The organism is Paenibacillus vietnamensis, assembly GCF_020169515.1.
Taxonomy (GTDB): domain Bacteria; phylum Bacillota; class Bacilli; order Paenibacillales; family Paenibacillaceae; genus Pristimantibacillus; species Pristimantibacillus vietnamensis.
This window is the reverse complement of the sequence record NZ_JAHMHW010000005.1, coordinates 173015-230685: the sequence shown is the minus strand read 5'-3', so window position 1 is coordinate 230685 and position 57671 is coordinate 173015. Positions and strand designations below refer to the sequence as shown.

The 57671-nt window shown below is 54.5% G+C and carries 51 protein-coding genes and 1 riboswitch (2 of these 52 running past the window's edge); of the genes, 16 read left to right on the top strand and 35 right to left on the bottom strand.

What is annotated here, in order from left to right:
* Positions 1-83, bottom strand: a riboswitch (guanidine-I (ykkC/yxkD leader) (it extends 16 nt beyond the left edge of the window).
* A gap of 255 nt (positions 84-338) precedes the next feature.
* Entirely contained in the window at positions 339-773 is a 435-nt protein-coding gene (locus KP806_RS13430) for a VOC family protein (protein WP_224724202.1), read from the top strand.
* A 92-nt stretch (positions 774-865) separates the two neighbouring features.
* On the opposite strand, the gene KP806_RS13425 is transcribed toward KP806_RS13430, so the two are convergent.
* From KP806_RS13425 to KP806_RS13405, 5 genes are all read right to left on the bottom strand, one after another.
* Positions 866-1819, bottom strand: a complete 954-nt coding sequence (locus KP806_RS13425) for a carbohydrate ABC transporter permease (protein ID WP_224724201.1) — start codon at positions 1817-1819, stop codon at positions 866-868.
* 13 nt (positions 1820-1832) lie between these two features.
* Complete coding sequence (locus KP806_RS13420) at positions 1833-2795, bottom strand: ABC transporter permease (RefSeq protein WP_224724200.1); 963 nt, start codon at positions 2793-2795, stop codon at positions 1833-1835.
* Positions 2796-2867: 72 nt separating this feature from the next.
* A complete protein-coding gene (locus tag KP806_RS13415; protein ID WP_224724199.1) occupies positions 2868-4562 on the bottom strand; it encodes a type 2 periplasmic-binding domain-containing protein in 1695 nt (564 codons plus the stop codon).
* 298 nt (positions 4563-4860) lie between these two features.
* A complete protein-coding gene (locus KP806_RS13410; protein WP_224724198.1) occupies positions 4861-6615 on the bottom strand; it encodes a sensor histidine kinase in 1755 nt (584 codons plus the stop codon).
* Between the two features lie 16 nt (positions 6616-6631).
* Positions 6632-8203, bottom strand: coding sequence for a response regulator transcription factor (locus tag KP806_RS13405; protein WP_224724197.1), 1572 nt, complete (start codon positions 8201-8203; stop codon positions 6632-6634).
* Between the two features lie 263 nt (positions 8204-8466).
* On the opposite strand from KP806_RS13405, the gene KP806_RS13400 reads away from it, so the two are divergent.
* The 3 genes from KP806_RS13400 (at position 8467) to KP806_RS27815 (ending at position 10725) form a co-directional block, all read left to right on the top strand.
* Positions 8467-8814 carry a YtxH domain-containing protein gene (locus tag KP806_RS13400; protein WP_224724196.1) on the top strand — a complete coding sequence of 116 codons (348 nt, stop codon included), beginning with the start codon at positions 8467-8469 and terminating at the stop codon, positions 8812-8814.
* Complete coding sequence (locus KP806_RS13395; RefSeq protein WP_224724195.1) at positions 8795-8935, top strand: hypothetical protein; 141 nt, start codon at positions 8795-8797, stop codon at positions 8933-8935. The genes KP806_RS13400 and KP806_RS13395 overlap by 20 nt, the downstream gene beginning before the upstream one ends.
* Positions 8936-9129: 194 nt before the next feature.
* The gene (locus KP806_RS27815) at positions 9130-10725 is read left to right on the top strand and encodes a GMC oxidoreductase (RefSeq protein WP_224724194.1); all 1596 of its coding nucleotides are present in this window, start codon (positions 9130-9132) and stop codon (positions 10723-10725) included.
* Positions 10726-10844: 119 nt separating this feature from the next.
* On the opposite strand, the gene KP806_RS13385 is transcribed toward KP806_RS27815, so the two are convergent.
* Genes KP806_RS13385 through KP806_RS13375 form a run of 3 tightly spaced genes read right to left on the bottom strand, consistent with a single transcriptional unit; the run spans position 10845 to position 12537 of the window.
* The gene (locus KP806_RS13385) at positions 10845-11627 is read right to left on the bottom strand and encodes a sigma-70 family RNA polymerase sigma factor (protein ID WP_224724193.1); all 783 of its coding nucleotides are present in this window, start codon (positions 11625-11627) and stop codon (positions 10845-10847) included.
* On the bottom strand, positions 11624-12064 hold the full coding sequence (gene rsbW / locus KP806_RS13380) for an anti-sigma B factor RsbW (RefSeq protein ID WP_224724192.1): 441 nt from the start codon (positions 12062-12064) through the stop codon (positions 11624-11626). The genes KP806_RS13385 and rsbW (KP806_RS13380) overlap by 4 nt, the downstream gene beginning before the upstream one ends.
* A 38-nt stretch (positions 12065-12102) precedes the next feature.
* Positions 12103-12537 (bottom strand): DUF948 domain-containing protein, encoded by a 435-nt coding sequence (locus KP806_RS13375; protein ID WP_224724191.1) that lies wholly within the window; start codon positions 12535-12537, stop codon positions 12103-12105.
* A gap of 139 nt (positions 12538-12676) precedes the next feature.
* Between KP806_RS13375 and KP806_RS13370 the strand changes: the two genes are divergently transcribed.
* The 4 genes from KP806_RS13370 to KP806_RS13355 all read left to right on the top strand — a co-directional run bounded on the left by KP806_RS13370 (position 12677) and on the right by KP806_RS13355 (position 20345).
* On the top strand, positions 12677-15436 hold the full coding sequence (locus KP806_RS13370; RefSeq protein WP_224724190.1) for a CHASE3 domain-containing protein: 2760 nt from the start codon (positions 12677-12679) through the stop codon (positions 15434-15436).
* Positions 15433-16299 (top strand): CheR family methyltransferase, encoded by an 867-nt coding sequence (locus KP806_RS13365; RefSeq protein WP_224724189.1) that lies wholly within the window; start codon positions 15433-15435, stop codon positions 16297-16299. The genes KP806_RS13370 and KP806_RS13365 overlap by 4 nt, the downstream gene beginning before the upstream one ends.
* A 284-nt stretch (positions 16300-16583) precedes the next feature.
* The gene (locus KP806_RS13360) at positions 16584-18923 is read left to right on the top strand and encodes a TIM barrel protein (RefSeq protein ID WP_224724188.1); all 2340 of its coding nucleotides are present in this window, start codon (positions 16584-16586) and stop codon (positions 18921-18923) included.
* A 6-nt stretch (positions 18924-18929) separates the two neighbouring features.
* Entirely contained in the window at positions 18930-20345 is a 1416-nt protein-coding gene (locus tag KP806_RS13355; RefSeq protein ID WP_224724187.1) for a GMC oxidoreductase, read from the top strand.
* Positions 20346-20418: 73 nt separating this feature from the next.
* On the opposite strand, the gene rsbW (KP806_RS13350) is transcribed toward KP806_RS13355, so the two are convergent.
* The 6 genes from rsbW (KP806_RS13350) to KP806_RS28000 form a co-directional block, all read right to left on the bottom strand.
* The gene (rsbW, locus tag KP806_RS13350; RefSeq protein WP_224724186.1) at positions 20419-20847 is read right to left on the bottom strand and encodes an anti-sigma B factor RsbW; all 429 of its coding nucleotides are present in this window, start codon (positions 20845-20847) and stop codon (positions 20419-20421) included.
* Positions 20844-21176 carry an STAS domain-containing protein gene (locus KP806_RS13345; protein ID WP_224724185.1) on the bottom strand — a complete coding sequence of 111 codons (333 nt, stop codon included), beginning with the start codon at positions 21174-21176 and terminating at the stop codon, positions 20844-20846. Before KP806_RS13345 ends, rsbW (KP806_RS13350) begins: the two co-directional genes overlap by 4 nt.
* A 51-nt stretch (positions 21177-21227) precedes the next feature.
* Entirely contained in the window at positions 21228-21827 is a 600-nt protein-coding gene (locus tag KP806_RS13340) for a hypothetical protein (RefSeq protein WP_224724184.1), read from the bottom strand.
* A 118-nt stretch (positions 21828-21945) separates the two neighbouring features.
* Positions 21946-23082 carry a SpoIIE family protein phosphatase gene (locus KP806_RS13335; protein ID WP_224724183.1) on the bottom strand — a complete coding sequence of 379 codons (1137 nt, stop codon included), beginning with the start codon at positions 23080-23082 and terminating at the stop codon, positions 21946-21948.
* Positions 23083-23223: 141 nt separating this feature from the next.
* Entirely contained in the window at positions 23224-23622 is a 399-nt protein-coding gene (locus tag KP806_RS13330) for a general stress protein (protein WP_224724182.1), read from the bottom strand.
* A gap of 49 nt (positions 23623-23671) precedes the next feature.
* Positions 23672-23932: a DUF1328 domain-containing protein gene (locus KP806_RS28000; protein WP_397376395.1), complete on the bottom strand. Its 261-nt coding sequence runs from the start codon at positions 23930-23932 to the stop codon at positions 23672-23674.
* Positions 23933-24075: 143 nt separating this feature from the next.
* Here KP806_RS28000 and KP806_RS13320 point away from each other — a divergent pair, with 143 nt between their 5' ends.
* The 5 genes from KP806_RS13320 (at position 24076) to KP806_RS13300 (ending at position 28198) form a co-directional block, all read left to right on the top strand.
* Positions 24076-24975 (top strand): alpha/beta fold hydrolase, encoded by a 900-nt coding sequence (locus KP806_RS13320; RefSeq protein WP_224724181.1) that lies wholly within the window; start codon positions 24076-24078, stop codon positions 24973-24975.
* Positions 24976-25350: 375 nt separating this feature from the next.
* Positions 25351-26028 carry a GntR family transcriptional regulator gene (locus KP806_RS13315; RefSeq protein WP_224724180.1) on the top strand — a complete coding sequence of 226 codons (678 nt, stop codon included), beginning with the start codon at positions 25351-25353 and terminating at the stop codon, positions 26026-26028.
* A gap of 26 nt (positions 26029-26054) precedes the next feature.
* Positions 26055-27134, top strand: coding sequence for a mannonate dehydratase (gene uxuA / locus KP806_RS13310; RefSeq protein ID WP_224724179.1), 1080 nt, complete (start codon positions 26055-26057; stop codon positions 27132-27134).
* Complete coding sequence (locus KP806_RS13305) at positions 27131-27985, top strand: SDR family oxidoreductase (protein ID WP_224724178.1); 855 nt, start codon at positions 27131-27133, stop codon at positions 27983-27985. Before uxuA ends, KP806_RS13305 begins: the two co-directional genes overlap by 4 nt.
* Before the next feature lie 84 nt (positions 27986-28069).
* Complete coding sequence (locus tag KP806_RS13300; RefSeq protein ID WP_224724177.1) at positions 28070-28198, top strand: DUF6254 family protein; 129 nt, start codon at positions 28070-28072, stop codon at positions 28196-28198.
* A 321-nt stretch (positions 28199-28519) separates the two neighbouring features.
* Here KP806_RS13300 and KP806_RS13295 read toward each other — a convergent pair whose 3' ends face one another.
* The 13 genes from KP806_RS13295 to KP806_RS13235 all read right to left on the bottom strand — a co-directional run bounded on the left by KP806_RS13295 (position 28520) and on the right by KP806_RS13235 (position 39681).
* Complete coding sequence (locus KP806_RS13295) at positions 28520-28831, bottom strand: 4a-hydroxytetrahydrobiopterin dehydratase (RefSeq protein WP_224724176.1); 312 nt, start codon at positions 28829-28831, stop codon at positions 28520-28522.
* A gap of 18 nt (positions 28832-28849) precedes the next feature.
* On the bottom strand, positions 28850-30052 hold the full coding sequence (locus KP806_RS13290) for a chromate transporter (protein ID WP_224724175.1): 1203 nt from the start codon (positions 30050-30052) through the stop codon (positions 28850-28852).
* Between the two features lie 453 nt (positions 30053-30505).
* Complete coding sequence (locus KP806_RS13285) at positions 30506-30712, bottom strand: helix-turn-helix domain-containing protein (protein WP_224724174.1); 207 nt, start codon at positions 30710-30712, stop codon at positions 30506-30508.
* Positions 30713-30898: 186 nt separating this feature from the next.
* Positions 30899-32227 (bottom strand): LLM class flavin-dependent oxidoreductase, encoded by a 1329-nt coding sequence (locus KP806_RS13280; protein ID WP_224724173.1) that lies wholly within the window; start codon positions 32225-32227, stop codon positions 30899-30901.
* Between the two features lie 34 nt (positions 32228-32261).
* On the bottom strand, positions 32262-32795 hold the full coding sequence (locus KP806_RS13275; protein WP_224724172.1) for a GNAT family N-acetyltransferase: 534 nt from the start codon (positions 32793-32795) through the stop codon (positions 32262-32264).
* 30 nt (positions 32796-32825) lie between these two features.
* The gene (locus tag KP806_RS13270) at positions 32826-33320 is read right to left on the bottom strand and encodes a DinB family protein (protein WP_224724171.1); all 495 of its coding nucleotides are present in this window, start codon (positions 33318-33320) and stop codon (positions 32826-32828) included.
* Entirely contained in the window at positions 33317-34489 is a 1173-nt protein-coding gene (locus KP806_RS13265) for an amidohydrolase (RefSeq protein ID WP_224724170.1), read from the bottom strand. Before KP806_RS13265 ends, KP806_RS13270 begins: the two co-directional genes overlap by 4 nt.
* Positions 34486-35496 carry an LLM class flavin-dependent oxidoreductase gene (locus KP806_RS13260; RefSeq protein ID WP_224724169.1) on the bottom strand — a complete coding sequence of 337 codons (1011 nt, stop codon included), beginning with the start codon at positions 35494-35496 and terminating at the stop codon, positions 34486-34488. The genes KP806_RS13265 and KP806_RS13260 overlap by 4 nt, the downstream gene beginning before the upstream one ends.
* Before the next feature lie 20 nt (positions 35497-35516).
* Entirely contained in the window at positions 35517-36269 is a 753-nt protein-coding gene (locus tag KP806_RS13255; RefSeq protein WP_224724168.1) for an amino acid ABC transporter ATP-binding protein, read from the bottom strand.
* Positions 36266-36979: an amino acid ABC transporter permease gene (locus KP806_RS13250; protein ID WP_224724167.1), complete on the bottom strand. Its 714-nt coding sequence runs from the start codon at positions 36977-36979 to the stop codon at positions 36266-36268. The genes KP806_RS13255 and KP806_RS13250 overlap by 4 nt, the downstream gene beginning before the upstream one ends.
* The gene (locus KP806_RS13245; RefSeq protein WP_224724166.1) at positions 36969-37757 is read right to left on the bottom strand and encodes an amino acid ABC transporter permease; all 789 of its coding nucleotides are present in this window, start codon (positions 37755-37757) and stop codon (positions 36969-36971) included. The genes KP806_RS13250 and KP806_RS13245 overlap by 11 nt, the downstream gene beginning before the upstream one ends.
* Positions 37758-37790: 33 nt before the next feature.
* Entirely contained in the window at positions 37791-38615 is an 825-nt protein-coding gene (locus KP806_RS13240) for a transporter substrate-binding domain-containing protein (RefSeq protein WP_224724165.1), read from the bottom strand.
* Between the two features lie 157 nt (positions 38616-38772).
* Positions 38773-39681, bottom strand: a complete 909-nt coding sequence (locus KP806_RS13235; RefSeq protein WP_224724164.1) for a LysR family transcriptional regulator — start codon at positions 39679-39681, stop codon at positions 38773-38775.
* 167 nt (positions 39682-39848) lie between these two features.
* Here KP806_RS13235 and KP806_RS13230 point away from each other — a divergent pair, with 167 nt between their 5' ends.
* Positions 39849-40922, top strand: a complete 1074-nt coding sequence (locus KP806_RS13230) for an LLM class flavin-dependent oxidoreductase (protein ID WP_224724163.1) — start codon at positions 39849-39851, stop codon at positions 40920-40922.
* 144 nt (positions 40923-41066) lie between these two features.
* Here the strand turns inward: KP806_RS13230 and KP806_RS13225 are convergent, their stop codons facing one another.
* From KP806_RS13225 to KP806_RS13195, 7 genes are all read right to left on the bottom strand, one after another.
* Complete coding sequence (locus KP806_RS13225) at positions 41067-41354, bottom strand: HesB/YadR/YfhF family protein (RefSeq protein WP_224724162.1); 288 nt, start codon at positions 41352-41354, stop codon at positions 41067-41069.
* A 105-nt stretch (positions 41355-41459) separates the two neighbouring features.
* On the bottom strand, positions 41460-42608 hold the full coding sequence (dgoD, locus tag KP806_RS13220; protein ID WP_224724161.1) for a galactonate dehydratase: 1149 nt from the start codon (positions 42606-42608) through the stop codon (positions 41460-41462).
* Positions 42609-43155: 547 nt separating this feature from the next.
* A complete protein-coding gene (locus tag KP806_RS13215) occupies positions 43156-45498 on the bottom strand; it encodes a GH32 C-terminal domain-containing protein (protein ID WP_224724160.1) in 2343 nt (780 codons plus the stop codon).
* A 24-nt stretch (positions 45499-45522) separates the two neighbouring features.
* Entirely contained in the window at positions 45523-47028 is a 1506-nt protein-coding gene (locus KP806_RS13210; RefSeq protein ID WP_224724159.1) for a glycoside hydrolase family 32 protein, read from the bottom strand.
* 325 nt (positions 47029-47353) lie between these two features.
* Positions 47354-48991, bottom strand: a complete 1638-nt coding sequence (locus tag KP806_RS13205) for an ABC transporter substrate-binding protein (protein ID WP_224724158.1) — start codon at positions 48989-48991, stop codon at positions 47354-47356.
* Between the two features lie 111 nt (positions 48992-49102).
* Positions 49103-49999, bottom strand: a complete 897-nt coding sequence (locus KP806_RS13200) for a carbohydrate ABC transporter permease (protein ID WP_224724157.1) — start codon at positions 49997-49999, stop codon at positions 49103-49105.
* Between the two features lie 13 nt (positions 50000-50012).
* Complete coding sequence (locus KP806_RS13195) at positions 50013-50867, bottom strand: ABC transporter permease (protein WP_397376400.1); 855 nt, start codon at positions 50865-50867, stop codon at positions 50013-50015.
* A 419-nt stretch (positions 50868-51286) separates the two neighbouring features.
* Here KP806_RS13195 and mgrA point away from each other — a divergent pair, with 419 nt between their 5' ends.
* Positions 51287-52294: an L-glyceraldehyde 3-phosphate reductase gene (gene mgrA, locus KP806_RS13190; RefSeq protein ID WP_224724155.1), complete on the top strand. Its 1008-nt coding sequence runs from the start codon at positions 51287-51289 to the stop codon at positions 52292-52294.
* 511 nt (positions 52295-52805) lie between these two features.
* Positions 52806-53627, top strand: coding sequence for an AraC family transcriptional regulator (locus KP806_RS13185; protein ID WP_224724154.1), 822 nt, complete (start codon positions 52806-52808; stop codon positions 53625-53627).
* 86 nt (positions 53628-53713) lie between these two features.
* Here KP806_RS13185 and KP806_RS13180 read toward each other — a convergent pair whose 3' ends face one another.
* Positions 53714-57671: the 3' portion of a GH32 C-terminal domain-containing protein gene (locus KP806_RS13180; protein WP_224724153.1), read on the bottom strand. It continues 3143 nt past the right edge of the window; only the last 3958 of its 7101 coding nucleotides appear in the window; its start codon lies beyond the right edge, outside the window — the gene reads right to left on this strand; the stop codon is at positions 53714-53716.

Below are 57671 nucleotides of genomic sequence, written 5' to 3'. Positions count from 1 at the left end.
TCCCTCCGTGAACACGGCAAGCCGTGCGTCTTCTCTCGGACCAGGCCGGCCTGCGGGACCGCGGAACCCTAGAAAACTAATGTTTATTCAGTTTTTTGTGACAGGTTATCTGACAAGAATTCCAAAAATTCGAAGCACTTTGGTCCATTTATTACTTATGTAAATTAATATAACATACATTGTTTTGTTTTGAAAAGAATTTTTAAGACGGAACAAACAACCCCGCAGCGTGTTAACGAAAAAAACACGAACTTCTGTTCGTAAAAATGGTTTGCAACGAGCGATTTTGGTGTATAATGAATGAGGTTGTCCAAATAATCCCAAAGGAGCTGTTGATCATGTCAATCACTCTGAACCCGTACTTGGTTTTTGACGGAAATACAAGAGAGGCGGTCCATTTTTACGAGAAAGCGTTGGGAGGTAAAATCATCGGAATCATGTCATTCGGAGATATGCCGGCGGACCCGAATCATCCGCTGCCTGATGAATTAAAGGATCGCGTTATGCATGCGCACTTGAAGGTCGGCGACGCGGATCTGATGTTCTCCGATACGTACGTTGGCATGTCTTATCGGCCGGGAGATTCGGTTCAGATTGCAATCCATCCTAAAGAAGAGGCAAAAGCGAGAGAAATCTTTGCCGCTTTGGAAGACGGCGGTCAAGTCGTTATGCCTCTTACAAAGACGGATTGGAGCCCCTTGTACGGGATCGTAAAGGACAAGTTCGGCGTTACTTTCCAAGTAAATGTTCCAGGAGAGCATCCGCAGCAATAGATCCAGGAGTTCATTTTGTCCTTTACACAAGACGGCCCCGTTTTTATGGACTCAACAATCCATAAAAACGGGGCCGTCTTCCCGGTCGCGGATCAGCCTTTCACGCCGCCGACCATCATGCCTTTAACAAAATACTTTTGCAGAAACGGATACACCATAATAATCGGAAGGCTGGCGACGATCGTCATCGTAGCCCTTACCGACATCGGAGTTACCGCATTTGCCGCGTCGTTGCCGGCATTGGCAAAGGCGTCGCCTGCCGTGCGCGCGGACATGGAAGCATTCGAGTTCTGGAGAATTTTTTGCAGCTCGTATTGCAGCGTGCTCAGCTCCTGGAAGGAAGAGTTGTACAGAAACACGTCAAACCAGGAGTTCCATTGATAGACGGCCGTGAACAGGGCAACCGTCGCCAGAACCGGCACGCACAGCGGCAGCACGATTTTCATGAACGTTGTGAAATCGCCTGCGCCGTCGATCCGCGCCGATTCCAGAATGCTCTCGGGCAGCCCGTCAATGAAGGAGCGGATAATAATCAGATTGAACACCCCGATAATGCCCGGGATAATATACACGGAGAACGTTCCGAGCAGACCGAGCTCGCGGATAAGCAAAAAGTTAGGAATCAATCCGCCGTTGAAATACATCGTCAGGATAAAAGCGATCGTCACGAATTTGCGGAGCACAAAATCCTGCCTGCTGATCGTATAGGCGACCATCGCCGAGCAGAATACGGTGACGACGGTGCCGATAACGCTCCGCAGCACCGAGATGAGCGTAGCATGGAAAACGCCGGCTTCTTTGAATACATAGGCGTAGTTATCCCATGTGAACATCCTCGGCCACAAATAGATGCCGCCCCGGATCGTATCGCTCGCCTGATTGAAGGATACCGCCGCCGTGTTCACAAATGGATACAAGGTGATCACCATAAGAAGAATCAAGAAGATTGAATTGCAAATATCGAAAATCCGGTCCCCGCGCGAGGAAGATATCCGGCTTTGTTTTCTCGGCTTCGCTGCTGTCGTTGTTGTTACTGCTGTTGCCATGGTCCGGTCCCCCTTAGAACAATCTGGATTCGCCCATCCGCTTGGCCAGATGATTGGCGGCGAACAATAAGATGAAGCTGACTACCGTCTTGAACATTCCCGCAGCGACCGAAAGCGAGAAATTGCCCTGCGCGATCCCGTATTTCAGCACGAATATATCGATGACCTCGGAATAATCGACGTTCATGCCGTTTCCGAGCAAATATTGCGGCTCGAAGCCCGCTTCCAGCAAATGCCCGATTTGCATAATAAGCAAAACGATAACAACCGGCTTTATTCCCGGCAAAGTCACATACCAAATTCGCTCCAAACGATTGGCTCCGTCCATTTTCGCCGCCTCGTATTGGGAGGGATCGATCATGGTCATCGCTGCCAAATAAACGATCGTATTCCAGCCGACATCCTTCCAAACGGAGGATGCCCCGAATATTCCCCAGAAATATTCGCCGACGCCAAGGAACAGAATCTCATTGCCTTTGTCGACCCAGCCGAGCCAGCTCAGCAGCTCGTTAATAATGCCGTCGGGCGACAGCGTCGACTGCACGATGCTTGCCGCAACCACCCAGGAAATAAAATGCGGCAAATAGCTGACCGTTTGTACGACTCTTTTGAAATAAACCTGACGAACCTCATTAAGCAGCAGAGCGAGCACAATCGCGGTCACGAACCCGAGCACGAGATTGATGGCGCTCATCGCCAGCGTGTTCCGCAGCACGCGCAGAAACCGTTCATCCTGGAACAAAAACGCGAAATGCTCAAAGCCTACCCACTGCTGATCGAAGAAACCTTTGGCCGGCTTGAACTTCTGAAAGGCGATCGTCCAGCCCCACAGCGGCAAGTACTTAAAGATAAACAGCCAAATGATAAAAGGAACGGACATCAGGACAAGGGCGCGCTGCCTGGCCAGCTTCGCGAAAAATCCCGCCGGTTTGCCTGAAAGCGCCTTTGCAGCTGTCGTCGGTTGTGCATTTTCCATCTCATTACTCTCCTTCCGGCGCCGTTTGAAGAGGAAAGGGCCGGGGAACCGACCCTTTCGATGCTGTCTCCATTAGCTGCCTTTTGCCAGATCGATCAGTTTCTTCACTTCCTCCGTCGTCCACTTCTCGTACGCCTCGGTGTCGAGCTTGCCCATTTCGCCGGCATATTCCGCCCATACCGCTTCAAATTCCGCCGGACTCGAAAGCACAAGCCGCGGGAAATATTTTTTCGTAATTTCATCGCTCTTCGTCGTGAATATTTGCTGCGGCGAGCCCTGCTCCTTCGGAATCGCCCAGGCCGGGAACCATGGACGCTCGTCCGGCGCAGCGAACAGCTCCGAGTACGTTTTAACGCCGTATTTGTCCAGAATCGCCTTGTCCGCATCCGTCAGGTTCATTTGGAACACCTCCGGCTGCATGCCGGGCTGCACCGCATTGCCGTCCGGGAAGGTAGAGTTATTGCCCCATTGCGGCCAGTTCCACGAATAATATTTAAAGCCGAACGACTCGTTAAAGGACTCGTCGATCTTGGCGACTTGCTCCTTCGTGCGGTACATGCGGCCTTCGCCGTTCACTTCGAACGTCTCGCCTTTAATGCCCCAGCTGCGCAGCACCTGATTTTCTTCCTTCAACAGATTATCGAAGTATTGAATGATGCGAACCGGATCCTTGGCGCTGACCGTAATGCCAATGCCGCGGTTTTTTACGAAGCCCGGAGGGTCGAGGTACTGATCCTTCTGGCCGTCGAACGTAACCGGCAGCGGGAAGTAGCGGAAGCCGTCCTTAGACGGATCGGCTTTCGCGGCGTCCGCCAAAGCGTTGGTCGCGTTGCCGGTCTGCCAGCCGTAATCGAAGTAGCCAAGCACCTTGCCCGACGTCATTTTCGCCAAATATTGATCGTAGTTGTCTACGAAAGAGGCTTTATCGAACATGCCCTTCGCATTGATTTCGTTCAGCTTCTTCAGCCAGCGCTTGGTGGAGTCGGCCGCCGCATAGGTTTTTGCCTCGAAGGTATTCATGTCGATGATGACGCCGCCGTCATTCGGGTAACCTTCCAGATGCATCGGCGGGTTCGACGTCGCAAAAAATCTCCAGTCATGCGTAAGCGACATAAAACCTGTCAAATCTTCATCCTTATGCTTGCCCATGTAATCCTCAATCAGCTTAAAATAATCGTCAAGCTTGGTAATCTTCGGATATCCGGCTTCCTCCAGCACCCGGCGCTGCACCCAGAATGCGCCTTGCATAATGGAAGGATCGGGAATATACTCGCCTACTACGTTAGAGAAAGGGATGAAATAAATGCTGCCGTCCTCCGCTTTCATCTGCTCGAAATAAGGCCCGTACACCTTCTTGATATTCGGACCGTACTCCTCGATCAGATCGTTCAGCGGAATAAACGCGCCCGCATCCAGCACCTTGTCGATCGCCGCATCCGGAATGAGGACGTCCGGATACTCGTTGGAAGCGATCATCGTGCCGATTTTGGTGTTGATGTCGCCGACCAGATGCTCGATTTTGAAATTGACGCCCGTCTGATCCTCCAACATTTTGCCGATTGTCGTTTCGTTTGTGTTGATGTCCTTCGCCCCGGCGGCAGCATTAAAGTACGTGAATGTGACCTTTTCCTTCGGCGCATCCGCGCTTGCTTCCGGCGAATCGCTTGAATTGCCGCCATTCGCTGGAGCTTCGGAATTTCCGTTTCCGTTGCTGCAGGCGGTGACGAGCATAGCGGAGATGAAGCTGAGTAACAGCCATTTTTTCATAGATGAAGCAATCCCCTTTCCCCTTGCACTTGTATTTGTAAGCACTTTCAGTATAATTTGAAAACGTTTCCTTCGTTACCCGACAAACTAAAGGATCTCCTTTGAAAAACTAACTAGCATCTTTGGGGGGATACAAGCGTAAACGGCTTCGCCGTCCTTTGGCGGCGAAGCTTCGTTTCGCGGAGAATTCTAAGCGGATATAAGTGTGAAACTTAAATTCTTAGAATTTAAAAAAATGCGCGGAGCTCGCTCGGGGTTTCCGATGCAAAGGTCCGCGCCTTGCCGATTTCCGCTGCCGCTAGCCGCCGCCCCGGTCCGGCACCCGGATGCAGACCAGCGTCCCTTCTCCCGGCGCGCTTGTCATTTCAAACTCCGCTTCGCCGCTGAAATACAGCTGCAGCCTGTAAAATATATTTTTGATGCCAACGCTGTCTCCCATCTCTTCGTTCTCATGCAGGGCTTTCAACATCCGCTCCAGCTCCGACTGGGCCATGCCGACTCCGTTATCCTTCACGCGGATAAACAGGCAGCCGTCCTCATGCCTGATCCGGATGTCGATCATCCCATCATGCGTTAGCGGCTCGATGCCGTGAATGCTGGCGTTCTCCGCCAGCGGCTGGAGCATCATCTTCGGAATCATGCAGCCGTATGCGGACTCGTCGACCTCAATCCGGTAATTCAGCTTGTCGTCGAACCGGTACTTCTGAATTTCCAGAAAGCAAAGCACAAGATCCATCTCTTCCTTGACCGTTACCCAGTCTTTGCCCCACTGCAGCGATTTCCGGAAAATTTTGGCCATATTATGGATGATTCTTGCCGTTTCGGTTTCGTTTTTCATCATGCTGCGCGTCCGGATCGTCGCCAGCGCATTAAACAGGAAATGCGGATTGATCTGGCTTTGCAGCGCGTGCAGCTGCGCCTGATTTCTCTTCAGCTCGAGGTCCTTCCTTTGGATATCGGCGATATAGACGTCATCGATCAGCGATTTGATCTGCAGCGTCATCCGGTTGAACTCACTGGTAAGCTGCCCGATCTCGTCGCGGTAATCGCCGTGCGCCACCGTCTGGAACGAGCCGTGCTTCACCTTCTTGATATGCTTCAGCAGCCCGACCAGGCGCGAGCTCAAGGACTTCATAATCCATGCGATCAGGAGCGACGGAATGAGAATATTGGCCAAGGCAAGGTAGTAAACGAACGCCCGCGACTTCCGTACCTCCTCGAGCACCTTGTCCTCGGAAACGGCGAGCACAATTTTCCACTCCCCGGAGTTGTTGACGCTGGAATAGCTCTCCTCGAACAAAAAAGTATTGTCGCCGAGCAGCTCGGGCGAATAAAAGGTTTTCCCGTCGGCCCATTCGATATCCGTCCGGCTCGAATACTGAATCGTCTTCTCTTCATCTATAAGGTAGACGTCCCCATCCAGAGAGATCGAGCTGAATACCTGCCTGATCGCATCGGGGTCGATATCGATTTTGACGATTTTCTGCCAGGTGCTCCGGCCCGCCGAATAGTTCAGCTTCCGCACGACGCTGTATACGTACTCCCGTCCGAGCAGCCCCCTTTGCTCGTTGCGAATGACGATCGGGTACGCCGCATCGATGCTCTCCGCATACCAGTCCGTGCGCTTGACATCATCCGTAATCGGGATCACGTAACCTCCGCCGATAATCGTCGGGTTATCGGTATATATTGTAATTTGCTTAATGGATTTATACACCGGACTGTATTTGTTCAATATCCAGACGATATCGGCGTTGTAGCTCTCTACATAGTCTTTGTCGGAGGCATACACCTTCTCCAGGCTGTCGTTCAGAAAATAATCGGTATTCAGCACGGAGGAAATGCCGAGCGCGATATCGATTTGAGCGCGCAGGTCGTTTTTTGCTTTTTCGACCGTGACGGCGATATCCTTCATTTTCTGATTTTTGAAATTGCCCGACGTGACATTGTAGAAAATGACGTTCGTCAATACGATCGGAATGAGCACGCACAAAAAATAGAGAAGCAGCATTTTGTCGCGCAGCTTGACATGGTGTAAACTCAACTTCCGCATCTTGGACCACCAGACCTTATTCTTTGGAGTACAGGGCGCTGCGGTATTCGCTTGGCGTCTTCCGCTCCACCTTCTCAAACTGGGTGACGAAATAATCCGGGTTGCTGAAGCCTACTTTGTCGGCGATTTCATATACCCGAAGCTCCGTCTGGCGCAGCAGCCGCTTCGCCTCGTGCATCCGGGTCTGCAGCAAAAATTCGTTGAAGTAGACGCCGTACGTCTTCCGGAACAGCTGGCCCAAATAGACCGGATTCATATAAAAAACGCCCGCGATCGATTTGAGGCTCAAATTCCGGTCGTAATGCTCCTCGATGTATTGCTTGATTCTCTGTATGCTTCCCTTCGCGTTCGATTTCCGCAGTTCTCCGATATAACGAGCGCTTTCTTCAAGGAACGCTGCGAATGCCGCCTTGAGCGTCCTCTCCGTTGCCGGCGCCTGCAGCTTGGCGTTCAGCTCCTCCAGCTGCCGGAGACCGGTTTTATCCCCGTTCATGCACTCGATGATCCGGATTAAGCCGAGCACGACCCGGCCCAGCGACCGGATGACCGCAGCCTGCGAATAACGCTCCGCCCGGAACCGTTTGAACAGATCTTCGGCAGCGCCCGGCAGTGCCGCAGGCTCGCTCTCCTCGATCGCAAGCATCAGCTTCTCCAATTCGCCGTCGCCCAGGCCCAGCTCATGAAGCGGCGCCTGCTGCCATTCTCCGGCCAGCACAGGCCCTTCGCCACCTGCCGCGAACTTGCGCTCCCGGGCTTCGGCGGCGCTCCGGCAGGACTCGGAGATGAGCTCAGCCGTGCGGACCGGAATCCCTCCGTACAGGATAACGGCTGCGCCCAGCTCAGAGCGAAGCTGCTGCTGCAATCCGGCTGCAAACGTCTTCCAGCCGAAGGCTTCCGCCTTCCAGCTTTGTGCCCCGGCAACAAACCCGAATACGTTGCGGCTTGTCTCCTGCACGAATACCTCCGCTTGTCCGGCGGCCGAAGCGAGCGCTTCGGCAAGGGCCCGCTTCCAGCCTTCTCCCGTATCTCCTTCGGCAGCCGGCGGCAAATCGCAAAGCTCCGCTTCGAAGAACATAAGCTCCTCGCCTTCGGTTATCCCCATCGCCTGCAGCATTTCGCTTGTCGGCCGCTGCTCCGGCGCACCGCGCACGGCACCCTCCATAAAAGCCTTGCGGAGCGAAAGCGTCCGCTCTGCATTCAGCTGCAGCTGCAGGCCAAGCGTCTCTCTTAGCGATGACAGCGTCTGCTCCAGCTCGCATTCGTCTATGGGCTTCAGGATGAAGTCCTTGACGCCGAAGCGGACCGCTTTTTGCGCATATTTGAAATCTCCGTATCCGCTTACGATAATGAATTTAGGCTCCGCCTTCTTCCTCTCCTGAACCGTCCGGATCAGCTCCAGGCCGTCCAGCACCGGCATCCGGATGTCGGTTACGACCAAATCGGGCGATGTACGCTCAATGACCTGCAGCGCCTCTTCGCCATTGGCGGCTTCGGCAACGATCTCAAAGCCGTATTTGTTCCAGTCGGTGAACTGCTTCAAGCCTTGTCTCGCATACAGCTCATCATCTACGATCACAACCTTGAACATTCTGTCCCCCTGCCTTTCTCCGCAGCCGCTCCGCTAATGGGTAACCGCTTTCATATTCATCTATTATACGAAACTCCAGCGCCCGATTAACTTCAAAAAATTTAGATCCAGCTTAGTATACTATATACCGGATTTGCGGCAGCAGAAATTAGTCATGTTTGACTTCATTCTCTCATAATAAAAGCCGGCGGTTTGTTTCAAACAAACGAAATCCGTTTATATACTACTATGAAATCGATTAAGAAATAAAGGAGAGATGTCAAATGTCACAACAGCAATCCGGTAACGGTGTATTGCTTGGAGCTATCGTAGGTGGAGCGATCGGCGCGGTGTCGGCGCTGCTGCTCGCCCCGAAAACGGGAGCGCAGCTTCGCGAGGATCTGTCGCAGGCCTGCCAGACGATCGGGCAGAAAACAAAAGATATCGCTTCGACCGTAGGACAAAACACCAGGAAGCTTGCTGCCGCCATTAAGGAGGAATCGAGCAGCCTGGCCGACAAAGCCAAGGAATCCAATCATAACGTCATGGATGCGCTAAGTTCCACCAAGGAAGACGTAAAGGACGAGCTGATCGCCACCGGGAGATCAAGCCATGGACAAGGAGCTGTCTGAGACAACCAATTCCATGGCGCCGACCGAGCAGGATATCGTCAAGCTTGGCAAGGATATGGAGCGGATGGAGACGAACTCGGAAATTGCCCGCAGCGGCATGGTTCCCGACCCGAAGCAATGATCCGGCCGGCATAAATAATCATTAACCGGAAACTGCGGCAGCACCGGACGCAAAGTCCAGGGCTGCCGCTGTTTTTTGCACTTTTCCTGGAAGCTTGAGCTCATTCGTGGAATAGAGACTTAGAGAAAAAAATATATATCGGAGGAGCGCGTATGGACGTACCGGCGCAATGAGCCTGAAAGGGAGTGCGGATAGTGAGAATCCATATTGCGGATGACGGAGAGACGCTTGAAACGATCGCCCGAAAAAAAGGGATCGAGATTGGTCAGCTGGTTAAACTTAATCCAATAATTCCGGACATACATCTCAACCTTGCCGGTATCCCGGTAAGGCTGCCAATTCCGTTCGTCCCTGCAAGAGCCGCCGCTCCGGCTCCTTCCTGCGATCAATTTTTCCCCCAGGTCTCTTTGGAACAAATGGCAAGGACCCATTATGATGTCGTTGTCATCGGAACAGGTGCCGGAGGAGGGGCTGCCATCTGGCGATTATGCAACCAACTGAAGGATAGCGGTAAAAAGGTCGGCGTTGTCGAAGCCGGTCCTGTTTTGCTGCAAACTCATGAATATAATCTTTCCATATTAAGCGAACAGCTATCCTTGCAAAATGTATCCGTACCGGTCGGGAATGAGCTAAAGACGAGACTCGTATATGCGCTCGGGGGGAGAATGTTATATTGGTCGCTTGTCAGTCCCCGCATGTACGCCGGCGAGCTGGCTCAGTTCCCTTTACCTTTGCAGGAGATGAATTTATATTACAATATCGCCGAAGAAGTCATGAACGTCACGACGCGTTCGAGGTTTTCTCCTTATATGAATCCGTTCTCGCAATATTTTATGTCCCAGCTTTGGGAGGGCGGTTTGCCTGAAGCGACAGTCGGACCGGTGGCCTCTAACTTTGAGCCTGATAAATACGGGTCCATCGTACATTTCAGTTCCCTTTCTTTTTTGGGGGAAGGCTATAAACAGATGCCGTTCGATCTGGCCCTTAATGCGAGGGCGGTACAAATTCATACCGAACAAGGAAGAGCGGCCGGCGTTACGGTGATGACACCCGATAAACAAAGCCATTTTATATCCGCCAGCAACGTCGTTGTATCCGCCAGCGCTTTCGAATCAGCGCGGCTGCTGCTTCATTCAGGAATTGAAGGAAATGCGATCGGGCATTATCTGACCCACCATACCCACCTGGAATTCAAATTCAACATAAGCCCCGAACGGGAAGATTTGCCCCAAATCGGGCAGGTGTTTATTATGCTTCCCCAAACCGAAAGCAGGGCTTATCAATACGTGCTCGGCGTTAGGGTTCAATCGCTGGTGCCGACAGTGGAGCTCGAAGTTAGCGGCGGCGTCTTCGGCAAAGTCGAGCCACGCTTTGAAAACAAGGTGTTTTTGCACCCGGAGATGAAAGATGAATATGGCGTTCCGGTGCTGGAAGTCGATTTTTCTTATAGTGAACAAGATGAAGCGGTCAAGGCCCAGATGGTGGAGTCCGTTCATTCGCTTGCTTCCGTCATGGGGGCGGTAACGGAGCCCCAGATCACCCCTACAGTAACCCCGGGAGGGGATTTTCACGAAGCGGGAACCTGCAGAATGGGCGATGACCCCGATACATCCGCAACAAACCGGTTCGGACAAATCCACGGTGTACCCGGCCTGTATATTGCGGACAACAGTGTGCTGCCGACTACCGGAGCCGCAAACCCGACGCTTACGACCGTGGCCTTGGCCATTCGCACGGCGGATCATATTGCGGAGCAGCTAAATCGGATTGCTGAACTGGCGGAAAACTAGGCGGCAATACGTAAAATAACTGCTTTTATAGTATCTCTTGGGGCCGGAATAAGCGAATCGGCCGGCTTCCGGCTTCAGATACACAAAAAGCAGTTATTTTATGTTACCTTATCGTTTCTTCAAGCTTCCTTAGGCGAGTCCTTGTCGGCAAGCAGTCCTTTCAGCTTGTCGATAGCCCGCTTCTGAATGCGGGACACGCTCATCTGGGATACGCCCAGCTCATCGGCAATGTCGCGCTGGGATTTGCCTCCGTGATAAGCGAGAATCAGCACCTTTTTCTCCTCTTCCTTCAGATGCTCCAGCGCTTCCTCCAGATCGATACGGTTGTCCACATGCTCGTACTCGTCCTTGTCCGTCCCGATCAGATCGCCGATCGTCGCGGCGCTCTCGCCTTCGCTGGACAATGGCGTATCAAGCGAAACATAATGATACGATTCGCGGCAGGACAGCACCTCGATCGTCTCCTCGACGGAAAGCTCAAGATAGGCGGCGATCTCTTCGATTTTGGGTGAATACCCGAGCTTCACGGTCAAATGGTCAATGGCTTGCTGAATGAGCAGCCCCTTCTCCTTAATCCGTCTCGGCACTTGGATATACCACGACTTATCGCGCAAATAGTTTTTCAAATGCCCGATGATGCTTTTCATCGCATACCCTTCGAAAGGGATGCCTCGGGAGCTGTCAAACTGCTTGAACAGCCGCAGCAAAGAAAGCTGGCCGACCTGGTACAAATCCTCGTACAGGTCGGGCCGGCTCCGGGACATTTTGCTGGCCGCCATCTTCACGATCGGCTCGAACTGCTGCAGCAGCTCGGTGGCCGTGTCGTTGCAGCTCGTCTCTTGATACAGCTTCATCTTCTCCATAACGGCTTGCGCGTCCAGGCAGGATGAATTCGACTTCATGCCATCTCCTCTTTCCTACCAATTAGCTTGGTTAGAATCACCTCTGTACCTTTTTCTGTCATAACTTCAACCCTGTCCATAAGAGCATGCATCAGGTAAATGCCAAGACCTCCCGCGGTGATGTCATCGAGCTCTTTCCCGTGAAGGGAAGCATGCTGGATATCCGCATGCTCGTACCGGAAGCTGTTCCCCTCGTCCTTAATGCGAATCGATAAGCCTTCCTCTTCCACCTCAAACCGGATATCGATGACGCCGGACCGGCCGTTGCCGTACGCATGAAGCACCACATTAGTACAGGCCTCCGTCACCGCCACCTTCATATCCTCGATCTCCTCGTACGAAAACCCCGCTTTATCCGCAACTCCGAACAACGTGAGCCTGACAATATCGACATATTCCGCTTGCGCCGGAACGGTTAAGCTTACAGTTGGATTCATTATAATCTTCTATCCTCTCTAGTAGGTAATAGTATTGCTTATATCTTTTTCACTTTATTCCAAATGCGTACGCTGGAAATAATTCCGTCGTATATCACGCTCAGCACGCTCGGCTCCTTGGCCGTCGCCGGCGCAATACGATCCCTCCTCAGCTTTGCCGTAATGCTGGCTGCGGATTCTTTGGCCGCTCCTGTAAACGAGTGTATCGCATGCCCGATATCGTTCACCGAGGTGAAAATGACATCCAGCGACTTCAGCTTGGACCGGACATCCTGCGTCATAACATTCGTATTGTGGACGGCCTCTTTCACATCCACGCTGATTTGCGTCACCTCCGCTCTCAGCTGCCCGATCGTTTTCCTTGTTTCCTCAAGGGTGCTGGTCAACGTCTTGACGGCCTGAACCAGGAAATACAGCAGAACGACGAAAGCAATCGCTATGACCGCGACACTGATCTGAATAATGATATCCATTACACTCACCACTTCCTTTTTTCTTTTAGTTACCCTGTATCCGCCGGGTTGAAACAGCGCAGAGAAGCTATCAAAATGTTATAATAAATAGAATAATTCATTTGGTCCGAAACCTACTTTCTTAATGAAGGAGAGAGCTATGCTGCAGAATGTGAAACTAAGTATTCGCACGAAAATACTAATCGGATATTTTCTGGTGATTTGCTGTCTGGGAACGTCGATCATCATCGTAAGCGACCGGATTTCATCGCTGCAGGATGAAATAGAAACGATTGCCAGCCGCGATCTTGAAATCCATAATCTGATTACATCCATCCGTTATAACGCGATCAACATGGAGTCAAGCCAGCGAGGCTTTGTCATTACCGGCGACGAGAGCTATCTTACTCCGTATATGAACGGGCTGACGGAATGGGAAGCCAATTATAACGTGCTTGCCCGTTACTTGGACGGGAATCCCGACTTTCTCGCACAGCTGGAGGATATAAAGAAAAATATCGAAAATTGGATCAAAGTCGCGGGCGAGCCGGTCATCCGATACAAAAAAAATAACGACAATCAAAAAATTATCGAATCCTTTGCGAATGACGACGGAAAAGCTTATATCGACCAGCTGCGTGTGAAGCTGGAAAATTTGCGCCAGGCGCAAATCCGGCTTACCGGAGACCGCATCAACGAGCTGGAAAACAAAAACAACAATTTGATCGTGAGCCTGTACGCGATGCTCATGCTCTTATCCGTCATCGCCTTCCTGATCGTCTCCTTCGTATCTGGCTCCATCGTGAACACGATCAAGCAGGTCGTGCGGACGATCAAGGATATCGATTCCCCGGGAGGGGATCTGACTCAGCGAATCCAGGTTGCGACCCGTGATGAAATCAAGGATTTGGCGGATGCAACAAACTCGCTGCTCGACAACGTGAACAGCCTGAATTGGATTCAGACCAATTCGGCCGAAGTGGCCACCATGAGCCAGGGCGTCAACGATATGAAAACGCTGGCGAGCTCCTTCTTGTCCAAGCTCGCTCCGATGTTGGACGCCGTTTACGGACAATTCTACATCCGTGAAGGCAAAGGCGAGGATCAACGACTGGTAAAAATCGGAGACTATGCCGCTTCCGGCGATCCGGTGGGCAACATTTCTTTCCGCTTAGGCGAAGGACTGATCGGGCAGGCGGCGGTGGAGAAACGTCCGTTTCTGCTGCATTCAGCGCCGGACCATCCGATCCGGATCCAGACAGGGACCGGCCAGGTGCCGCCGCAGAGCATTCTGATCGTACCGGTCGAATTCGAAGGCAAGGTAACCGCCGTCGTCGAATTTGCTTCCGTGGGATCGTTCACGGCCGCCCACTTGAAGCTGCTGGAGCAAATCGAAAGCTATTTCGGCGTGACGATCAACAATGTTGCGGGCCGTATGGAGGTCGAACGGCTGCTCAGCGAATCTCAGGTGCTGACGGAGGAGCTGCAAGTCCAGACCGAGGAGCTTCAGGCGCAATCGGAGGAGATGCAAATGCAGCAGGAAGAAATGCGGATGACGACGGAGCATTTGGAGGAGCAAAATATTTATGCCGAGCAGAAAACGAGAGAGCTCGAGAAAGCGAAAGCCGAGCTTGAAGTCTACTCGGAGCAGCTGGAGCTTAGCTCGCAGTACAAGTCCAATTTCCTTGCGAACATGTCGCATGAGCTGCGCACTCCGCTTAACAGTATTTTGATTTTGTCGCAAATCCTCTCCGAGAACGAGAACAAAACGTTAACCGCCGAGGAAAAAGGCTACGCCGAAGTCATTCACTCCTCCGGCAGCGACCTGCTGATGCTGATCGATGATATTCTGGATCTGTCGAAGATCGAAGCGGGCAAAATCGTGCTTACGATTGACGAGGTGAACGTATCGGAGATTCCGGAGCATATGAAGCTTGGATTTGTTCCGGTCGCGGAGAAGAAGGGGCTCGACTTTAAGCTCAGCGTTGCGGACAGCGCTCCTTCCGTCATTTATACGGACGGTCACCGCCTTCAGCAAATATTGAAAAATTTGCTGTCCAACGCATTCAAGTTTACCGAAAAGGGCAGCGTAGCCTTGGCTGTCCGCAAAGCGGACCCTGACAGTGTCAAGCGATATTTGCCGTCGCATGTGAATAACGACGTTCTGGAGATCCGCGTAACGGATACCGGTATCGGCATTCCGAAGGAAAAGCAGCAGCTCATCTTCGAAGCTTTTCAGCAGGTGGACGGCGATACGACCCGCCAATACGGCGGTACGGGACTCGGCTTATCCATTTGCAGCGAATTTATGAAGCTGCTGGGCGGCCGCATCCTGCTGGATAGCGAGGTACAACTGGGCAGCACCTTTACGCTGCTTGTGCCGAGCCTTCCGCATCTGCAGAAGGAGCAGCTGCTGCTCGACCGGCAGGAGGTTGCCGCGGCGTCGGAAGCGGCCTTGTCCGTTCCCGACGCATCCGAGCCGTCCACCGGAGCTCTGGCGCCGCAGGAGGAAAGCGAGTTCGCTTGCCCGCTGTTCAAAGGGAAAAAGGTGCTGCTCGCCGAGGACGATTCACGGAACGTATTCGCGCTCGTCAAGGCGCTTGAAAGCAAGGAATTTATCGTTACCGTCGCCGGCAACGGCAAGGAATGCCTTGATATTTTACAGAAAAGCACCGACTTTGACCTTATTCTGATGGATATTATGATGCCTGTCATGGACGGCTACGAGGCGATGAAGGCGATCCGGCGCCTGCCCGAAACGGCGGATAAGCCGATTATCGCCCTTACAGCGAAGGCGATGAAGAACGACCGCGACAAATGCCTGTTAGCCGGCGCTTCCGACTATATCAGCAAGCCGATCGATATGGATCAGCTTTTCTCGCTTATGAGGGTATGGCTTACGAAGCAGGTGGGACAATGAGCGGCCATTTGGATACGGACGAGGAGCATGACGATGTGCTGCCCGGCAGCAGCCTGAAGCGGATCGAAACCGATCTGCTTCTGGAGGGGCTGTACCTTGCGTACGGCTTCGATTTCCGCCATTATTTGCGTTCCTCCCTCGGCAGGCGGATTTCCCACCGGATGAGCATTGAGGGAATTCCGACGATAACCGCCCTGCTCGAGAAGGTGCTGCACGTGCCGGGTTTTGCCGATAAGCTGTTAAACGATTTTTCCATTAAAGTAACGGAAATGTACCGGGATCCCGGCTTCTTTCTCGCCTTCCGCAAAGAAGTTGTCCCCTTGCTGCGCAAGGAGCCTGAAATTCGGATCTGGCATGCAGGCTGCTCTACGGGAGAAGAGGTCTACTCGATGGCGATATTGCTCAAGGAGTGCGGCTTGCTGGACCGGGTCAAAATTTACGCGACCGATATGAACGAGAACGTCATCGCCGCCGCCAAGCTGGGGAAGTTTCCGCTGAAGCGGATGCAGTCTTTTACAAAAAATTATTTGCAGGCCGGGGGGAGCATGGAGTTTTCCTCCTATTATACGACGGATACGGAGTACGCTTATTTTAAGTCGGAAATTAAGAACAGCATGATGTTTGCGCAGCATAACCTTGCGACTGACCGCTCCTTTAACGAGTTTCACGTTATTCTTTGCCGGAACGTGCTTATTTACTTCGACTCCTCGCTGCAATCGCGGGTGCACCACCTTTTCTACGAAAGCTTGTCACCCTCCGGCTTCCTCTGCCTCGGCACCATGGAGTCGCTGATCACCGGGCGCCGCTCCCAGTATGAGGATTTTAACCCCGCGGAGCGGATTTTCCGCAAGCTTGGCAGATAGAGGAACACGCGCCGCTTTGCTGCAGTTTGTGCAGTAGAATGCGGACGATTTAGTGTTATGCGCAGCTCTGCTGCACTTTCTGCAGCAGATCGGTGATTTTATGGGAGTATAGTGCTCATTTCGGGCCTTTCTGCTGCAAAAATACACGCTGGCGCATGAGCATTACCTCCATGTAAGGTTTCTGCCGCACTTTCTGCAGCAGTGGCCAAGCCACCGCTTAAAGCGTTCATAGGAACAGCCTTTCCGCATAAATATATAGCTATCACCAATAGGATGTGATGGCTTTGCTTAGAGCAAACAAACCGGTAAATACGATGGTTATGCTATCTGCATTTGCCGACGAATTTGCCGAGGATTTGGAAACGCAGATGGAGCTGCTTGCCGCCGAACAGATCTATCATATCGATTTGCGGACGGTGCGCGGAAAAAATGTATTGCAGCTTTCGGGCCAGGAAATCGAAGAGATCAAAAAACAGCTGGATGCCCGGGGCTTTCAGGTCTCTTCCATCGCTTCCCCAATTGGAAATACCCCTATTACCGATGATTTTTCGCCTCAAATGAAGGATTTCATGCGCGCTATTCATTTAGCCCATTATTTCGATACCCCCTATATTCGTATTTTTTCTTTCTCTGTCCCGGAAGGAGAAAATAAGGACGAGTATAAAACCGAAGTTGTGAACAGAATGACGGAGCTGACCCGTATCGCCGAAGAAGAGGGAGTCGTGCTGCTTATCGACAACGATCCTCCCTTCTATGCCGATAACGGGTACCGCGCCAGGGATATTCTCGCTGCGATCGATTCCCCCTACTTGCGCTTGGCATTCGACCCTGCGAATTTCGTCAGGGCGCCGACTCTTCCGATGACCGACGCTTATCCTCTCGTCGCGCCTTACCTTTCATACGTCCATATAAAAGACGCCAGGCTGAATACCGGCGAAATTGTCCCCGCAGGCGAAGGAGACGGAGAAATCAGAAAACTCATCGCTGCTTTAAAAGAGAGAAATTATTCGGGTTTTATATCGGTTGAACCGAAAGGAAGGCCGGGAGTGGCGAACCCGGATTTTTCACGGAAAGCGGTAAGGGCGCTTAAAAACCTGCTTCAGGAAGCCGGGATCGGATGGCGAAATACCGCCCCTGCCCATTTGCCCGCTTCCTGCTTACCGCAAGCCCTCCCATCCGATTATCTGGCACAATGGATCCCGCTTACGCCGCTCGAACAAATGGCGGAAACCGAATATGACGTCCTTATCGTCGGCACCGGTGCGGGAGGAGGAGCCGTTCTCTGGAGATTGTGCGAGCAATGGCAGAACAGCGGCAAACGGATCGGCATCGTTGAAAGAGGCGACCTGCTCATTCCGACGCAAGCCCGCAATCTCCCTACGATGAACAACGAGCGTTTAAACGGACTTTTTTATGAGGTATCGAGGCCGTTGCCGGGCTCTTACCCGGAATATGCATCGGCAAGACAGCTGTTTGCACTGGGCGGAAGAACCTTGTTTTGGAATACGATCAGTCCCCGGATGAGTTTATCCCATATGCGCGATTGGCCCGTTTCCCTCGAGGAGATGGATGCTTATTATCATACCGCCGAAGACGTCATGAATGTGACGCAAAGCTATACCAAGGGATCTCCCGTAACCGAAATATTGCTGGAGCGGCTGCACCAAATCGGTTTTCCGGAAGCGATGCCCGTTCCGATGGCTTGCGATCTCAGGTCCAGGATCTATGCGGAACCGGATTCCGACGTTTTTTTCAGCACGACGGTTTTTCTTGCAAAAGCATTAAATCACAGACCCTTTGATCTGGCTGTCAGGACCAATGCCGTAAAAGTGCTCACTGAAAACGGGAAAGCAACCGGTGTGCAGGTGATGTGTCCCGACAAAAAAAGCTACACGCTCCATGCCAAAAAAGTAGTTGTGTCCGGAAGCACGTTTGAAACCCCGCGGCTGCTTCTCTACTCGGGCATTCCGGGAAAAGCGATCGGCCATTATTTATCGAATCAGGCATTGATCGGAACTTTAGGCAGAATGAGCCGCGCCGGGTTTCCCGGGGCTTTGGGAACCTTAGGCATTTTAATGCCCGGAACGTCAGAAAGACCTTTCCAGCTGCAGCTGAGAGGACCTGACGGTTATGACTGGTATCAGAGCTTTCAGGAAAAACCGCTGCTTGAAGAGCTGGAGATGATTATTTTTTGTAACGGCATGGTTGAACCCCGCTTTGAAAACAGAGTCTCTCTGAATTTTAATCGAAAAGATGAATATGGCGTGCCGCAGCTCCTTATCCATTTTTCTTACAGCGAGAAGGATCAGGCTGTCATACGCCAGACAATGGCTGCTATGCGGCAGATCTCCTCCGCCCTCGGAATAACTCTGTATCCCCTGGCAGGGCAGCCGACGACGATCCGACTGTTTCCTCCGGGGGAAATGCACCATGATTCGGGTACCTGCCGCATGGGCGACGACCCTTCCACTTCGGCAACGAACCGATACGGTCAAATTCATGGCGTAAGCGGCCTTTTTGTCGCGGACAACAGCGTCCTTCCGTCCGTAGGCACGGCTAATGTAACGCTGACGACGGTAGCGCTTGCCATCCGCACGGCAGATCACATCATTCGTCAGGAGTGAGACGATATGGCTTCATTGGAAGAAATGGCCCGCACCGGCTATGATGTCCTCATTATCGGCAGCGGCGCCGGAGGAGGAGCCGTCCTTTGGAGATTATGCGAACGGTGGCGTAACAACGGACTTCGCGTCGGTATGGTCGAGGCCGGAGAAAGCGTAATTCCTACGCACAGGCGTAATCTCGCCATCCTCTCCGGCGGACGGGGAGAACGGTTAATCGGGGGTCCGGAGGTTACGAGAAGGATCGGACGGACCCTCCCCGAATTTTCCGGCGCCAAGCAGATTTTCGCCTTGGGCGGAAGAACGATCCAATGGGATGTGAACGCCCACCGTATGCCTTTGCACGCGCTGGAGAACTATCCGGTTCCTCTCAAGGAAATGGAGGTTTATTACAGCATCGCCGAACAGGTCATGAAGGTGACGAAGCCTTTTCTTCATGGGGCCATTAACCGGATATTGCTTAACCGGCTTTGGGAGAACGGCTTCCCGGAAGCGACGGGCCCGGCCATGGCTATCGATACTGAGCCTACCCGATTCGGCGAGGTTCATTCCAACGCCTATTTCAGCTCCATCAACTTTCTGGCTTTGGCTCTGAACCGCAAACCGTTCGATCTGGCCGTCAAAGCCCGAGCCGTCCAAATTCTCATGGAGCAAGGAAAAGCGGCCGGCGTGAAAGTGATGTCCCCCGACAAACAATCATTCGTGCTTCGTGCTAAAACGGTAGTCTTGTCGGCAAGCACGTTTGAAACTCCGCGTCTGCTGCTGTATTCCGGTATTATAGGGGGCGCAATCGGCCGTTACTTGATCGACCACTCCTCGATAAAGGGGACCGCAATAATGAGCCGGAAAGGACTGCCGGAGGTTGCAGGACCGGCAGGAGTCGGACCGGTGGAAGTAACGGTCCCGGAGACGGCAACCCGCCCCTATCAGCTGCAAATCTATGGACGGGAGCAGACTTCTTATGACGAGCTTGGGATCGGCATGAACGGTTTCGGTCTGGTCGAGCCGAGGGCAGAAAACAGGATTACCCTGGACCCCGGCAGGGTTGATGAATATGGCGTGCCGGCGATCCAAGTCCAATATTCCTATACGGATAAGGATCTGGATGTCATACGGATGATGACGGCCGGCATGAGAAAAGCTTTTTCAGCCATAGGAGCGACTCCGGTTTCGGCGGGCGGCCAGCCGGAAATTTGTCTGCGGGCTCCGGGGGAGGCCAACCACGAATCCGGGACATGCCGCATCGGACACGATCCCGCCACCTCCGCCGCTGACCCGTACGGGCAAATTCGCGGCGTATCCGGCCTCTATGCGGCCGATAACAGCGTGCTGCCTTACCTCGGAACGAACCCGACGCTTACGACTGTCGCCTTGGCGATCCGGACGGCGGATCACATCATCGCATCCAGGAAAGGAGACGCTTGATTTCACGTAACGCGAATAGGCCGAGGATTCCTGCCAGCTGGCAGGAATCCTCGGCTCTTTCCGGTGCAGCCGCTTATTCCGCGGCCAAATACTTGGTCATCGCGATCTCGGTCGCGCCCCCTGCCGTATTCACGACGACGTCGTCCATCAGCGCCTGCATTAAATAAATGCCGAGTCCGCCGACGCGAAGATCGTTGATTTCCGTATCGGGCAAAGGCGCCGCTTTGCCGACGGCTTCGGAATACATAAATTCCGGGCCGTTGTTTTTCACTTTGATCGTAAGAGCATCGTCCGCAAACTCATAGCTGATGTCGATCATGGCGTTCTCGTCTTGCGGAAAGCCATACAGCACCGCGTTGTTGCAGGCCTCCGACACCGCCACCTTCATGTCCTCGATATCCTCAAACGGAAATTGCAGCTTGGACGCGATTCCGAATAAGCAAATTCTGACCATATCGATATAATCCGCATGGGCCGGTATTTGGAGATGGATGGCGTTCATGCTTCAGCCTCTGTCCCTTCTGTCAAGTATCTCGAAATGCCGGTCATATCGAACAAACGCCTGACCGCAGGAGGAACCTCCCGTACATAAAATGGCGCCTTGATTTCATCGCGGAGCTTTAGCACCGATACGATTATGCCGATGCCGGTACTGTCGATGTATTTGAGATGCTTGAATTGCAACACCAATGCCTTGTCCGTCCGGTTCATCACAGGCTCAAGCGCGCTGCGCAGCTGCGGCACAACCGCCAAATCCAGCTCGCCGCTGATATGAAGAATTGTCTCCCGGTTCGTTTCCTCTTGAATAATTTGAAATTGCTCCGCTTTCATGCTTTTCACCCTTCACCTATAATAATTGATCTAGCTAATATCATGATTTGCTTACATGGATGCGCGATGGAAATAAGTAATCGAGGTCAGCCGCTCTGTTCCGGCATCAAAGAAGAGCTTCAGCAGCGCTTCATCGCGCTCGTATACGATACCGTCCTCCGTCACGTAATCCGGTTCTCCCAATGCATCCTTCAAATGCTGTAAGGTAGCTGGAAGCAGCACATCGTCGATAAGCACCGCCTCTGCCCCTTCCGGAATCTCCACAAAATCGACAAACCCGTCATAGAAATAGACGTTCACATCCGGATAACGATACGTTTCCGACCCGCTCAAATGCGGGTCCCCGGTTATGCTCTCCGGGGCGCCGAGCTTACGGACAACGGCTGCCTGATCGTCGTAAAGGGAGACACGGTTAACGGTTAACAACGGAAGCTCCCGTTCAGCGGCAGGCTGCTCGCGTTCCGCCGATTGCTCCGTATCCGGCAGGACCGCCAATGAAGCATTTGATTGATCCGCAGCCGGCCTGACGACAGCTTCCGAAGACGGCGCGGGAGCTGCGCCCGTAAATTCCGTCAACGCTATTTGCGCTGAATCGCCTGAAACTGCATAAATGCTGCCGATCAGACAGCCGATCAAAATCAAATTTTTCATTGGAGGTCCCTCCTTCAGCCTTTTGCCTCGGTTCTAAAAGCTTATAGCTACATATACACCGTTTTCCCCCAATTGAAACAGCCGCAACCTTATACGATGAATTTTTTTTATTTCGTCTTTATTTCGTCGATATCATGATGACGCATAAGTCATCCTTATGCGCGCCTCCGGAATGCCGCTCGACCGCCCCCAGCACCGCTTCCTCCGGATCGATGCCGCTCTCATGCTTCAACCGGCCCAGCAGGTCCTTCAGCGCCGCTTCGTTATTTTCGCCCAAAGCATCCGGCAGGCCGTCCGTATACATGACGATTTTTACCGGTTCCTCGAAATCGATGACGCCTTTGCGGATCTCGATGTTCTCGAACAAGCCGATAGCGCAGCAGCCCTGCGTAAGCTGCATGGCCCGATCCCCGATCAGCACCTCGCCCGGCGGATGGCCGGCATTCACGTACTCGACCGTGCGGAGCTCGGTGTCCACCACAAGATAAATCGCAGTGAAATAATAATTCAACAGCTCTTCTTTCTTGTACAGCTGCTGCATATACCGGTTCAGCTCCTGCATAACAAGCTCCGGATCGGTAATGCGGGTAATCGTGTCCCGCAGTACTGAAGAAATATACATGCAGACAAGCGAGGAAGCAATACCATGCCCCATCATATCGAGCAAAATAATGCCGTAGCGATGGCTGTCAATCCGGTGCCATTCGTAAAAATCGCCGGCCAGCTCCGAGGTCGGCTTGTAGACCGCCTTGATCTCGATGTTCTCATCGCTGATCGGCCTGCTGAGCACGTTGCGCTGCACCTTCTTAGCAAGCTCCAGCTTGAACTTTATCCGCTTGTCCCGTTCCTTGTGCCAATCGATCTCCTTCTTCAAGCGAAGCGCCGACCTGATCCGGGCCAGAAGCTCCATCTTGTTGATCGGCTTCATGACATAGTCGCTCGCGCCCGCATCGAGCGCCTCGACCATTTTGCTGGAGTCCCCGACTGCGGTCACGAATATGATCGGAATGTCTTTGTACCGCTCGACCTGCAGTATTTTTTTGCAAGCCTCCAGCCCGTCAATTTCCGGCATCATCATATCCATAAGGATCAAATCGACGTTCGAATCGTTCAGCACCGGATTATCGATGTCCAGCAAGCTGTAAAGCTCCTGCGCCGAGGAAACGACCTTCAAATCCTGATAGCCCGCTTTATTTAAAATGGCTTTAATAATAAGCTGGTTCGTAGCATTGTCATCCACAATAATAATACTCATATTCAAGCTCCTTTGAATGCATCTGCTTCTCTATTTATTGTGAGCAAAGCGGTGCGGATAGTCAATCTCTAAAGAGGAAATGGGCCTACCCTCTCGGATAGGCCCTTATGCTTATCGCCGGCTTGCAATTGCTTCGGCTCATTAGACGATATAGTGCGGGTAATAGTAGACGGAAGGATCAAAGTCCTCGCCGCTGTACTCCTTGCCTCCCCAAGCGATGACCAGCACCTTGTCCTGATCCATCTCGCGCTCCAGCCGCTGAGCATCCCGCTCGGATATGCCAAGCGATCTCATTTTGGCGCGGAGCTCGTCCCCGCCCGAACGGAAAATATTCGCGATCGCCGTGCTCAGGCCTTCCTCTGCGACACCGATCTTCTCGGCGTCCGTATTTTCCGCGATCCGTTTTGTCCTGTCCTTGTCATGCGTCAGTACGAAAATCTGGTCTTTCGCATACCCTTCCGTCTGGAACTTGTACACTTGCTCTTGAACCTCGACTGCGTTATTCACCGTGTGCACCTTCGTATTCGTTGCGTTATTCATCGTAAATTCCTCCCATTCCTTATATTCTTAGAAAAAGTTAGTCCGGTCGTTAACTGACCCTTCTGCGTCCCATAATCAGCGAAACGATGAAGAGAATGACGAAAACGACAAACAAGATTTTCGCGACGCCCGCCAGAGCGGATGCAATGCCGAAAAATCCGAAAATACCGGCTACAAGGGCGAAGATGAAAAATAGTAAGGCCCAGCCTAGCATAGGAATCACCTTTCTTTCTGCTTTGTTTTGATGATCTGCCATGTAATTAACCGTCCATCCCCCCTTTGAAACACCGCCGGTCACGGATTTATGCACGATACAGGCCCCTGTACCCTGCTATTAATGAAGCGATTGCTCCCGGAAAGAAGAATTGTTTCAGATGCTCCGGAACTAGGTTAAGAGAGTACACCCACTTAAATATTCATTCAAATCGATTATAGAAAAGGCTGGTGAGATCGATGGAAAAGAAACGTATTCACGTTGGAGGCATCGATTTAGTCTATGAAGAGTGCGGGTGCAGCAACAAGGAAAAGGTTATCGTGCTGCTTCACGGCTTTTGCGGCTCTTCGTCATACTGGCAAAAAATATGCCCTGTGCTTAGCGATCAATACCGCGTCATTATTCCGAATCTGCGGGGGCACGGCGGCACCGGCAGTCCGGAAGGCATTTATACGATGGAGGTAATGGCCAAGGATATCGCAGCCCTGCTGGATGCGCTCGTGATCGAGAAAGTCGTCATGTTCGGCCACTCCCTGGGCGGCTATGTTACAGCCGCTTTCGCGGAAGCCTATCCGGACAGGCTGTCCGGCTTCGGGTTGATCCATTCCACCGTATTGCCCGATGACGAAACGGCGAAGGAGAAGAGATTGCGCGATATAGCCGACATTCGCGCAGGCGGGATTGAACCGTTCGTGAGGCGGCTCATTCCGAATCTGTTCAAGGAGGATAAAGTCGACGAAATGCAAGAAGAAGTCGAACCGCTCATCCGGATCGCCCAGCAGATGACGCCGGAGGCCGCTATTTCAACGATTGAAGGCATGATGCTCCGTACTGACAGGAGCAGGGTGCTGGCCGAAGCGAACTATCCCGTTCTGCTCGTTGCAGGCTCCGAGGATGGCGTCGTGAAGCCGGACGAAACGTTTACGGTAACGAACCTGTATGAGACGGAAACGACCTATAAGTATCCGCATATTTTGGAGACGACGTTCGAGGATGTCGCGCATATGAGCTTGGTGGAGGTATCCGATCAGCTTGCAAGGGTAATGTCCACTTATTTGAAAACCTTATACGAGCGCGAGGACAAACGTAAGGAAGGAAATACCGATGCAGCCTATGAGAAATATCCCCATTGCACCTAGTGAGATGTTTCACTGCCGTTCGGCCTGGTTAATGATGAGTAGGCAGATCGCCGCCTATCCATTACGGTCTGCCTCTCAATTAAGATCAATCGAACGGAGAGCGTGTCTGGCATGAAAGGGATCACATTATGGAAGCAGGCAAGCAAAATAAGCTGTAAACGCGATAACAGCTCCTTGCTGCTTATTTTATCGCTGATGAAACAGCTTGGAGCTTTGCCCGTCAGCGCAAAATAACGAAAAGACCGAAAGGGTTGCCCTTGACGCAGAATTCTGCCCGAGGGCAGCCCTTTCGGCATTTTTCGCTTCTCACTGCCATACTTGTATGGTAGTATATTAGTATGTTAGTAATAAGAAACAACGGAAAGGAAGGATGGCATGGACTTCGGCCTGCAGCCTCAGCCCGTTTCCACACGGGATGCAGTCTATATGGAGCTGAGAGAGCAAATCTTGACGCTGAAGCTTCCTCCCGGAACGCCGCTGTCCGAGAACGAAACCTCGGTTCAGTTCAAAGTCAGCCGGACTCCCGTACGGGAAAGCTTTTTGCGGCTGTCCCAGGAGGGGCTCGTCCACGTGCTTCCGCAGCGCGGCACCTTCGTATCGCTGATCGATACGGCGCTCGTCGAGGAAGCCCGGTTCATGAGGGAGCAACTCGAGAAAGCCGTCATTGCGCTCGCTTGCGTGCATTTTCCGGAACAGGCTTTGACCCGGCTGGAAATGAATTTGCTGCAGCAGCGGCTTTGCGTAGAAAAGCAGGATGATAAAAACATGTTCGAGCTTGACGAAGCGTTCCACAGAATCCTGTTCGACGGCTGCAGCAAAAGCGGGATCTGGTCGGTCATGCAGCAGATGAACGCCCACCTGAACCGCAGCCGCATGCTGCGTCTCGTGGACGACCATAACTGGGAGCATCTGTACGGGCAGCATCTTGGAATGGTTGAAGCGATTAAAACGAAGGATGCCGCCGGCGCGGAACGGCTGATGAAGGAACATTTGAGCTTGAACATTTCGGAGCAGGCCCTGCTTAAAGAGAAATACCCTGACTATTATAAATAGCGGCTACCCAAGGAGGCGCAAGGAAAGTGAAAATGACGTTCAGATGGTTCGGCGAGGGGAACGACACCGTTCCGCTCAGCTACATCAAACAAATACCTGGAGTCAGCGGCATCGTCTGGTCGCTTCACGACATGCCCGCGGGCGAAGAATGGCCGATGGACAAAATATTGGAGGTCAAGCGGCAGGCCGATGAGGCAGGCTTGAATATCGATGTCGTTGAAAGCGTTAACGTACATGAAGACATCAAGCTTGGTCTGCCTTCCCGCGATCTGTACATCGACAATTACAAGAAGACGATCGAGAAGCTCGGCAGCGTCGGCGCAAAAGTCATCTGCTATAACTTTATGCCGATCTTCGATTGGCTGCGGACCGACCTTCATAAGCCGTTAGGTGACGGCTCGACGGCGCTGTTCTATGAGAGCAGCCGGATTGCCGGCGCCGACCCGTTCAAGCTCGTGGAGCTGATCAACGCAGACTCCTCCTTTTCGATGCCGGGCTGGGAGCCGGAGCGCCTGCAGCATTTAACCTCTCTGTTCGAGTCCTATAAGGGCGTATCGGAGGAGCATATGTGGAAAAACCTTCGTTATTTCCTGAAAGAAATCATTCCGGTGGCAGAGAAGCATGGCATCCGGATGGCCATTCATCCGGACGATCCGCCATGGTCCGTGTTCGGCCTGCCGAGAATTATGACGTCGCAGGAAAATCTCCGCAAGCTTGTGAAGCTGCACGACAGCCCTTCCAACGGCATTACCTTGTGCAGCGGTTCGCTTGGCGCCAATCCCGCCAACGATATCGTGTCGATGATCCATGAATTCGGCGACCGCATTCCGTTTGCGCATATCCGTAACATCCGGGTATACGACAACGGCGATTTCATCGAAACGTCGCACCGCACGGAGGACGGCACCGTCGATATCGCCGGCATCGTCCGCGCGTACCACGAAATCGGCTTTACCGGCTATGCTAGGCCGGATCACGGCCGCCATATTTGGGACGAGAAATGCAGGCCGGGCTACGGTCTCTACGACCGCGCTCTCGGCATTATGTACCTGTGGGGATTATGGGACGCCAATCAGTTGGCAGCTAAGAAGGAGGCCGTACAATGAGTAATCTGCCGATCCATGAATCGATTGCCGGAAAAGTAGCCGTCGTAACCGGCGGAGCCGGCGTATTATGCCGCGTGATGGCGCTGGAGCTTGCCCGCCAGGGGGCGAAAATCGCCATCCTGAACCGTACGGCGGAGAAAGGCGAATCCGTTGCCGAAGAAATCCGCTCCGCCGGCGGAACCGCCATTGCAGTCGCTTGCGACGTCACGAGCGTGGAAAGCACGAAAGCCGCCGGCGACGCAGTGCTTGAGCAGCTGGGCCCTTGCGATATTCTGATTAACGGCGCGGGGGGCAACCATCCAAGCGCGAATACGACAAACGAAATTTTCAAGCCCGAGCATTTGCAGGACGACAAGATCACGACACTGTTCAATTTGAGTATCGAAGGCTTTCGTTACGTCATGGATTTGAATTTCGTCGGCACGCTTATACCGACGCAAATTTTCGCCGGGCAAATGCTTGGCCGCCCGGGCGCAATCGTCATCAACATCTCTTCCATGAGCGCCCCGTCGCCGATGACCAAGGTGCCGGCGTACAGCGCGGCAAAGGCCGCGGTGGAAAACTTCACCCAGTGGCTCGCGGTGCATCTTGCCGAATCCGGCATCCGGGTCAATGCGATTGCGCCGGGGTTTTTCCTGACGGAGCAAAACCGCAAGCTGCTTACAAACGAAGATGGCAGCCTGACCGAGCGCTCGCACAAAATCATTACCCATACGCCGATGCGCAGATTCGGCAAGCCGGAGGATTTGCTCGGCGCCCTGCTCTGGCTGGCCGACGAGAAGTCCGCGGGCTTCGTGACCGGAACGACGATACCGGTGGACGGCGGATTCCTGGCGTACGCCGGTGTATAAGCATACCGTTTATACCGTTACCTCCCATGAATGATAAGGCGGACATCGTGCCACCCTACTGATGGAAGGGAGGGGCATGCAGCTATGACGACATCCAAAAACCGCCGCGAAAACGCGTGGCATCAGCGCAAGCATACCCAGCAGCCGCACGGCAAGGTCAAATCGCTGGACGAGCTGAGCCGGGAATCCGACGGCTCGAAAGCAAAAGAGTAAATGGAATGTAACGGACATCATCTGTGCTTAGACTGACTAAGCAGCATGTGTCGGTGAGTAACGGACAGATAAACCGCTTAACTCAGATGGAATTGTTTCCTTTCTTTAGAAACATGCCTTTAAAGTGCTGAGATGACCATTAGAATGTGGAAATTGCACAATACGAAGTTTTAGTGTTTTTATTGTCCTTTAAAAAACGACTTTCACTTCCCTGTCCGGCGCGCGGTTTGAGACCGGGAGTATGTCCGGTCAAAAAGTAACGGCCTGTGACCTGCAGTTCCCGTATGGAACAACAGAGTCGCAGGCCAAATATATTTTTATTCAAGGTCGCTCGATGTCATTATGGCTAAGCTTGCTGTAGGCCGAATCGAACTCGGCCGCTGCCGTAAAGTCCAGCTCCGTCAAGCCCCCTGCATGCCAGGAAGTCATGCGCAGCGTCACCAGCTTATAGTCGATAGCGATAAATGGGTGATGATTAAGCCGCTCGGATGCCTGAGCAACCTCGTTTACGAAAGCGATTGCGTCCAAAAAGGCGACGAAGCGGTATTTTTTCACAATCCACTTGCCGTCCTCCAGCTTCCAGCCTCCGCTGGCTTCCACTCTCTCCAGGATCTCATAATCGTAAAGCTTCAATTTTCTATCCCCTTTCTGTTAAACAACCAGCATGCCGCCGGCAGCTCCTGCCAGCACAACCATCCACGGCGGCAGCTTCCAGATGGCGAGCATGAGGAACAGCACCGCCGCCAGAGCGAAATCGGCCGGGCCGGCTACCGAAGTCGTCCAGACCGGATCATACAGGGCCGCCAGCAAAATACCGACAACCGCCGCATTGACCCCCGTCAGAGCTCCTTGCGCCCATCGATTGTTCCGCAGCACACTCCAGAAAGGCAGCGCCCCGGCGACCAGCAAAAAGGCCGGCAGAAAAATGGCCGCAGTGGCGATCGCCGCTCCAGGCAGCCCGCCCGCCACCGTGCCGAGGTAAGCAGCAAAGGTAAACAAAGGGCCAGGAACCGCTTGTGCCGCGCCATAACCGGCAAGAAAATCCGTCTCGCTCACCCAGCCCCCGGGTACAAGCTCCCGCTCGAGCAGCGGCAGCACGACATGGCCTCCGCCGAAGACAAGCGATCCGGACCTGTAGAAGCTGTCGAAGAGCGCCAGCCAATCCGTCGCGAATAATCGGGTGAAAATGGGGAGTACTATCAATAAAAGAGCGAATAATAACAAGCATAGGACGGCAACCGTCCGGCTCACCGGAAAACGCAGCTCCGATGCATCAGGAATGTCGGACTTGCGGTACAGCCAGCAGCCGATTAGGCCGGCTAACGCCAGAAGCAGCACCTGCGTAAACGCCGTTTGCCATAATAGCGTTCCCGCTGCGGCCAACACCGCAATAGTCGCGAGGTTGCGTCCTTGCGCCAGCTTTTGGCCCATTCCTAGTACTGCATGCGCGACAATGGCAACGGCTGTCAGCTTCAGCCCGTGAATAAAGCCTGCGGTGCCGAGATCATAACCCTGCAGCAGGAGCGCGAACAAAATAAGCGCGATGGCCGACGGCATCGTAAAGCCGAGCCATGCGACGGCGCCGCCCCACACGCCGGCCCGGAGCATGCCGATGCCGATCCCTACTTGGCTGCTCGCGGGTCCGGGCAGAAATTGGCACAGCGCCACCAGCTCCGCATAGCTTCGCTCATCCAGCCACCCGCGGCGGCGGACGTATTCGTCGTGAAAGTAACCGAGGTGTGCGACCGGCCCTCCGAACGAGGTAAGCCCCAGCTTGGCCGAGACGCCCAGCACCTCCAGCAGTCTGGCCGTCTTGCCCGCCGGTCTTCTTTCCGCTTCAGTTTGGCGATTCATGAAAAGTACAAGCTCCTCTCCTGTTGGTATACTATGTTTTATGGTACATAAGATTGGTTAGCGTACGGAGCTAATCGGGTATATAGGCTGCTTAGATGGATTAAATGGATGTTATGCCCATATTTTTGCAAATGCAGAAAAACCTTAGATAATAACTGGATTTTGTGTATTTAATTCATATCGAATCATCCGAATTCGCCACTTTGTACAAATTAGATACAACAAATCCATTTATTATCCCAACTTCGAACAAACGAATAAAAATAAGGACATCAATTCCATTTATAGAGTTCAAAAGCGCACTCAACTTTAAAGCAATCCCTTACCGATCATGAGTTTTCAGCAAAGCCCGGGATAGATCCTGGCAGCGAGCCAAAATCATTTTCTTGAATTAGTGTAACGAAGCGCCGAAGCGGCAGACAAGTTAAACAATTGTAAAGCTGCGCCGACTGTTCAGCGCAGCTCGTACAGCTCCCTGACGTCGCAATGAAGCGTATCCGCAACGGAGATCGCCGTCTTTAGCGGCATGATGCGTTTGTTCTCGATATAATCATCGATCCGCTCCGGCTTCATAAGCAGCGCCGACGCCAGCTCCTGCCTGGACATGCCGCGTTCGGCAAGACGCTGTTCAAGCAGGCAGCCTCCAAGCTCCCTTTTCATCGTCCCCCGCCCTCCTGTGCTTTTATTGTCATTGTGAGCAGCTTGCCCCTTATTATCGTCCCAATAACACTCGTATCTTACTCCAAAATATAGCACACCCCGCGGCGCACTGAAAATAAGAACGGTTCAGACTGTGGAAAACAGCAAAAAAGGAAGCGCAAAAAAATGCGCCTCCCTCTCTCGGGCTCAGCCCGTTACCTTTTCCTTCGTATAGCGGTTAACCGGAATCGGCAGACCCAGATTGCCGCGGAGCGTATCGGTTTCATATTCCGTGCGGTAAATCCCGCGCTCCTGCAGGATCGGCACGACCAGATCGACGAAATCATTCAGCCAGCTCGGCACCGAGGAATGGATAATAAAGCCGTCGGCCGCTTCCTCCTCGTGCCATTGCTGGATCAGATCGGCGATTTTTTCCGGCGTGCCGATAAACGCGCCGCGCGGCGTCGCCGATTGAAGGGCAACCTGGCGAAGCGTAAGCCCCTGCTCCTTCGCCGTCTTCTTGATTTTGTCCGTCCCGCTGCGGAAGCTGTTGCTGCCGAGCTCCCCCAATTCCGGGAACGGCTCGTCAAGCGGATACTGGGAAAAGTCGTGGTGCTCAAAAAACCGGCCCAAGTAGTTCAGCGCATTTTCAATCGAAACCAGCTCGGCCAGCTCCTGATATTTCCATTCGGCTTCCTCCCCGGTCCGGCCGATAATCGGGCTGATGCCCGGCAGAATAACGATATCGTCGGCGGAGCGCCCTTCGGCGACCGCGCGGTCCTTCACGTCTTTATAAAAAGCTTTCGCCTCTTCAATCGTTTCATGTCCGGTAAATACCGCATCGGCCGCTTTACCAGCCAGCTTCTTGCCGCTCTCCGAGGAGCCCGCCTGAAAAATAACCGGATGCCCCTGCTTGGAACGGGCGATATTCAGCGGTCCCTGTACCGAGAAGTACTCTCCTTTATGATTAAGACGGTGCAGCTTCGACGGATCGAAGAAGACGCCTGACTCTTTGTCTCGGACGAACGCGTCATCCTCCCACGAATCCCATAATCCGCGCGTAACCTCCAAATACTCCTCCGCGATTTTATATCGCTCGTCATGCGTCGGATGTGAGGTTTTCCCATAGTTGGCCGCCGAGCCTTCCAGCGGAGAAGTGACCACGTTCCAGCCTCCCCGTCCGCCGCTTATATGGTCGAGAGACGCGAACTGCCGGGCAACGGTGAACGGCTCGCTGTAAGAGCTGGACAAGGTGCCGACTAACCCGATTTTCGAGGTGACGGCGGCCAGCGCCGATAAAATGGTCAGCGGCTCGAACCGGTTGAGAAAATGCGGAATCGATTTCTCGTTGATATACAGGCCGTCGGCGATAAACACCAGGTCGAACTTCCCTTTTTCCGCCGTTTGCGCCTGCTGCCGGTAGAAATCGAAGCTGACGCTTGCGTCCGCCGGCACCTCCGGATGCCGCCATCCCGAAATGTTGCCTCCCACCCCGTGGATGATAGCCCCGAATTTAAGCTGTTTGCGTTTTCCCATTTGTCACACTCTCCCCTATGATTGAATGCCGTATTTAGCCTTGCAGCAGAGCCGTTTCCTTCAATTGGAGCCGGTAGCTCTTGACGAGTTTATCCCCGTTCATAAATTCCTTATCGTACGCCCGCTCGAAGCCCAGCCGCTCGTAAAGCCGGACCGCCGAATCCATCATGTCCGAAGTATGGAGATGCAGGGTTTCCGCCCCCCACAGGCTTGCCAGCCTCGCGCTTGAACGGATAAGCTCCGTCGCCACGCCATGCCCGCGGGCCTGCCGCGCCACGGCAAGCAGACGGATGATCGGCGAATGAATCCCGAGATCGGGGAGGCCGTATGCCGCTTCGGAGTTATCGAAGAGGAACACGCTGCCGACTACCTCGCCGTCCAGCTCGGCAACAAGCTTTGCCTTCGTCTCCGAACCGTCAATGGATGCCAAAATACTTGCTTTGTACCCGTTCCACAATTCTTCGGATAACTCCGCTTCATATTGTCCATAGGCATCGAGCAGAACCTGTTTAAGAGCATCGCGGTCATCGGGCTTCGCTTCGCGTACGATTATTTGCCGGTTCGGCATCCTGACACCTGCTTTCCTGATCGATATTTTTTAGATGGTGCAGCTTGTATTGAACGAGTCCGTATTCCCCTGCTTGATCCGCCGGATTTGGGCCAGATGGGTCTGAACGTGCGCGACGAATGCCGGGACGATCCCGGCGACCGCGACGGGCTCGCCTTTGAAGTTAATGCCGGTTTTGTTCCAATCCTCATCCGTGAGGCGGTCAAACAGCAGGCCGTTATAGCCGGCAAGCGCCTTTGCGGCAGCGATAATATCTTGCGCGCGGCCGTCATTCGCCTTCTGTCCGGCTACCCATGCATCCTGATTGAATGCCGGGAGACGGGCCTCGGAGCCGGCCAATATTTCGCGGATCCGGAATGAGACCACGATGCTGTGGTCGGCAAGATGAGCGAGCACCTCGGTTACGCTCCATGAGGCGGGCGCAGCCTTCCACTTCAGCTGCTCCTCCGTCAGCCCTTCGATCTCCTTCTCAATTTCGTCGTACGCATGTAAATAAGTATTAATAATGGCTGCATTCCGGCTCATAACTGCTCCCCCTTATTATTAATGTCTTTCAACGCATCCTCGGCTAAGGAAGCGAAGAATGCGGCGGCGGCCGGCAGCGCGGCTTCGTCTAGATCAAAAGCCGGGTGATGCCATTCGTGCGGGCCGTCCGTCCCCATAAAAACAAATACCCCTTCGGTTTCCTTCAAATAAAAAGCAAAATCCTCGCCCGCCGGCGACGGCGCCGGCTCCACTGCGGTTAAACCAAGCTCAGAAGCTGCGCGCGCCGCAGCAGCCGCCCACTTCGCGTCGTTGACGACGGCCGGAGGGCCTTCCAGCCATTTGATCCGTGCCTCAGCGCCAAACGCCGCAGCCACGCTGCGCACCACCTGCTCGAAGCGGTCCCGCACCTTGATCCGCACCTCTTCGCTGAACGTCCGGATCGTTCCGTCGAACACCGCCTTCTCGCCAATGACGTTCCAGGCCGAGCCTGCATGAAGCCTCGTCACGCTGATTACGGCACTTTCAAGCGCGCCGACGTTACGGCTGACAACCGATTGGAGCGCCGTTATGATATGGGCTGCCGTTACGATCGGATCGATGCCGGCCTCCGGAACGGCGGCATGCGTGCCGCGCCCGAGCACCTCGACGACGAAGCCGTCGGCGGCGGCCATGACCGGACCGCTCTTCACGCCGACTGTGCCGACCGGCAGGTCCGGCTTGTTATGCATGCCGAAGACGGCCCGGACGCCTTTCAGCGCCCCGCTGTCTATCAGTTCCCTGGCGCCCTTTGCCTTCTCCTCAGCGGGCTGGAAAAGGAAACGAACGGTTCCCTGCAGTTCCCGCTCGCGCTCTTTGAGCAGGAAAGCGGTGCCGAGTACGGCGGCGGTATGGAAGTCGTGGCCGCAAGCATGCATCTTCCCCGCGAGCTTGGAAGCGAACGGGAGTCCCGTCTCTTCCTGAATCGGCAAGGCGTCGATATCCGCCCGGACCGCTACGACCGGTCCGCCGTTCAGCCCGCCAACCTCGGCAATTACGCCTGTCTTCAGGCCGTAATCCGCAATCCGGATGCCGGCTTCGGAAAGCCAGCGTTCAATAGAGGCCGTCGTTTCGTATTCTTCGTGCGACAGCTCCGGATGCTCGTGCAGCCTGCGGCGGATCTCCTTCAGGCGCTCCTTGATCGCCTCCGCCTTCGCGGACAGCCCGCTCATACCAGCTCCCCTTCGAACGCTTCCTTCAGCAGCTCGAACGAGCGAAGCCGCTTCCCGAAATCCGGCACGATCGTCGTGAAGATAAACTCGTCGGCCCCATAATGCTCTTTGATTTCCAGCAGCCGCTTCCGGACCTGTTCCTTCGTGCCCTTCGTAATGTCCGCTTCCCGCTCCTCTGCCGTAAACGCCTCGCCCGCCTGCCGGGCGAATTCCTCCGCTTGCTCCAGCGAGCCGACATTGACCGTCTTCCCGCTTGCCAGCGTAACCCTGACGCTTTTAAACTGACCCGCGAGCTTAGCCGCTTCCTCCTCGGTATCCGCCGCAATGACCGATAAAGCCAGGATGGTCTTCGGCTCCCTGCCATGCTCTCTGTTAAAGCGGCTGCGGTAGGTGTCAATCGCCTTGCGAGCCGTCTCCGGGTCGTTATTAATGAACAAGGCGAACGCGTACGGATAGCCCTTGGACGCTGCCAGCTCCGCGCTTGACACGCTTGTTCCGAGCAAATAAACATCCGCCGGCTGAACCGGTATAGGACTCGCCTGCAGCCCTACAAGCGGGTGCTCCAAGCCCGCCGGCCCGTGCAGCAGCTGCTCCAGCTCCGTCAGCTTCTCCTCAAGCGTCGCTTGCTCCGCCACTCCTTTCTGCAGCGCCTTCGTCGAACGCGGCAGACCGCCGGGGGCGCGTCCGATGCCAAGCTCTACGCGGCCGGGGGCCAGCGTGGCGAGCACGTTAAAGTTTTCCGCCACCTTATACGGGCTGTAATGCTGAAGCATGACGCCGCCTGAGCCGATACGGATCGTGTTCGTCTGTGCGAGCAAATACGCGATCAGCACCTCCGGCGAAGAGCCGGCCATACCCGGGGAATCATGGTGCTCCGACACCCAGAAGCGCTCGAAGCCGAGCTTCTCCGCCAGCTGTGCAAGCTTCACCGTATTGCCGAGCGCTTCCGCAGCCGTCTGGCCGGGAAAAATAATGCTTTGATCCAGAATGCCGAATTTGAATGACATCTCGTACCTCTCCTCTATCGTTAAATCGAATAGACGCTCTCCGGCGTTATCCGTTTCAAAAACTGCTTCGTCCGTTCTTCCTTCGGAGAAGTGAATATTTCGTTCGGCCTGCCTTCCTCGACGATAACCCCGCCGTCCATGAATACGACATGATTCGCAACGTCCTGGGCGAAGCCCATCTCATGCGTCACGATAATCATCGTGATGCCTTCCTTCGCGATTTTGCGGATGACGGCGAGCACTTCGCCGACCAGCTCCGGATCGAGCGCGGAGGTCGGCTCGTCGAACAAAATCACCTCCGGATTAAGCGCCAGCGCACGGGCTATTCCGACTCTTTGCTGCTGGCCGCCGGAAAGCTCGCTCGGGTAGGCATGCAGCTTGTTGCCTAGCCCGACCTTCTCCAGAAGCTCAATGCTTCTTGCCCGCGCCTCTTCCTTCGGCTGCTTTTTCACGACCACAAGGCCTTCCATCACGTTCTCCAGCGCCGTTTTGTGACGGAACAGATGATACTGCTGGAACACCATCGCCGATTTTTGGCGCAGCGCGTGAATGTCTTTTTTGCTATGGCGCTTGCAATCGACGGTCAGATCGCCGATGGAAATTTGGCCGTCGCCCGGCTTCTCCAAATAATTGATGCAGCGCAGCAGCGTCGTTTTGCCCGAGCCGCTGGGACCGAGAATCGCGACGACCTGGCCTTTGTTCACGGTCAAATCGATTCCCTTCAGCACCTCGGTACGTCCGAAGCTTTTGCGGATTTGCTTCAGCTTGATCATGATGATACACCGCCCCGGTTATAGAGATTAAAGCGCTTCTCCGCCAAGGCGGTCAGCCGCTCGATAATAAACGTCAAACCCCAGAAAATGACGGCAGCCGCCAAATAAGCCTCAAAAAACTTCCAGTTCGTGGTCGCAACGATTTGCGCCTTCGCGTTAATCTCGACGACCGATACGGTAAAAGCAAGGGTAGAGCCGTGCAGCATGCCGATGACCATGTTAGACAGATTAGGCAGGCTTGCCGCAAAGGCTTGCGGCAGGATAATCCGGCGCATCGCCTGCGGCGTCGACATGCCGATCGAATACGCGGCTTCCAGCTGCCCCCGGTTAACGGCCAGCAGGCCCGAACGAACCACCTCGGACATATACGCCCCTGCCGTAATGGAGAAGGCAATATAGGCGAAGCCGATCATCGGAATCGACACGGAACGGAAAGGAAGTCCGAGCCCTTCGGCTATGGCGTCGACCAGCATCGGAAGCCCGAAATAAATGAGCAGCAGATGCGTCAGCATCGGCGTGCCGCGGATAAAGGTCACATACGCGGCTGCGGCGCGGTGAAGCACCGGCACCTTGTAAAGCCGGATAACGGCAACCGCCGTACCGATCAGCAGGCCGCTAAAGACGGACACGCCGGTCATGGCCAAGGCTGTCGGAACCGCAGTCAGCAGCTGCAGAAACGCCGTCCATATGAAATGAAAATCAAGCTTCATGCTCCGCTCCCCTTCCTCCGTAGCCCGGCTTTATTCCCGGCCAGCCCAGCCTTCCTTTTTGCTTTAGCGCCGCTTTTTTCTCCGTCACCAGCTGCCTTTCATGCCTTTGCAGCCTGCGCTCCAGCAGGAGAAACAGCTTCTCCAGGCCGTAGCTGATAATGAAATAAATGATGGCCAGCGAAATGTAGGTTTCGACGAAATGCCTGGACATGACCGCCAGCGTCTGCGATTTGCCCGTCAGCTCCATAATGCCTAGCGAGAAGGCCAGCGACGTATCCTTCAGGTTCGCGATGACCAGATTGGCAAATACCGGAACGGAGATCGCCATAGCCTGGGGCAATACGATGCGGGTAAAGGCCTGAAAGCCCGTCATACCGACCGCGTAAGCCGCTTCCACCTGCCCCCGGTCCACTGCGCCGACCGCCGCGCGGATCATCTCGGCCAAATAAGCGCCGCTATGCAGGGCATAGGTCAAAATAACGAAATAAAGCGCAGGCACCTTCGAGACGTCCAGACTGACCGCCTTCAAAATTTCGGGCAATCCGTAATAGAACAAAAATAACTGAATCAAGATCGGCGTTCCCCGGAAAAAAGACAAATAAATTTGCGACAGACGTTTTAATACCGGTATGTTATAAAGCTGCGGGAGGGCGACGATAAATCCGACGCCCAGCCCGATTACGATCGAACCCGCCACGATGAGGAGAGTGATTTTCAAGGTGGGCAGCAGCTTTATGAAATACTCGAGCACGTAGCTGATATCGAAGGACTCTCCCATGCGGCGGCTTCCCCTTTCTCTGTTTCGCTGCGTTTATTCTTCGGATGTAAAATCATCGCCGAGCCACTCGGAGCTGAGCTTCGCCAGCGTTCCGTCCGCCTTCAGCTCCTTGATCGCCTCGTCGACGCGGTCGGCAAGCTCCTGCTGCTCCGGATCGTTCTTGCGGAACATGAACAGAATGTCCGCTTCGCTGAGCGAAGGTCCCGTCGTCTTCAGCTCCTTCTTCGGATCGATCAGGGAGAGCGTAAAGTCGGCTGCCAGGAAAGCCTCCACGCGTCCGGAGGTTACCTGCTGAACGGAGTCGTTCGCCCCGCCGTTCTGGTAGACGATCTCAATGGCATTGCCGTTTTCTTTGTTATAGTTTTCCAGGATCGTTGACTGGGCGCTTGTTGCCGTCGTCAGCACCTTCTTGCCCTTCAAATCGTCAAGCGACTGTACGGCATTATTGTCCTTGGCCACAACGATCTTGTTTCTCCAGTGGGCGTATGGCTCTTTGTTAAACAGATATTTCTCTTCGCGCTCCGGATTTTTTTCCATTTCGTGAGCGACCAGATCGATCTTCTTTGTCTCCAGGCTGAGCAGCAGGTTCGTAAATTCAAGCGTCTGAATATCGAATTCATAGTCCTCCAGGCGGTTGTCGATTTCCCGGATAAGCTCCACATCAAAGCCGGTCAGCTTGCCGTTCTCGTCGATGAAGCATACGTTAGGAAATTGCGTGCCCGTACCGACCACGATTTTTTTCACATTCTGCGAAGGCTCGCCGCCTGCCGTTTCCGACCCGGTATTGTTGTTAGCGCCGCAGCCGGCAAGAGTAAGTGTCAAAGTAAGTGCAGCCGCTGAGATCAACCATTTTTTCATGTTCATTTCCCCCATATCCGTTACATATAAATTTATTCTTATAATTCCTACCCGTTAAGTAAGAATTAGCGATGTGTAAACTTTACCACCTGTCTTCGGGAGGCGTCAATGCTTTTGCTTATAGAGAAATTCTATATATCGATTCAAGAATCCGATTTTAAAAATAATCCGTCGATAAGGGCGGTTTTCTTTCGGCCAGCTCTCTGCCGATTTCCGTGATAGCTTCAAGAAGCCCGGTGTGCTCCCCATGATGCGCAATAAGGTTCGTTTGAAGGGAAATGCCCTCCGTCTCCGGCAGCCGAAGCGGAAACAGCTTTCCTTCCGCAATTTCCTGCGAGACGCACAGCTCCGGCAAAAAAGCGATTCCCGCCTTGCGGATAACGAGTTTCTTGGCCATCTCCGAGTTATCCGTATGCACCTGAATGTTCGGCGGCAGCTCATGGGATTCGAATATGCGATGGATGCGAAGCCAGTCCAGGGAGCCGCATTCAAAAAAAACGAGCGGCTGCCCGGCGACCATTTCAATCGTCAAATTTTCTTTTTCCAGAAAAGGATGCCCTTCATAAACGTACAGACGGATCGGATCCTCGTAAAACTTACCGGATTGCAGGCTTGGATGGTTCACGTTCCGTACGAATCCGATATCCGTTTCCTTAGCCAGCACCTTGCCCATAATATCATCCGTCGTACCTGTTACAATCTTGTAGTGGGTTTCCGGAAATCGGGCTTTCAGCCGGGGCAGCAGGTCCGGAATCATGTAATTGGATACCGAAACGGTACAGCCGATCCGGAGCTCGTTCGGCAGCGATTTTTTCTGGTTAATGTGAAGCTTTCCTTTTTGATAAATAAGCAGCAGCTGCTGCGCATAGGGAAGGAACCGTTTGCCGTCCTCCGTAATATGCACCTGCTTTCCTTGCCGGTCGAACAGCTTGCAATCCAGCTCCTGCTCAAGCGATTTGATTCTGGCCGTCACGGAAGGCTGCGACAAATACAACGCTTCCGCCGCCTTATTGAAGCTTCCGCAATGGATGACGTAAACGAACGCTTCTATATTTTCAATATTCATAGGGACGACCTCCGAATTCATTTATATAAACACACTAAACAAGTAGGAATTGTATGCTTAAAGGTAGCAAACAACGCGATCCCTGTCAACGCTTATGTTTTGCTTACTAAAGTTGATAAACATTAAAATAGTGAGTAAACTGTAACTATTAAAGGGGGAACATCAACATGACCGATTTCGCAACCAGCATGGAAATAGGGATCAGCACATTTTTGGAGACGACGCCGGATCCGGCGACGGGAAAGGTGATCAGTCACGCCGAGCGGCTTCGCCAGGCGGTCGAGGAAATCGTATTGGCCGACCAGGCCGGTCTGGATGTGTATGGTATCGGGGAGCATCACCGCGCCGATTATGCCGGCTCCGCTCCGGCCGTCGTCTTGGCGGCTGCAGCCGCTATGACGAAGCGGATCAGGCTGACGAGCGCCGTCACCGTGCTGTCCTCGGACGATCCGGTTCGCGTCTACCAGTCCTTCTCTACGCTTGACGGCCTCTCTGACGGCCGGGCCGAAATTATGGCCGGGCGGGGTTCGTTCATTGAATCTTTTCCTCTGTTCGGATACAGTCTGGACGATTATGACGAATTGTTCGACGAGAAGCTGGAGCTGCTGCTTGCGATCAGATCCGAGGAGAAAGTGACCTGGCGCGGCGGCCACCGTCCTGCCATCGATAACCTTCCCGTCTATCCGCGAGCCGTCCAAAGCCCGCTGCCGGTATGGATTGCCAGCGGCGGCAATCCGCAGTCGGCCGTACGCGCGGGAATGCTGGGCCTTCCCATTGCTTTCGCCATTATCGGAGGCATGCCAGAAAGCTTTGCGCCGCTGGTCGGCCTATATAAAGAAGCTGCCGCAAAGGCCGGACACGATCCTGCGAAGCTGCAAATCGCGACGCATTCGCATGGCTTCGTCGCAGATACGACCGAGCAGGCCGCAGATTCCTTTTTCCTGCCGACCCAGGCCCAAATGAACGTCATCGGACGCGAACGCGGATGGAGGCAGTATTACGACCGTCCGGCCTACGATGCCGCCCGCAGTCTTCGCGGCGCCCTCTACGTCGGCGATCCCGAATTTGTCGCGGAGAAAATATTGCTGCTGCGCAAAAATCTGGGCGTGACCCGCTTCTTCCTGCATGTCAACGTCGGCACGATGCCGCACCGCGAGGTGCTGCGCGCCATCGAGCTGCTCGGCACCCGGGTAGCGCCGATCGTACGCAAGGAGCTCGCCAAAAACGCGGCTGGCGAATAACGGCCGTTCCGTAAACGGCATGGACCTCAGCGGTCTGCCCTCAGTGCAGCAGACGTACGCTCCGGCTCCCGCAACGCAAATAGGCTGCCCGATCGTCTTTGCAGACGAATCGGACAGCCTTTTTTTATGAAGAAGGATAGCCTTCTACCAGACTGACATGTTGATCTCTTCGTACCTCTCGTCGAACGAGATCGTCAGCGTCCTGTTGTCCAGGTACCACAAATTATCTTCTTCTATATAAAATGTGACGCCGTCTACCGTATCGCTCAGCCCGATGGTTCTCGGAACATCCTTGTTCACACCGAGCGAGAGTCCCGGATGCACGCTGCCGCATCCGCCAAGCCGCACATAAATCCGAACAGCATCCCCGTCTGCAAGCCCCATCTCCGTCTTATACCAGCGCGCTGCCGGCTGCTCCACCACTAATTTCATCGCTGTCAGCTCCCCGCCCGTTGATAAAGTCGCTTACATCTCCATCATCGCCAATATAACGGAAGCTGTCAACCATGTACGGCCGGGCGGACAAGCCAAAATTTTTTACCACTCGGCTATGCTGCCGTCCTTATGCCTCCAGACCGGATTTCGCCAATTATGGCCGATGCTCGCCATATTCCGGACATGCTCTTCGTTGATTTCAATGCCCAGACCCGGGCCGTCAGGAATTTTCACATAGCCGTCCTCGTATTGGAACACCCGGTTATCTACAATATAGTCGAGCAAATCGTTGCCTTGGTTGTAGTGAATGCCGAGGCTCTGCTCCTGGATAAAAGCGTTATGGCATGTCGCGTCAACCTGCAGGCATGATGCCAGGGCGATCGGCCCGAGCGGACAGTGCGGAGCGGCCGCCACATCGAACGCTTCGGCCATCGAAATGATTTTTTTGCATTCCGTAATGCCGCCGGCATGAGACAGGTCGGGCTGAATAATATCGACGTAACCGTCGATTAGCAGCTTTTTGAAATCCCATTTGGAAAACATTCTTTCCCCGGTCGCGATCGGGATCGAGGTATGGTTCGCGATTTCGCGGAGCGCCTCGTTATTTTCGGGCAGAACGGGCTCTTCGATGAACATCGGCCGGTAGGCTTCGAGCTCTTTGGCCAAAATTTTGGCCATCGGCTTATGTACTCTTCCGTGAAAATCAATGCCTATGCCCACATGCGGGCCGACAGCGTCGCGGACAGCCGCAATCCGCGCCAGCGCCTGATCGATTTTGTCGTACGAATCCACATATTGAAGCTCCTCCGTCCCGTTCATCTTGACGGCCGTAAAGCCTCTCGCAACCGCTTCCTTCGCCGCTTCCCCGACCTCTGCCGGACGGTCGCCGCCGATCCAGGAGTAAACCTTGATCGACTCTCTCGCTTTGCCTCCGAGAAGCTGATGCACGGGCGCATTGTAAAACTTGCCTTTAATATCCCAAAGCGCCTGATCGATTCCCGAAATCGCGCTCATGAGGACCGGTCCCCCGCGGTAGAAGCCCGCTCTATACATGACGTTCCAGTGGTCTTCAATCTGCAGCGGATCTTTGCCGATCAAATATTCCATCAGCTCGTCCACAGCCGTCCTGACCGTCGCCGCCCTTCCTTCGACGACCGGCTCGCCCCAGCCGCAAATGCCTTCGTCCGTTTCGATTTTGAGGAACAGCCAGCGCGGCGGCACCAGAAATAACTCGTAGCTTGCGATTTTCATTGCAGAAACTCCTTTGCCCGTGGATTTCATTTCTGTTTGCGCTTACATTTGTTGTGGAAAGATCGTTTACTGGACGCAGCTGCACCAGCCTGCATTCAGCTCTATTCTAGTACAGAGCTTGGATGTTGTCATCCGCCTTTTGGGCAGCGAAAGACTCCCGAGCTCCACGCTCCCCCTCGGCTTGCGGGCTGCGAAAGACATCCGACTTCTACTTCTTCCTCGGCTTGTAGGCAGCGGAGGACCTCGGCTTGGCAACGGACATGATCGCCGCTTAGACTAGCTAATCAGCAAGTGTCGGCGGCTAACGGACAGGGGAAGCGGTTAGGGCGGATGAGAGGGTTGGTTTCTTTAGAAACATGGCTTTAAAGCGCTATAATGACCGTTAAAATGTGGCACTCGTACAATATGGGATCTTGGCTTCATTTTTGTCCATTAGAAAAATAATTAATAAAAACGGGGCTGTTTCCTCAGTCACATCATGCATGACTTTTAGAAACAGCCCCGTAAATAAGGAATCAACACAATAGGCTTCAATGCTCCAGCCCGGTTATACGTATATCGAATTCATCGTCCAAATATCCAGCGACCGGATCTTTGCGGCGCCGCGACCTTCCAGCCGCAGGCCAAGCGAATCCGTACGCTCGGGATATACTCTGGTCGTCAGGCTTTTCAGCCCGTTTGCATACGCCTCGACCATCGAGCGGTCCAAATAGATGTGCAGCCTGAGCGCCTCTCCCGCCAGATCAAGCCTGCCGGACTGTACGCCGCGCGAACGCTCTTCCTTGGATAGGGTCGTTTTTTCCCGGTTCACGCCTAGCTCCGCGCTTCTCCGGTCGTAGTAGATCAGCGTTTCTTCGTCGCGCTCCGGCGACTGCCTGACCCATACGCCAAGACGCTGCGGCTGCGGTTGAGGAAGCTCATCATGCTCATCATGCTCATCATGCTCATCCTGTTCATCCAACTCCTCCGGCTCTTCCGCTTCGAATTCGACCCGGATTTCCAGCATATCCCCCCGGACGTCTGCGAGCGTCCGGTTCGCTTCCTCGACCGTTGTGTCCCGAAGCGAGCAGAGCCGCTCGCCCCTCAGCGACTCCAGCTCCGCGATCGGCTCCACTCCGAGCCGGCCGTCGGGCCTCAGGAATACGCTGACAGGCAGCCCCGCATTATGAGCCCAGCCCGAATCGTATTCCAGCTGCGGAGTCCGCTCGCCCTGCGCGATCGTGAAGACGATATTGCGCCCGGTTCTCGGATCGACCATCCCGCTCGGCCCCGTAAAATGAAAGTCACCGACGTCAATGAGCTGAGGCTCCTCATGATCGGGCACGAACCGGACCTGCCCGCGGTCAAACTCCCCGATCCAGTAGAACACTTCCACATCGGCGCCCGGGCCGAGCGGGCTGATCAGGAATACATGCTTCTCGCGGCCCAAAGCATCCTTGCCGAGCGGCAGCAGCACGGGCAGCTCCCACATGTTGCCGAGATAAGGAAAGCGGGACGCATCGCTTACGTAGAACGGCCCGTGATACGTCCAGTCGGTCATGTTGGCCGACGTATACGCCAGTACCGTGCCTCCCTGCCCGTCCGTGCCGGAGCCGATCAGCAAATACCACAGTCCGTCTTCCTTCCATACGAACGGATCGCGGAAGTCTCCGAACAGGCCCTGCCCCTTCTCCTGGACGATCAGAGGCGCCTTGTGCTTCTCCCAAACCGTCAGCTCGCTGTCCCCGTCCTCCCGGAACCGGCTGCGGGCAAGGGCTACGCGTTGGTTCGGCGAAGCGCTGTCATCCCCGGCCGTGAAAAACAGCGCAGGTACGCCATGTTCATCGTAAGCGGCGCTGCCCGACCATACGCCGTCCGGATCGACGGCTCCCTTCTCCGGCGCCAGCGCAATCGGCAAATCCCGCCAATGCACCAAATCCTCGCTCACCCAGTGCCCCCAATGAATTTGCGCCCAGTAAGGGCCCTGCGGGTTATGCTGGTAGAACAAATGATATTTCCCTTCAAAATAAATCGGAGCATGCGGCTCGTTCATCCAATGAACGGGCGGGCTGGCATGGTACTGCGGCCGGTGGCGGTCCTGCAGGAGCGGCCTCCGGTCCAGCCGGATGTCGGCGAACGGAATTTCCGGCGCGCTGCCGCCATGAGGGAGCAGCGCCTCCTTATAGGCGGAAGCAATCTCGACGACGGTCAGCGCGCGGCTGTAAATGCGCACATCGTCCATTAAACCGTCGAACATATTATGACGGAATGCCTCGGCCAGCACCGCCGCCTGATTGTTTTTCCCGATGAGCAAATCCGCGCTGTCGCTCGGGCTCATCGCGGTACCGGCGGGCATCGCGCGCTCGGCCACCTGCTCGCCGTTCAAATAAAGCTTCATCGCGGCTTCTTCCCTGCTGAAGGTAGCGGCGACATGGGACCATTTCCCTTTCTCCAGCGGACGGTCGCGGCACCACAGCTCGTACCAGCGTCCGCTTGCGCCGAGCTGCAGCGACCAGGAACCGTGCCTGAACATGCCGAGCACAAAACCTTCCGCCGCCTCCCGGTCATGCCGGTTCACGATTGCGGACAGCCGGCCCTCCGCTCCCCACTCATAAGAGCGCGGAGCGACCCAAGCGGAAATCGTAAACGCATCGTCCAGCTTCGGCGCCTCGGCGGCCTTCCTCGTAATCCAGGTCGAATAGCCGTCGAACAGCAGAGCTCCGCCGCAAACGCCGGGACGCCACTGCGGCTCCGCCTTCCCGGTGAATCTGCCCTGAAGCAGCGCATAGGACACGTCGTCGGCCAATCCGCCGGCCGTATCAAACGCCGCCGCCCCGCTCCCCTCGTCCAGCGGCCAGTGGGCGGCAAGGCCGCCCCCGCCGTCCGTCCGGTTCCACATCCTGTTATCCATCGATATCCGTCCTCCCGCGCTCGGTCATTGTGATCGGCCAACCGCTTCAGCGGCATTCGGCGCATAGATCGATCTTAGCGGATACAGGCGCAGCGACCGAAGCAGCGCCTCGCCTCCTGCCGCATACAGCTCGATGCCGTCCCAGCTTTCATGCGGGAACAGCTGGTCGGTCATCACGACGCCGCCTTCGTCCGCAAACACTTCCACAGAAGAGCGGTCCAGCCACAGCTGCAGCTTGATCCGTCCGTCCTTTGCCGGCAGCTGCGCGGCATGCCTGCAGCCGAATTCGGCTTGGAAATCGATAATGCCCGAATCCGAGCGGTCGATGAACAGCTCCCCGGCAGCTGTGTCGTAGCCGATCACCGTCTCCTTGCCGCCGGCCAGCAGCTTGATACCGAATTCGGACGCCGTGCCTGGCTCGAAATCCGCTTCTAGCTCCAGCAAGCCGCTTCCTGCCCCGCATAACAGACTGGCTTCCGGACCGATGCGCTCATTTTGCCATTCGCTGCCCGCCAGGCGAAGCTGACTCAAGCTCTCAACCGGCTTCTGCACGAGCCGGACGCCCTCCGGCGCCTGTCTCAGCGTCAGCTTGCGCGCCAGCGTCATCGCTCCCCGCCAGCCGGACGTCGGAATCAGATTGGCGTACTTCCAGTTGTTCATCCAGCCGATGAACAGCCGCTCCGATTCCAGGCCGGGAGCGTCGGACCACGACACGCCCGCATAGTTATCGCGGCCATGATCAAGCCACAGCACGGTGTCCGCCGGATTGTCGTTCGTGAACGCAAAACCGTCGAATTCGCCGGTAAAATATTGCGTTCTCGAGCCTTCCGGGCAAGCAGGATCGTCGCCGATGCTCACGATCATGACCCATTTCGAAGCGCCTTCTCCGCCTTCCACAGGCAGCTCGAACAGGTCCGGGCATTCCCATACTCCGTCATGCGAGCCGTCCTGCGCGCCGAATTCGCTCGCGAATGTCCATGCCTTCAGATCGGGCGAGCGATAAAGGAACAGCCGGTCGCCCGCCGCCAGCACCATGATCCACTGCTCCGACTCCCGGTGCCAGAACACCTTCGGATCGCGGAAATCCGCGAACCGCTCGTCGGCAAGCACGGGATTGCCCTCGTACGGAATCCAGGTGCGCCCGTTGTCCTTGCTGTAGGCGATGCTCTGCCGCTGCTTGGACAAGTCCGAGCCCGGTATCGTCTCCGTCTGCGTGTAGATCGCGACAAGCCCTGCTTTTCCGTCGAAAAAGCCGCTCGTATCGTTCCAGTCGACAACCGCACTGCCCGAGAAAATCGTCCCGTTATGATCGGGATACAGGGCGATCGGGAAATGCTCCCAGTGCACCAGATCCGTGCTGACCGCATGGCCCCAATGCATCGGCCCCCATACGCTGCTGTCCGGATGATGCTGGTAGAACAAATGGTATTCCCCGTCGTAGTACACCATGCCGTTCGGGTCGTTCAGCCAATTGGAGGCCGGCGTAAAATGAAACTGCGGTCGCAGCGGTTGGTCAAAATGATGCTTCATCGGTTTCTCTCTCCTCTTTATCCAAACCTTTAGCGGTTATTTCAAGTTCATATCAAAGGTGAAGCTTTGAGCCGGGCGAGGCCGTCAAATGACGGCTTCATCCGACCCGGCATATTCTCCTCCAGGATGCACTTTATACATCGGAAGGTGAAGTCTTAAAGGCTGCAACGGGCTCTGCTGCAGGTTGTGCATCAGAATCGGCCGATATATGCCTGTGGAGCTTGTAATGTGCACGATCTGCTGCATAAACTGCAGTAGAAACCCCTTAAGCAAACCCGATGTCAGGTTTTAGCAGCATTTTCTGCAGTGGATGCGGAACTTACTTTTATTTCTGCGCCGCGTTGTAACGGTCAAGAGCGGTTTGATACAGCTCCATCAGCTTGCCGAGTCCCATATCCTCTACCGTCTTCACGTAGCTGTCCCAAGCCTTGTCGTCCACGCCGTCAACGATGAATTTCGCGCGCTGCGTATTCACGTATTTGATCAGCTCCGGCTCGATTTGATTGATCGTATCCAGTTCTTCCGGCTCGAAGAAAATCGTCGGATAGTTTTCTTTTTCCATGAACGGCTCGTAGTACTGCTCCAAATCCTTCTTCCGCTGCTGGGCGCGCGGCTCCATGTCGACGATCGTTTTGAAATGCTCGGCCGTAATGACTCCGGCGCCGTTCGGAGCGACCTTCTGGCGGAATTCGCCCATCGATACGCCTTCCTCAAGCGGCAGGTTCACGAGCTTGCCGTTCGCGTCTTTTTCATAAATAATGCCGATCGGGCCCCAGTGGATTTGCGCCGCCATGTACGGCTCATACTGCTGGTCGATCCAGCGCATCGTCACTTCCGGATTTTCGTTGTCCTTCGTAATGACGAAGGCGTTTCTGCCCGGGCCGCCGCCGTTGCCTCTGCCGATCGTTTTCTTGCCCGTCGGGCCGGTCAGCGGAGGAACAAGCGCATAGTTGGCGGCTTGAGCCGTACCGACGACCTCCTCGATTTCCCACCAGACGTAGGAGCCGAGCGTCGGATCCGGCGTTTTGCCTTTTGCCAGATATTGAGGCGCGTCCTGCGTAAACGATTCCGGATCGATCAGTCCTTGCTTATACCATTTCTCGTTAAAATATTTCAGCGCTTCCTTATACTCCGGCTGCGTAGCCGTAAAGATCACCTTGCCGTCGCGGACGATCCGGTGCTCCAGATTGTCCGGCAGGCCGAAGGCGCCGAACAGGCCGGCAATATCCATGCACCACTGCATATGCATGAAGCTGAGCGGAATTTCGTCGGCTTTGCCGTTGCCGTTCGGATCCTTCGTTTTGAACGCAACAAGCGCTTCGGTGTATTCATCCAGCGTTTCCGGGAATTTCAGGCCCAGCTTGTCGAGCCACTGCTTGTTGATGACGTGGAAGAACGGGTTCGTGCCGAGTTCATTCTCCTCCCAGGTCGGCAGACCGTAAATATGGCCGTCCGGAGCGGTAATCGCCGCCTTGATGTCCGGTCTTTCCTCGAGCAGCTTCTTCAGGTTCGGAGCGTACTGACCAATCAGCTCCTCCAGCGGAATAATCGTGCCGTCTTTGCCGTAAGTAATCAATTCATAATCGGAAAATTGCGATGCGTAAAAAGCGTCCGGCAAATCGCCGCTAGCCAGCAGCAGGTTTTTCTTCTCGGCGTAATCCGTATCCGGGATGTTGTTCCATTCGATATGAACGTTCGTATCGGCCTCCAGGCGCTTGAAGATTTCCATCTCGTTATACTCGGGAGCAAGCGCGGCTTTCGGAGATACGATCGATAGAGTCAGCTTCTCGTCGACGATCGGCAAACCTTCCTTGTTGAAGCCTGCTTCCTCGGCCGGCGCGTTCGTTCCGCCGTTAGTGCCGCCATTGTTACCGCCTTCGTTGCCGCCTCCGCCGGAGCAGGCGGAGATCATCATGCTCGCCGTCAGCAGAACGCTGACTGCAATAGACCCTGACTTTTTCATGTGTAGTGATCCTCCCTTAATGGTTCTATATGTTTATCTATCATCATCCGGGTCCGGTCCGCGGTTGTCCGAAGCCCGGCGATAATCAAGCGGGTACGGCTTAAGCCGGCATTAACCTTTAATGGAGCCGATCATAACCCCTTTGACGAAATAACGCTGCAGGAACGGATACAGGACAAGCAGCGGCAGGCTTGCGATAATAATGACGCCGTATTTGATCAGCTCCGTTACCCGAAGCTTGGCGGCATACGACTCGACGTCGATCATCATGCTGGAGTTCACCTGGTTCTGGACCAGAATGTTCCTGAGGACGAGCTGGAGCGGAAACTTCGATTCCTCGTTCAAATAAATCATGGCGTCGAAAAAACCGTTCCAGAAGCCTACGACGTGATAGAGCACCATAACCGCGATAATCGGTTTGGACAGCGGCAGCACCATGCCGAGGAAAAACCTCGTGTTCGTGCAGCCGTCGATAAAGGCGGCTTCCCGCATTTCGTCGGGAATCGTGCTTTGGAAGAAGGTTCGCACGATAATAATATTGAACACGCCGGCTGCGCCGGGAACGACAAGTGCCCAAATCGTATTGATCATGTTCAGATCCTTGATCAGCAGGTAGGTCGGAATCAGGCCGCCGCCGAAAAACATGGTGAACATGAAGAACCACATGAAAGCGCCTTGCCCGACAAAATCCTTGCGCGACAGCGGGTAAGCGGCCATCAGGGTGATGGTGACGCTGATCGCCGTGCCGGCGATGGCGTAAACCAGCGAGTTGCCGTAGCCGACCCAGATGGAGGAATCGGCGAAGATCCGCTCGTAGCCGTCCAGAGTCAAGCCCTTCGGCAGCAGCCAGATTTCTCCGGAATAAATCAGATTCGGATCGCTGAAAGATGCAATAAGTACAAAATAAAGCGGATACAAAATCAGCAGCATGCCGGCGGTCAGCAGCGTATAGTTGATGATGTCGAACGCGACATCGCCTTTCGTTTTGCGTGCAAGCAGCGAGTTCATCGCCCTCTCCCCCTTACCACAAGCTCGTTTCCGTCAGCTTTTTAGCTGCCCGGTTTACCGTTACTAGAAGCACTACGTTAATGATGGCATTAAATAAGCCGATTGCGGCGGAGAAGCTGTACTGCGCCTTCTGGATCCCGAGCTCGTACACGTAAGTCGGAATAATGTTCGATGCCGCATAATTGAGGTCGCTCTGCATCAGGTACGCCTTCTCGAAGCCGACGCTCATGATGTTGCCCAGCGCCAGAACCATCAGGATGATGATCGTCGGCATAATGCTCGGCACATCCACATGCTTGACCCGCTTCCACTTGCTTGCCCCGTCCATGACGGCTGCCTCGTGAAGCTCGGGATTGACGCCGGCCAGCGCCGCCAGGTAGATGATCGTGGCAAACCCCGTTTCCTGCCATATGCCGGACAGGATGTACAGCGGGCGGAACCAGCCTTCGCTTGCCATGAACAGCACCGGCTCGCCGCCGAAAAAGGTGATGATGTGGTTCACAATTCCGCTGTTCGGGGACAGGAACACACCCAGCATCCCGACGAGGACGACTGTAGAAATAAAATGCGGCGCGTAAATGACCGTCTGCACGAATTTCTTGTATCTCTTCGCCAGCATCTGGTTCAGCATCAGCGCCACGATAATCGGAATCGGGAAGCCGAATACCAGGGAATAGAGGCTGAGCAAAATCGTGTTTTCCATAATCGGCCAAAAATTGTAGGCTTCGAAAAACCGGATAAAATGCTCGAAGCCGACCCATTCGCTTCCCCAGATGCCTTTGCTTGCCCGGAAATCCTTAAAGGCGATCTGCACTCCGTACATCGGGTAATACTTGAACACCAGATAAATGAGCACCGCGGGGAGCATGAACAGATACAGCTCGTAATTTTGCCTGATCTTGACCCAGATTTTACTGCTGCGCACGGCCGTTCCGCCCCCCTTCTCTTGTTGAAGAACCCCCAGGTCTGCTGCCTTCATTTTTCATTCCACCTTCCAATCTCGCGCAATCGTTTACGTGATCCTCAGAAATCGAATGTAAGGTTCATTTTTCTATGTTTATATCTGAGAAAAACGTTTACGTAATCGTTTGTCTTGATTATAAGCGCTTTCACGGAAAACCGTCAAGCTAATTTTTCCCGAATTGATGATTTGCATTTCTGAGTTCGTTCCCTATTTCATTCATCGTGCATAATGCCATATAGATAACGCATCTCTCTATATGAAATATAGACTTTAAACTTCATAATAGTGCATGAGTACATGTCTTTATCTAAGGAGGAAGCAACGTGCCTTACACGGCGAATGAGAATAGATATAAGGAAATGACATATAACCGGTGCGGCAAGAGCGGCGTCAAGCTGCCTACGTTATCGCTAGGGTTATGGCACAACTTCGGAGGCCAGGACCTGTTCGAGAACAGCCGGGCGATCGCCCGCAAAGCTTTTGATCTTGGCATCACCCACTTCGATCTCGCGAATAACTACGGGCCTCCCTACGGATCGGCGGAGGAAACGTTCGGCCAAATTCTGAAAAAAGACTTCGCCCCCTACCGGGACGAGCTGCTTATCTCAACGAAAGCCGGCTACGACATGTGGCCCGGTCCGTACGGGAACTTCGGCTCCAAAAAATATTTGGTATCGAGCCTCGATCAAAGCTTGCGGCGAATGGGACTCGACTACGTGGACATCTATTACCACCACCGCCCGGATCCCGACACTCCTATCGAGGAGACGATGACGGCTCTCGATCAAATCGTCCGTCAAGGCAAAGCGCTATATGTCGGCATCTCGAACTACCGTGAAGCCGAGGCGCGCGAAGCGGCAGCCGTCTTGAAACGGCTGGGAACGCCATGCCTCATCCATCAAGCCAGCTACTCTATTCTGGAGAGATGGATCGAAGACGGCCTTCAGGACGCTATGGCCGAAGAAGGCGTCGGCATCATCGGCTTTGTCCCGCTGGCGCAGGGCGTCCTGACGAACAAGTATTTACAAGGCATCCCCGCCGATTCCAGAGCCGCCGGTCACAGCCGGTTCCTGAACAAGGACAGCATCCCGGAGTCAAAGCTCGCAATCGTGCGACAGCTGAACGAGTTGGCCGCCTCGCGCGGCCAAAGCCTGGCGCAGATGGCGCTCGCCTGGGTACTGCGGGATGGGAAGGTTGCATCCGCGCTGATCGGCGCAAGCAAAACAAGCCAGCTCGAAGAGAACGTAATGGCGCTGAACAACCTCGCCTTCACGGACGAAGAGCTGCGCATGATCGATCAAATCGCCGGCAGCGGCGGCGTTCAACAATAATTCTCCGCGGCACAACCTGGAGCTGTCCCAAAAGAGGCAGCTCGCTGGAGGATAGCTCGCCAAAATCAAAATGGAAATGAACATGAAAATAGCGGTACAGATTTATGTCTGTAGCGCTATTTTCTATTTTTGATCTAATATTTCCTAATGTTTCCTCAACATAATGCCAAAGGCTGTAGTCCGGCGATGTCGTAATCATTTCCTCTTCAAGCGTTATTGGATGGATGCGTTTGGGTAACTGGATTTTATGTGGTTATTTTAGAGAGATCGATTGCAAGAGATGAAATAACTGGATTATCTACAGTTACTCTCTGGCTTTGCGACAATACTCAGGAATTAGAGAAATTTAACTACACGAAATCCAGTTAAAACACCAATATTACCAAAATCGATGAAAATAACTGGAGAAAATCCATTTCGTGCGTATAGTGCTGAAGCGGAGTCGTCCAAAGTCCAAGTCGCTTTTGAGTTAGTCCTGGGATACAATACCGGAAGGAGGGAGATGGACCACATGATCGAATATTTGCCGCAAAGCCTGCATCAATCCGACTTGCATCTCATCCAGTTCGGCATGGAACAATGCGCTCCCAGGCATTCCTTTGGACCCGCCATGAGAGACTATTATAAAATTCATTACATCCTTGAGGGTGAAGGACGGTTCGAGATCGGGGGGAAAACCTACCGGCTGGCAAAAGGCCAAGGCTTTCTGATCAGTCCCGGTACCATTACGCATTATATCGCGGACGATGATTGTCCCTGGAAATATTGCTGGATCGGGTTCGGCGGAATCAAAGCCGCTACTCTTCTTATGCAGGCCGGCTTATCGGTTGAACAACCGATTTTCAGCAGCGGCGACGGCCGTTTTTTTCTGGAAAGCATCGAGGCGATGGCCGGTTCGCGGACGATGGCAAACGGCAGGGAAATCAAGCTGACCGGGCTGCTTTATTTGTGGCTAGCCATGCTTGTCGGGTCGGGCCCTCCCGAGCACCGGGCTCTTAAGGAAAACATGCGGGATAAGTATGTCGCCCAGGTCGTTCATTTTATCGGGCTGAATTATGCGAGCAGAATTACGGTCGGGGCCATTGCCCAAATGATCGGGCTGCAGAGGAGCTACTTGAATTCCTTGTTCCAGGACGTAATGGGCTGCAGCATCCAGCAGTACCTCATCGCATACCGCATAAGAAAAGCAGCGGAGCTGCTCGTCACAACGAAGCTGTCCGTCGGTGACATCGCGCGGTCCGTCGGTTACGAGGATCCCCTGCTCTTCTCCAAAATGTTCCGCAAAAATATGGAGTTGTCTCCGTCCGACTACAGGAGTAACGGGAAGGAGTAGCTTTACTTGATTCCCGGGCAAAAAATGAAAACCGGCGAACAAGCGTCTCGCTTGTTCACCGGTTTTGGCTAAGCATGTGCTTCGGTTTATTCGTTTATGAATCCGACGGACGTCAGATGACGCTTCAGCATGCTTGCCGCTTCCGCGCGGGACGCCGATCCGCGCGGATCCAGCAAGCCGCTGCTTCTTCCCAGCAGCAGCCCTCTGCCGAGCAGCTCCGACAGCGCCTCGCGCGCCCAGGAGCTTACCTCTTTGCCGTCCGCATAGGCGTCCAGCTTCTCCTTGTCGCTGCCCGTACCTTCCTGGCTGCCTTCTTCTGCAAAATGAAGCGCTCTGGCAATCATAACGGCCATTTCCTCGCGGCTGACGAGCTGTCGCGGCTTGAACGAGCCGTCCCCATAGCCCTGAACGAGCCCGAAGCCGGCGGCTGTACCAACCGCCTCCTCATACCAATCCTGGGCATGTACGTCGTTGAACGATTCGGGCTTGTCCGGGCCGGCGGTCAAGCCTAACCCGCGGACGAGCAATGCCGCGAATTCGGCTCTGGTCACGGCCGCATTCGGCAGGAACGCATCCTCCGAAGCTCCCCGGACAATCTGCTTTGAAGCGAGCTGCTCAATATCGTTGCTGGCCCAATGGCCGGGTAAATCCCTGAATGTTTTCTCCGCCTTCGCCAGCACGTAGAGGCTGTTGCCGTTGCGCTTCAGCACGGCTACTGTTTCGTCACCCTTCGCCTCGAACACGGCGGGCACGAAGCGATAGCTTCCCGTCGCCGGGTCGAACAACAGCGCGGTTGCTTTCGATGGATCCAGCCCTCCTGCGACCGTAATGGAACGGGTCACGTACCGGGAGCCGAAATCCGTCAACTCCTCCAGCTCTCCATCCGCGCCCAGAAGCAGCTTGAACTCGTAAGGCTTCGAAAGCAGCGATAATCCTGCTTGCTTGGCCGCTTCCTCCATTGCCTTGACTGTATCCTCCGCCGGCGACTCCAGGACGATATGCAGCCGGTCCGCGCCGTCTGCGGATTCGGCCTGAAGCAGCAGCTTGAGCGGCACGTCATAGGATACCGGGCCGTGGACGAGCGTCACGACAAGCTCCGGATGAGACTGCGCGGCTTCCTTCAGCGGTTCAATCGGCAGAGCGGCATCAATGCCGTCCTCCCCCAGCGCAGGCCATTCGATGACCAGACGTTTCGCTTCCGATGCCGCCGCCCCGGCAAGTCCCCTTACGATCAGCCCCTCCGCCAGCTGAGCTTTGGCGAAGCTTCTGCCGTCCGCAGCCTTCTCCGTCGTAACCTTGCCAACATCAATGGTTATCTTGCCGGGCTCCGTCTGCGGATGCTGGCCGCCCGCATTTCCGCCGCCTGCCGGCGGATTTTCGCCGCCGCCGGTCTCCGGCTGTATGGCTGCAGGTACGTTCACGTCGTCGACGTTCAAATGTCCCCAGCCGCCGATCCGCTGATCGACGATCTGAATGTAAAGCTTCTCGCCCTTATAGGCCGACGCATCCCATTTCACCCTGCGGTATTGCTCGCTGTCGTGCCCGGTGGCTTTCATCAGAACCTCGCCGTCCGAAGCTCTGACGAGAGCGACGTACAGCTTGTCGATATCCCTGCCGCCCGCGATCAGGAAATCGATCGCTCCGTCTCCGCCAAGAGTGAACGTCCCGGATTTCATCCTGCCGACCGCGTCGTCGCCGTAGTCCGGATGGAAGCCCCACAAATGATGGCGGCCCTCATCCTGACGGTCATAGGCTTGATTGAACGGTCCGCCCCAGCCCCAGTCATTGCGTGCCGTCACATGGGCATCCGTGAAGGCGTTGCCCTCTTCGACGATCCAGCCGGACAAATCGCCGCTCTCAAAATCATGGTTCGCCAGCCCGACGAGCTTCTCCGCAGCCGGGGCTGCAGCCGGCCAATAGGCCTCTGCCGTTTCGCCGTAAGCCGAATTCATCTCCCACACCTGCAGCTTCCCGATTTTCGCTTCGCCGCCACGGCTCCAAAGCTCCAGCCCCAGCGCATCCTGCTGCGTCGGGTAAACGCGGGAGGTGATGCTGTTTTTGCCGTCCGCATAAGCTTCGACCATCGACCGGTCCAAATAAATGCGAAGCTTCAGCTTGCCGTCATCCAAAGCCATTTCCCCGCCTTGGATCCCTTTGGCGATATCCGGGTCCAGGCTGGACCTGCTGCGGTCGATTTCCAGCCTTCCGTTTTCCTTGTCGTAGTAGATCAAAGTTTCCTCGCGGCCGTCGCCCGTCGAACGGACCTTGATGCCGAGCTCGTCCGCCTCCGCCAAATCCGCCTCCAGCAAAATCTCCAGCATATCGCCTCTGACCGGCTTTAGCTTTGAATTTGCCTGCGCGACGCTTGCATTCTCGGCGCTCGCCAGCACCTCGCCGCGAAGCGAATTCAGCTCCTCGATCGGTTCGATTCCGAGCGTGCCGTCATCGCGGAGCGAGAGCACGAGCGGCAAACCTGCATTATGCGCCCAGCCGGCGTCGTAATGCTGCTGCTCGGTGCGGCGGTCCTGCGCGATGCTGAACAGGATCGAACGGCCCTGTCCGTCCACCATGCCGCTCGGTCCCGTGAAATGCTCGCCGAAATCGAACAGGCGCGGCTCCTCGTGATCCGGAATAAAGCGGTTCGTCTCCTTATCCCATGTGCCGATCCAATGGAACACATATTTGACATTATGCTCGTTGTAGTGGTCGAACCACGGATTAATGAAGAAGGCGTATTTTTGCGTCCCATCCTCATCCTTGCCAACGGGCAGCAGCACCGGCAGCTCCCATACCTGTCCGGTTTCCGGACGATTCGCGTAATCCCCCGTGAAAAACGGATTTTCATACGTCCAGTGCACCATGTCCGGCGAAGAATAGAGAAGCGCCGTCCCCCCTACATTCTTGATGCCTGAGCCGACAAGCTGGTACCACATGTCCCCGTCCTTCCAGACGTACGGATCGCGGAATTGCCCGAACCACACTTCTCCTTCTTCCGCCGGAAGATTCGGCGCCTGCTTTGTGACGACCTCGTCCTCCATGATCCACTTCTTCAGATTGACGTCCCCGTCCTCCAGGAAGGTGCTTCTGGCAAGGCCCGTATTCTGGTTCGGCGCCGATTGATCGTTGCCGGCCGTGAAGAACAGCGCCGGATTGCCGTTATCGTCCACCACCGCATTGCCCGACCATACGCCGTCCGGCGTAACGGATCCGCCATCAGGCGCGAGCGCAACCGGCATATCCTTCCAGTGCACCATATCGTCGCTCACCGCGTGTCCCCAATGAATCTGGTGCCAGTATGGACCCTGCGGGTTGTGCTGATAGAAGAGATGATATTTCCCTTCAAAATACAACGGGCCGTGAGGCTCGTTCATCCAATGTCCCGGCGAAATAAAATGGTACTGCGGGCGGTAACGGTCGCCGTCATACACGCTTCGCTCGAAATCCAGCTCCGGCTCCGGCGCCTCGCCGTTCTCGAACACTCCCGCCGCCGCGCTGTAATTGGCCGCGATCTCTTCGGCGCTCAGCGCAGTGCTGCGCACCTTCACTTCATCGATCAAGCCGTTAAACATATTGGCCGTGAATACGCCGTTAATGACGGCGCCCGTATTGTTCTTCCCGATCAGAAAGCTGCCGTCCGACGGCGCGATGGCCGTTTTTCTGGAAGCCGTCTGCTCCCCCGCGAGCTCCCCGTTCAAATACAGCTTCAGCTTGCCGTCCGTCTTGCTGTAGGTTGCCGCAACATAAGACCATTTGAATTTCTCGAGCGGCTTATCCGCATCGGCCCAAACCTCCGCCCAGCCGCCGTTAATGCCGGCTTGCAAGGACCATTTGCCGTGGCGGCCCATGCCGAGAATATAGCCGGTCTTGCCGGCCTTGTCGTGCTGGTTCACGATCGCCGACAGCTGGCCCATATCGCCCCACTCATACGATCTTGGAGCCACCCACGCTTCGATCGTCAGCTCGTCGTCCGGCTTCGCGATCCGGTCCGCCGGCCTTTCGATCCAGGTGGAATAGCCGTCGAACAGCAGACCTTTGCCGGCAATG

What these genes read in the sequence shown, in the direction of transcription:
- KP806_RS13385 (WP_224724193.1), bottom strand. Translation starts at nt 11,627, where the DNA reads ATGAAGTCGAATTCATCCTGCCTGGACGCGCAAGCCGTTATGGAGAAG.
- KP806_RS13285 (WP_224724174.1), bottom strand. Translation starts at nt 30,712, where the DNA reads ATGAAAAGGGAGCTTGGAGGCTGCCTGCTTGAACAGCGTCTTGCCGAA.
- KP806_RS13330 (WP_224724182.1), bottom strand. Translation starts at nt 23,622, where the DNA reads ATGAATAACGCAACGAATACGAAGGTGCACACGGTGAATAACGCAGTC.
- rsbW (WP_224724186.1), bottom strand. Translation starts at nt 20,847, where the DNA reads ATGAACGCCATCCATCTCCAAATACCGGCCCATGCGGATTATATCGAT.
- KP806_RS13355 (WP_224724187.1), top strand. Translation starts at nt 18,930, where the DNA reads ATGGCTTCATTGGAAGAAATGGCCCGCACCGGCTATGATGTCCTCATT.
- KP806_RS13275 (WP_224724172.1), bottom strand. Translation starts at nt 32,795, where the DNA reads ATGCCGAACCGGCAAATAATCGTACGCGAAGCGAAGCCCGATGACCGC.
- KP806_RS13365 (WP_224724189.1), top strand. Translation starts at nt 15,433, where the DNA reads ATGAGCGGCCATTTGGATACGGACGAGGAGCATGACGATGTGCTGCCC.
- KP806_RS13345 (WP_224724185.1), bottom strand. Translation starts at nt 21,176, where the DNA reads ATGAAAGCGGAGCAATTTCAAATTATTCAAGAGGAAACGAACCGGGAG.
- KP806_RS13420 (WP_224724200.1), bottom strand. Translation starts at nt 2,795, where the DNA reads ATGGAAAATGCACAACCGACGACAGCTGCAAAGGCGCTTTCAGGCAAA.
- KP806_RS13200 (WP_224724157.1), bottom strand. Translation starts at nt 49,999, where the DNA reads ATGAACTCGCTGCTTGCACGCAAAACGAAAGGCGATGTCGCGTTCGAC.
- KP806_RS13255 (WP_224724168.1), bottom strand. Translation starts at nt 36,269, where the DNA reads ATGATCAAGCTGAAGCAAATCCGCAAAAGCTTCGGACGTACCGAGGTG.
- KP806_RS13290 (WP_224724175.1), bottom strand. Translation starts at nt 30,052, where the DNA reads ATGAATCGCCAAACTGAAGCGGAAAGAAGACCGGCGGGCAAGACGGCC.
- KP806_RS13265 (WP_224724170.1), bottom strand. Translation starts at nt 34,489, where the DNA reads ATGAGCGGGCTGTCCGCGAAGGCGGAGGCGATCAAGGAGCGCCTGAAG.
- KP806_RS13250 (WP_224724167.1), bottom strand. Translation starts at nt 36,979, where the DNA reads ATGAAGCTTGATTTTCATTTCATATGGACGGCGTTTCTGCAGCTGCTG.
- KP806_RS13400 (WP_224724196.1), top strand. Translation starts at nt 8,467, where the DNA reads ATGTCACAACAGCAATCCGGTAACGGTGTATTGCTTGGAGCTATCGTA.
- KP806_RS13195 (WP_397376400.1), bottom strand. Translation starts at nt 50,867, where the DNA reads ATGCTCCCCGCGGTGCTCATTTATCTGGTGTTCAAGTATTACCCGATG.
- KP806_RS13230 (WP_224724163.1), top strand. Translation starts at nt 39,849, where the DNA reads ATGACCGATTTCGCAACCAGCATGGAAATAGGGATCAGCACATTTTTG.
- KP806_RS13410 (WP_224724198.1), bottom strand. Translation starts at nt 6,615, where the DNA reads ATGCGGAAGTTGAGTTTACACCATGTCAAGCTGCGCGACAAAATGCTG.
- KP806_RS13320 (WP_224724181.1), top strand. Translation starts at nt 24,076, where the DNA reads ATGGAAAAGAAACGTATTCACGTTGGAGGCATCGATTTAGTCTATGAA.
- KP806_RS13215 (WP_224724160.1), bottom strand. Translation starts at nt 45,498, where the DNA reads ATGGATAACAGGATGTGGAACCGGACGGACGGCGGGGGCGGCCTTGCC.
- KP806_RS13240 (WP_224724165.1), bottom strand. Translation starts at nt 38,615, where the DNA reads ATGAAAAAATGGTTGATCTCAGCGGCTGCACTTACTTTGACACTTACT.
- KP806_RS13225 (WP_224724162.1), bottom strand. Translation starts at nt 41,354, where the DNA reads ATGAAATTAGTGGTGGAGCAGCCGGCAGCGCGCTGGTATAAGACGGAG.
- KP806_RS13375 (WP_224724191.1), bottom strand. Translation starts at nt 12,537, where the DNA reads ATGGATATCATTATTCAGATCAGTGTCGCGGTCATAGCGATTGCTTTC.
- KP806_RS13305 (WP_224724178.1), top strand. Translation starts at nt 27,131, where the DNA reads ATGAGTAATCTGCCGATCCATGAATCGATTGCCGGAAAAGTAGCCGTC.
- KP806_RS13395 (WP_224724195.1), top strand. Translation starts at nt 8,795, where the DNA reads ATGGACAAGGAGCTGTCTGAGACAACCAATTCCATGGCGCCGACCGAG.
- dgoD (WP_224724161.1), bottom strand. Translation starts at nt 42,608, where the DNA reads ATGAAAATCGCAAGCTACGAGTTATTTCTGGTGCCGCCGCGCTGGCTG.
- KP806_RS13300 (WP_224724177.1), top strand. Translation starts at nt 28,070, where the DNA reads ATGACGACATCCAAAAACCGCCGCGAAAACGCGTGGCATCAGCGCAAG.
- rsbW (WP_224724192.1), bottom strand. Translation starts at nt 12,064, where the DNA reads ATGAATCCAACTGTAAGCTTAACCGTTCCGGCGCAAGCGGAATATGTC.
- KP806_RS13425 (WP_224724201.1), bottom strand. Translation starts at nt 1,819, where the DNA reads ATGGCAACAGCAGTAACAACAACGACAGCAGCGAAGCCGAGAAAACAA.
- KP806_RS13210 (WP_224724159.1), bottom strand. Translation starts at nt 47,028, where the DNA reads ATGAAGCATCATTTTGACCAACCGCTGCGACCGCAGTTTCATTTTACG.
- KP806_RS13245 (WP_224724166.1), bottom strand. Translation starts at nt 37,757, where the DNA reads ATGGGAGAGTCCTTCGATATCAGCTACGTGCTCGAGTATTTCATAAAG.
- KP806_RS13235 (WP_224724164.1), bottom strand. Translation starts at nt 39,681, where the DNA reads ATGAATATTGAAAATATAGAAGCGTTCGTTTACGTCATCCATTGCGGA.
- KP806_RS13260 (WP_224724169.1), bottom strand. Translation starts at nt 35,496, where the DNA reads ATGTCATTCAAATTCGGCATTCTGGATCAAAGCATTATTTTTCCCGGC.
- KP806_RS13335 (WP_224724183.1), bottom strand. Translation starts at nt 23,082, where the DNA reads ATGAGTATTATTATTGTGGATGACAATGCTACGAACCAGCTTATTATT.
- KP806_RS13270 (WP_224724171.1), bottom strand. Translation starts at nt 33,320, where the DNA reads ATGAGCCGGAATGCAGCCATTATTAATACTTATTTACATGCGTACGAC.
- KP806_RS13405 (WP_224724197.1), bottom strand. Translation starts at nt 8,203, where the DNA reads ATGTTCAAGGTTGTGATCGTAGATGATGAGCTGTATGCGAGACAAGGC.
- KP806_RS13370 (WP_224724190.1), top strand. Translation starts at nt 12,677, where the DNA reads ATGCTGCAGAATGTGAAACTAAGTATTCGCACGAAAATACTAATCGGA.
- KP806_RS13340 (WP_224724184.1), bottom strand. Translation starts at nt 21,827, where the DNA reads ATGAAAAATTTGATTTTGATCGGCTGTCTGATCGGCAGCATTTATGCA.
- KP806_RS13315 (WP_224724180.1), top strand. Translation starts at nt 25,351, where the DNA reads ATGGACTTCGGCCTGCAGCCTCAGCCCGTTTCCACACGGGATGCAGTC.
- KP806_RS13205 (WP_224724158.1), bottom strand. Translation starts at nt 48,991, where the DNA reads ATGAAAAAGTCAGGGTCTATTGCAGTCAGCGTTCTGCTGACGGCGAGC.
- KP806_RS13430 (WP_224724202.1), top strand. Translation starts at nt 339, where the DNA reads ATGTCAATCACTCTGAACCCGTACTTGGTTTTTGACGGAAATACAAGA.
- KP806_RS13415 (WP_224724199.1), bottom strand. Translation starts at nt 4,562, where the DNA reads ATGAAAAAATGGCTGTTACTCAGCTTCATCTCCGCTATGCTCGTCACC.
- KP806_RS13280 (WP_224724173.1), bottom strand. Translation starts at nt 32,227, where the DNA reads ATGGGAAAACGCAAACAGCTTAAATTCGGGGCTATCATCCACGGGGTG.
- KP806_RS13185 (WP_224724154.1), top strand. Translation starts at nt 52,806, where the DNA reads ATGATCGAATATTTGCCGCAAAGCCTGCATCAATCCGACTTGCATCTC.